The sequence below is a fragment of the Sodalis sp. dw_96 genome, from assembly GCF_018449575.1.
In the GTDB taxonomy this organism is placed as follows: domain Bacteria; phylum Pseudomonadota; class Gammaproteobacteria; order Enterobacterales; family Enterobacteriaceae; genus Acerihabitans.
Genome location: NZ_JAAVUT010000014.1, coordinates 1 through 57671, shown reverse-complemented (window position 1 = coordinate 57671; position 57671 = coordinate 1). Strand labels below are relative to the sequence as shown.

The window sequence follows — 57671 nt, the reverse complement described above, 5'->3', positions numbered from 1 at the left end:
TCAATAACGAATATAGTCGTTGTTTGGCCTTATGGGAAAGGGGAGCCAGGAAGGTGTTCGACCCGGGCGGTTTGAGTTGCCCGGATATCCCCGGCGTTGTAGCATTGGCTCCGGTCTTCTTTCTGAGCAACCACATGCCCAAGCCGCAAAAACCCCGCAATGTCAGTGCCCGTTCAACCCAGGGTGTTACCGTATTCGAGGTGGCCCGACTGGCGGGAGTCGCCCCGATTACCGTATCACGCGTGCTGAACCAGCCCGGAAAAGTTAAAAAAGACACGCTGCTGAAGGTACTGCAGGTCATTGAAGAAACCGGCTATGTGCGCAATCAAATAGCCGGCTCATTGGCATCCAACCGCACCCGATTGGTGGCGGTTATCGTGCCGGTACTCACCAATCCGATTTTTTCCGATACTTACCAGGCCATAGCGACCTGGCTGGCCAAAGCAGACTACCAGGTATTGCTCGGCATTTCCGGTTACCATGCCGCACAGGAAGAGGAATTGATTGAAGTTGTCCTCAGCCGCCGCCCCGACGGCATCATCCTCACCGGAACCGCCCACACCGAACTTAGCCGAAAACGCTTGCAGTCCACCGGCATCCCGGTGGTTGAAACCTGGGATATGACTGACAACCCCATTGATATGCTCATCGGTTTTTCCCACGAAGAGATTGGCCGGCGGGAAGCGCAGCACCTGCTGGCGAAGGGCTACCGGCATTTTGCCATTATGGAGGTGGACGATCCGCGCGGTCTGCGGCGCAGTGCAAGTTTCATTGGGGAATTGGCCCTGCACGGTATCACCCCCTGCCATCGACAGACCTTCCAGGGATTGCCGACGCTCGCTCAGGGACGGGCCGGGCTGGTTGAGCTGTTGGGATTTCGGCAGCGGCCGCTGATGATCGTATGCTCATCGGATACGCTGGCCCATGGCGTGCTTACCGAGGCCGCCAGCCGGGGGCTAAGCGTTCCCGGAGAGTTTGCCGTCATGGGTTTTGGCGATATGAATTTCGCCGCGTTTACCTACCCGGCTCTCTCCACGGTGAGAATCGACGGTACTGATATCGGCCATCGGGCGGCCGCGGCTTTACTGGAGCGATTAAAGGTAAAGACCCATTCCCCGCCGGTGGTGACGGACGTCGGTTTCACCCTGGTGGATCGGGACAGCACCGCCATGTTGCCGCCTCTTTGACCGGCTTTGCCGTAATCATTATATCAGGCGCAAGGAAAAGCACGCCGAGCCTCTCAATCACCGGCCCCGGCAGCGGTCAGAATTTCCTCGCCGAACGAGCCGTTAAGAGAGCAGGTACTATCTACGTATAAAATAATTATTATAACCATATAATCCATTAATGATTCCATCATTAATGGATGCAATTGATATTACCGGTTCATCAATTCATCGAGAAGACGAGAAGGAGTGTCATTACCTCCTTGCAGCTCACTGTAATTATAAAATTTTTCTTATATGATCCATTTGCTATTAAATGAACTCAATCATGCTATTTTAGCGATTATTACCCAATACGCCAGTATTGATTACGGATCAAATTAACTAGGATGCATTATTAATAAGGAAAATTATGTTTCATTACAAAGATTGCGGATTATCAACTGTTTGGCTCATTAACGGCTATGTACAAGAAAATTTGAATAATGAATTACTCCTCCGCATCGAAGATAAATCCGGTTTGCATCGATTAATCGCTAAGGCATTAATTAATCGCCGCGGTTCCCTCACCGGGCTGGAGATGTATTTTATACGCAACGAAATGAATCTATTACGACAGGAACTGGGAGAAAAAATGGGGGTGAATGCGTTGCTTATCAGTCAGTGGGAGCAGAGTTACCTCCCATTGCCCCGACGGGCCGATATCGAATTGAGAACGATTTTTGTCGGTTTATTATTAGAAGAGAGCGAAAGGGTGATGCATGTCCATCTGCTCTCTGAGTCAGGAAGGGATCGTTTCATTGAACAGCTTATCTTTACCTTCAGCGACATGCAATGGCAACGCTATGTGCCGCTGCCAGGTTCGCCAACCGGCCTTGAGCCGATATAACGCGGCTTACAGTCATTACATTTACATTATCACACTGCATGAATTGAAATGACCAACATATAAAATCATCCAATTTGATTTATGATTCCGTCGTTGGACGGCATCAAACGACACGGCAATAAAAACGTCATATTGGCTCTTTATACTTCAGATTCAATAAAGTCCCAAAGAGGATAACAATATGTACGCCCGCCTGTCATTGGCGCAGCGGCGAGGCTCCGGTATCAGGTCATTGCCGGTTGCCGCGTTCTGCGCCTTATTTTTACCCCCGCCCCGCCGCTGCCGTCCGCCGTTTTCGGGCCTATTCCCGTCAAGAACAACGCTCATGCCCTCTACCGAAACGGAGGGTCGTTATGACGGCCAAATCCGTTAGCCCCGCCGTACCGATTGTCATTACCGGCCTGAGCCATGATTTCGGCGGTCATCGGGTGCTGGATAATATCCATTTACGGGTGCCCGCAGGCACGACCCTGGCCTTACTGGGCCCTTCAGGCTGCGGCAAAAGCACGCTGCTAAAACTCCTGGCGGGATTGCTGCAACCTGCTCATGGGGAAATATATTTTGGTTCCCGACGGGTTACGGGCCGGCAGGTATGCCTGCCCCCCGAAGCTCGGGACATCGGTATGGTATTCCAGGACTATGCGTTATGGCCCCATATGAGCGTGGCGCAAAATATCGATTTCCCGCTGCGGATGCGCCATATTCCCCGCACCGAGCGTGTCCGGCGGGTCGGCACGGCGCTGGCACGGGTCGGGCTGGCGGAGTACGGGCACCGCAAACCGGCCGAACTGTCCGGCGGCCAGCAGCAGCGTGTGGCGCTGGCGCGGGCCATCGTGGCCGAACCGCGCATCCTGCTGTTTGATGAACCCTTGTCCAATCTTGACCGGGATCTCCGTGAATCCTTATGCCGGGAAATGGCCGACCTGCTCGGCCAGCTCGGTACAACCGCTGTTTACGTGACCCACGATCGCAGTGAAGCAAACCGGCTTGCCCGGCAGATTGCGCACATGGCGCAAGGGCGCATCGTGGATATCACCACCGTTGAGACACCTTGGGGGAAATAAGATGAAACCGATGCCGATGAACCCGTTTCGTTGTCTGATGACAGGAGTCATAACCGCTATGTTGTTAACCACCCCATTAATCAGTGCCGAAACGCAGGCGCTAACCCTTTATACCGCCGGACCCGGTTCGCTGGCGAAAAAACTGGCGGCGGGTTATCAGAAGCAATCCGGCGTGAAGGTGGATATTTTCCAGTCCACTACCGGTAAGGTCATGGCGCGGCTGGAAGCCGAACAGGCCAATCCCCGGGCCGACGTACTGATTTCCGCCTCATGGGACAGTGGCGAGGCCTTGCAGCAGCGGGGTTGGCTGCTGGCTTATCAAAGCCCGAATGCCGCACAGGTCCCTACTCAGTTCAAAACCCCTTATTATGTGGCACAGGGTATCTCGGCCCTGGGCATCGTGTGGAACAGTGCCAGCGGCACACCGGAGCCTCGCGATTGGCAGGATCTGGCGCAACCGGCGTTCAAAGATAAGGTGACCACCCCCGATCCGGCGCTTTCCGGCGCTTCCCTCGATTTACTGATGGGGTTGCAAAATGCTCGGAGTGAAAAAGCCTGGACGCTGTTCAGCCAATTGAAGTCCAACGGCATGATTATCGCCGGACCGAACGCCCAGGCATTGACGCCGGTATTGCAGGGCGCCAAGGCGGCGGTTTTCGGCGCGGTGGATTATGTCGCTTACAGCAGCTTGCAGGACGGTGAATCCATCAAGGTCATCTTCCCGGCCGGCGGTACGGTCATCGCGCCGCGGCCGATGATGATTATGAAAACCACTCAACAGCCGGAGCAGGCCAAAGCCTTTATCGATTATGTCCTCTCGCCGGAAGGTCAACGGCTGGTGGCGGAAGCCTGGCTGATGCCGGCCCGCGGCGATATCGGCGCCAAGCGGCCGCTGTTTAGCGCGTTAACGCTGTTACCCCTATCGACCGTACAGGGCGCCACGCGCGAAGCGGCGCTGAGCCGCTTCGCCACGCTGTTCGGGCAGCGCTGATCCGGCTTGCCGCCGTGAGGACCGCAATGAGACGTTTTGCCCTGCCGCTGCTCACCTTGACGGCGTTAACGATACTGGTGGCGTTACCGCTGCTGTTCATGACTTTACAGGGGATCTTTCCCCAGCTGGCCGCCGGCTCAATGGCCGGGGCATTCAGCGGCGTGACGAGGCTGGCTGGAGACCCGCAGGTCTCCAGGCTCTTGGCGGGCACTCTGGTCACCGGGTTCGGGGTCGCCGCCGCCGGCGCGGCCATCGGGATTCCGCTGGGCACGCTGCGGGGCTTATACCATCTGCCCCTGGCCCGCTGCTGGGATGCCGTGTTGCTGGCGCCGTTCCTGATACCGCCCTATATTGCCGGCCTGTCATGGGAAGTCGCCTTGCAGCGGCACGGTTATCTGGAGCAATTGACCGGTATACGGCTTAACGATCTATTATTCAGCCGTACCGGGATGATTATTGTCATGACCCTGAATATTTTCCCGGTAATCTATTTCGCCGTATCCCGCAGCATGTCCGCCGCCGGCCACCGGTTGGCGGAGGTGGCCCGGGTCCATGGCGCCGGCCCCTGGCGGGCATTTGTCCTGGTTACCCTGCCCCTGTCCCTGCCCGCCATTGCCGCCGGATTGCTGCTGGCCTTCACCTTGTCTATCGAGGAATACGGCGTACCGGCGGCGCTTGGCATGCGGGCCGGAATACCGGTCTTAACCGTCGGCATAGAACAGCGGCTGTCGGATTGGCCTATCGATTTACCCTCCGCTTCCCTGCTGTCCCTCATGCTGGCGGCCATCGCCCTGACAGCCTATTTCATTGCGCGGGCGGTAAGCGGCGACCGGGATGTCCAGGTGACCGGCGGCAAACCGGCCGCCGTGATCCCCCGCTCCCTTGGATACTGGCGCCTGCCGGTTTTGCTGCTGTTTGCACTGACGGCGTTGCTGGCCGTGGCGGCGCCCATTGCCGCCATGCTGGCAACGGCATTCTCCGGCACGTTATCGGGCGGATTACACTGGCATAATCTCAGCGCCCGTCACTTCATCGCCCTTTTTGACCGCCATGGAGAAGCCCTCGATGCCTTGGGCACCAGCGTGGGTCTGGCTGCGGCGACGGCGCTGCTCACAGGACTGGTGGGATTTTTGTCCGCCTGGCTGACGGTGATAAAAAGAATGCGCGGCGGGATGGTTATCGATGTGCTGTCGTTGCTGCCCGCAGCGCTGCCGGGCGTGGTGGTGGCGGTGGGCCTGATATTGACCTGGAATCGGCGTTTCTGGCCGGTCACCCCTTACGATAGCTGGGTTATCCTGTTATTCGCCTACAGCTGCCTGTTATTGCCTTATCCAGTGCGTTATGCCGGCGCGGCCCTGCGCCAGCTCGGCGCCAACCTGGAGCCAGCGGCCCGCGTACACGGCGCCACCGAGTGGCGTGCGCTGCGCTATATCGTACTGCCCTTGATTTATCCGGCCTTACTGGCAGCCATGATGATGGTGTTCGCCGTCGCATCGCGGGAACTGGTGGCATCGTTACTGCTATCCCCTGCGGGGGTACAAACGGTATCGCTGTTTATCTGGCGCCAGTTCGAGCAGGGTTCGGTAGGAGACGGCATGGCGATGGCCAGCGTGGCCGTATTGCTCAGCCTGGTGATAATCCTGGCGGCAATGGCCCTGCTACAGCGCCGGCAGCGCTGAGGCGCGGCGAAACCGCTGCGAAACCAGCATGTTAAAGGGAGACCGTGCTGATGGGGTCGAAGCGGGCGTGGTTTTTCCGCCCGCCGGAATGCCTCATGGCTCGGTAGGCCCGCTATCACCGATCAGGCATCGAACGTGTTAAAGGGAGACCGTGCCGATGGGGTCGAAGCGGGCGTGGTTTTTTCGCCCGCCGGAGTGCCCCATGGTGCGGTAGGCCCGCGATCATCGATCATGCAACAAACCTGTTAAAGGGAGAGCGCGCCAATAGGGTCGAAGCGGGCGTGGTTTTTCCGCCCGCCCGAGCGCCCTATGGTGCGGCCCGCGATCGCCGAATCTGAACCGAGCGTGTTAAAGGGAGACCCGCGCCTATTTGTCCTCCAGGCCGAAGCGTTCCGCCAGCTCGCGGCGAAGGTTATCCGATTGCCGCCCGAAAATGGCCTGAACCTCCTGTCCTATCACCACCACCCCCACAGCGCCCAAATGCTGGATCTCACCGGTATCCACCTTGCTCAGGTCCTTGACTTTAACCCGTAGCCGCGTGATACACGCATCCACATCCACAATATTGTCCTGCTCACCCAGCGCGGTAATCAATGATGATATATCGGGATCGTGCGGCACTGTGGAGTGGGGATGGCTCACCTTCTCGCGGAAAAAACGCATGAATTCTTTGAAATTAACCATTCGTCAATCCTTATTTAAATTGTCAGGGCTCATAACGACAGCCGGTGAGGTCAAAAGAGCAATCCGCGCCCCTACCCGCGGCGCGATCCTGAGTGCCACTGCTTATGTTATAGATTACTGCAATCATCCTACCGCGATGCCGATAGACCTGAAAGGATGATTAAACTCCCCGAAGGCTTTTAAGCTCATCCACGGTTAAAAAATGTGATCCAGACGGCAATGATCCTTTGCCGCCCGCCCCTTCACCCTATCAGTATCTCGGAGTGAACGACGATTATGCAATCATCCCATCCAACGCCCCCCTAAACTTGAACCCGTGTTGTGTTATTCCGGCACGCACGGCAAAAACACGCTTATTTCCAAAAAAAGAATATAAGTCCATGACGGCGTTACGTTGTGGCGGTCACGACCTTCCAATAACTCAATGCCATGCCTTTGATAGCGATCAGCCGATAATGTGATGAGGGCCACAAGTGAATTTTATTTTGGTTCAGACGGTGGCATTTATTTCAAAATAGCCTAGCTGCATAAAATAAATATTCGCATAAACGAATTCATCAAAAACATGAAAGCCAACTGTTTGAATTTATTATTTTCCATCCTGTTATCTATTAATTCAATACTTCCATTTCCCCCTACATTTGTTTAATTTCAATGAACAGACTAAGCTTATTCAATAAATGGATTTTCTGAACAAAAGGGCCTTTCCTTTAAATTTTTTCATAACCTGTTGTGGAGTATTAAATGAATATCAAAACGTTGGAAGACCTTTTTATCCATGCCCTATCCGATGTGTATAGCGCCGAAAAACAGATAACCCGTGCTTTACCGAAGATGGCCCGCGCCGCCACGGATCCTGAACTGATCTCGGCATTCCAAGCGCATCTGGAGCAAACGCATGGCCAGATTGAACGTATTGATAAATTGGTCGAGGTCACTGAAAACGTTAAAATAAAACGAATGAAATGCTTGGCGATGGAAGGACTGGTTGAGGAAGGACAAGAAATTATCGACGAAGTTGAAAAAGGCCCGGTCCGCGATGCCGGACTGATCGCCGCGGCCCAGAAGGTGGAACATTATGAAATTGCCACCTACGGCACTCTTTGTGCTTTGGCCGGCCTGTTGCAATACAGTGAAGCTAAAAACCTGCTGGCGGAAACACTGAAAGAAGAAAAAGATACCGATATCAAGTTGTCCAAATTGGCCACAATCAAGGTAAATATAGCAAGCTAAAGACCCAACGCAATCAATCTTATAATCTGTTGCGATGCCGCGGCCCGGACAATTTTTTTAATTGCCCGGCCGCGGTTTTATTTTGGGAATATTCTTAATAAACCTTGAACAAAGGTAGAATTTTCAGATTCGAATATTAACCTTGAAAAGTTAAAGTCACTTCAGTGATAATTCTCTCTTTTATCTATTTGTCGCAATCTACTTTGAGGGGAATGGGGAATATTGTGGCTTTAGCCGCAACACAACATATTCGCATTGAGCGAAAGCCACTCTGGAATGAATATCTTAATAATGAGTGACTACCTTTTCGCCTCGGTATGGGGCGCTTTTGATCGCATCAGAAACTGCTGGGTGATTTCCGGCAAATGCTCCAGCAACCAGGAGGCCATGGCTTTTTCCTGCGCCAGGATTTGTTCAAAAATCCGCTGTCCTTCCAAATCGCCCACCGCCTGTGCGGCACCGATTAACGCGGTGTAGGAAGCGATTTCGAAATTTTCAAAAGTGTAGCCGGCGATGCCGCCTTTGACCACTTCGTCGCTGGCGAACATACCGCCCATTGCTTGAGTCATAGCGCCCACTTTTCCAGCGAGATCTTTAAATGTTGAACTGGATGAATCATAACGTTTGATTACGCTTTCCACCAAACGCTGCTGCTCAAGGGTTTCGTCGATATGCTGTTTAATACGCGCTTCCAGCGCCGGGTAGTGCTCAAGACGTTTCGCCATGCCTTTGAGCATGGTCTCGGCCTGCTCTTCCATTGCGTGGGCGTCGCGTAACCAGTCCAGATAATTATCATGTAAATCGGCCATCATACACCTCTCAATGAAGACGTTAGCAATGAGCAAAAAGTGCTCATCTTGACAGGTTAAAGTTTAGCCTTTCTTATCAATTCCGCCAGCGTCGATAGGCTGAAACCATGAGCGGAATTGGCCTTCATGTTGTTTTGAGGCAAATCGGTCTGCACAGTTTGCAAAGCGTCGAAAGGAGAATATGCACCCCATTAGCCCCTCTTCGCCCTCGTGTTGGACGATAAATGAGCGCCCCGCCCCGTTATGCCGCGTCAACGCTCTCCATTGGTGCAAGCTCAGTCGCTTTACACCCCGCGAAGAGGGAGTATGGGCGATTGGACTAGGCCAGGGGTAACTGGCACGGCGTTTGCTTCGCTCAATGCATTCAAAGCAACCACAGGGGCGTAGCTCAACCGCCGGGCGGACGTCAATCAGGCCATACCGGCAATCACTTTCGCGGCATAGAGACATTGTCACCCTTTACAACGGGTCGTTTATGTTTATCCACAACTAATTCAGGAGTGAATTGTATGCAACGACGTAGTTTGCTTAAAGCCTTTGCCCTCTCGGCCACCGTTATCGGCATGGGCATCAGTTGGGGCGCCCTGGCCGCGGATACCATAAAAGTCGGCATAATGCATTCTCTGTCCGGGACCATGGCGATTTCCGAAACGCCGCTAAAAGATATGGCCCTGATGACCATTGACGAGATCAATGCCCACGGCGGGGTTTTAGGCAAAAAGCTGGAGCCGGTGGTAGTGGACCCGGCATCGAACTGGCCTCTGTTTGCCGAGAAAGCCCGCCAGTTGCTCACCCAGGACAAAGTGGCGGTGGTCTTCGGCTGCTGGACCTCGGTATCTCGAAAATCGGTATTGCCTGTGTTTGAAGAGCTGAACGGCCTGTTGTTCTATCCGGTGCAGTATGAAGGGGAAGAGATGTCGCCGAATGTCTTCTATACCGGCGCGGCCCCCAACCAGCAGGCTATCCCGGCAGTGGAGTATCTGATGAGCGAAGACGGCGGCGGCGCCAAACGCTTCTTCCTGCTCGGCACCGATTATGTCTATCCCCGCACCACCAACAAAATCCTGCGCTCATTCCTGCATTCCAAAGGCGTGGCGGATAAAGATATCGAGGAAGTCTATACCCCGTTCGGCTACAGCGATTACCAAACCATTGTCGCCAATATTAAGAAATTCTCCGCCGGGGGTAAAACCGCGGTGATCTCCACCATCAACGGCGATTCCAATGTGCCGTTCTATAAAGAGCTGGCCAATCAAGGCATCAAGGCTACCGACGTACCGGTTGTCGCTTTCTCGGTGGGTGAAGAAGAGCTGCGGGGTATCGATACCAAACCGCTGGTGGGTAATCTAGCGGCCTGGAACTATTTTGAATCGGTGGATAATCCCACCAATAAGAAATTTGTCGCCGATTATAAAGCCTACGCCAAAGCCCATAATCTGCCCAATGCCGATACGGTGGTCACCAATGACCCGATGGAAGCCACTTATGTGGGTATTCATATGTGGGCGCAGGCGGTGGAAAAAGCCAAATCAACGGATGTGGATAAGGTCCGGGCGGCCATGGCGGGACAAACTTTCGCCGCTCCTTCAGGCTTCACTCTGACCATGGACAAGACCAACCACCATCTGCACAAGCCGGTGATGATTGGCGAAATCGAGGACAACGGGCAGTTTAACGTGGTCTGGCAGACGAATAAGCCGATTCGCGCCCAGCCCTGGAGTCCCTATATCCCCGGGGATGAGAAAAAACCGGATCATCCGGTGAAAAGCACCATGTGACCTGATTAACGCCAGCCATAAGGTTAGGGTGCCGGTTCTTAACCGGCGCCTGATTATTTCGGCGCCGGAACGGGTGAATATAATGAGCGGTTTAATTGGTTTACTGCGGTGGGTAGCCCTGGGTTTGTGCTTATGCCAGCCACTAGGGGCTCTGGCTGGTCCCGCCGCTGATTTTGTCGCCGCAAGCCGCACCATGCAGGCCAAGATGCTGGAAAATTGGTCGGCGGCGCCGGATGCCTCGCGTTTGCCTCTGCTGGAGTCATTGCGCCGGGAAGAGGTGGTCATCGACGAGGCGGGCCGGCCCTTTGTTCAAAGGGACAGCGGGTTGGTGCCCATGGAAGGCGATGGCAAACCGCAAGGCGCGGTTAAAAAAGTCTGGCTGAATAACCGGCTGCGCAACCTCATCGCCAATGCGCTGTCCGCCCATCAACTGGTGAGCGGCGATCCACGGGTACGGTTACAGGCAGCCAAAGCATTGCAACGGGAAGCCCAGGTCGATCAATTGCCGTTGCTTTCCGCCCGCTTGAAAGCGGAGCAGGATCCGGCGGTGCACGGCGCATTACTGGCCGCCCTGGCCAATCTACAGTTAAACGATCCCAATCCCCAGGTTCGATTACAGGCGGTGACGCTATTGGGCCAATCCAGCGATCCGGATACCCAGGCGCGTTTGGTATCGCTCACTGACGTCAAGACCGAGCCCGATGCCCAGGTTCGCGCCGCCGCCATCAACAGCTTAAAACTGGTAAGGCACAGGCTGCTGCTGGGGGATTGGTTGGGCCAGGCTTTTACCGGACTCTCGCTGGGTTCGATTTTATTGCTGGCGGCATTGGGTCTGGCCATTACCTACGGCCTGCTGGGGGTGATCAATATGGCCCACGGCGAAATGCTGATGCTCGGCGCCTATTCCACTTACCTGGTGCAGATGCTGATGCAGCAGTTTACCCCGCAATTGCTGGCGTTTTATCCGCTGGTGGCCCTGCCGGTGGCTTTCGCCGTTACCGGCGGCATCGGCATGCTGCTGGAACGCACGGTGATACGCCACCTTTATGGCCGTCCGCTTGAAACCCTGCTGGCCACCTGGGGCATCAGCCTGGTGCTTATCCAGGGGGTGCGTATGCTGTTCGGCGCGCAGAACGTGGAGGTGGCCAATCCTGATTGGCTGTCCGGCGGCATCCAGTTACTGCCGAATCTGGTCTTACCCTGGAACCGCATCGTGGTCATCCTGTTCGTGCTCGCCGTACTGGCGCTGTGCTGGCTGCTGCTGAATAAAACCCGGCTGGGCATGAATATCCGCGCGGTAACTCAAAATCGGGCCATGGCCGCCTGCTGCGGCGTGCCCACCGGCCGGGTGGATATGCTGGCCTTCGGCCTCGGTTCCGGTATAGCCGGCCTCGGGGGCGTCGCATTGTCCCAGTTGGGTAATGTCGGTCCCGAGCTGGGCCAGGGTTATATCATCGACTCTTTCCTGGTGGTGGTGCTGGGGGGGGTCGGCCAATTGGCGGGTACCGTGGCGGCCGCGTTCGGGTTGGGCATCGTCAACAAGATCCTTGAGCCGGAGATCGGCGCCGTACTGGGTAAAATTCTCATCCTGGCGTTGATCGTGCTGTTTATTCAAAAGCGGCCGCAGGGACTGTTCGCCGTGAAAGGCAGGGTGATTGACTGATGAGCCAACCCTTAACCCTCACCGGCGTGCAGAAAGCGCCGCGCACCGCCATCTCCCTTGGCGTGCTGGTGTTTATCGCCCTGCTTGTCTTTCCGCTGTTGTCGCTGCTGCCGGACGGGCATCCGCTGGCCATATCCACCTACACCTTGACCCTGGTGGGTAAAATCCTCTGCTATGCCGTGGTGGCCATCGCCCTGGATCTGGTGTGGGGCTACGCCGGCTTATTGTCGCTGGGACACGGGCTGTTTTTCGCCCTCGGCGGCTATGGCATGGGCATGTATCTGATGCGGCAAGCGTCGGGCGACGGCTTGCCGCCGTTTATGTCTTTTTTATCCTGGAATCAGTTGCCCTGGTACTGGACCGGTACCGAGCACTTCGCCTGGGCGCTGTGTCTGATTATCCTGGCCCCTGGACTGCTGGCGCTAGTATTCGGTTATTTCTCGTTTCGATCGAAAATCAAAGGGGTCTATTTCTCCATCATGACCCAGGCGTTGACCTATGCCGGCATGCTGCTGTTTTTCCGCAACGAAACCGGTTTTGGCGGCAATAACGGCTTTACCGGCTTTACCACCCTGCTGGGTTTTTCGGTCACCTCCACGTCCACCCGGGTCGGGCTGTTCATGATAACGGTGCTGCTGCTGGCCGCCAGTTTATTACTGGGTTTCGCCCTGGCGAAAAGCAAGTTCGGCCGGGTGCTGACGGCGATAAGGGATGCGGAAAACCGGCTGGTGTTCTGTGGTTACGATCCCAAGGGCTTCAAGCTGTTCGTCTGGACCTTATCGGCCATACTCTGCGGCTTGGCGGGCGCGCTGTACGTACCGCAGGTGGGCATCATCAATCCAAGTGAAATGTCCCCCACCAACTCCATCGAAGCGGCCATCTGGGTAGCGCTGGGGGGGCGCGGCACCCTGATTGGCCCCTTGCTTGGGGCCGGTATCGTCAATGGCGCCAAAAGCTGGTTTACCGTGGCGATGCCGGAATACTGGCAGCTGTTTCTCGGCCTGATGTTTATCGTGGTCACCCTGCTGTTGCCCCAGGGCGTCATTGGCCTGCTGCGTAAAAGGAGAGGCTTATGAACGCCTCTGGTGTAACCGACGGCCTACTGACCCAAACCTATCCGTCCGATACAAAACGGCGCCAGAGCGATCCGATTTTAACGCTTGAAGATATCAATGTCAGCTTCGACGGTTTTCGCGCCCTGACCTCCCTCTCCTTTCAGATAGGCGTCGGCGAGCTGCGCTGCGTTATCGGTCCCAATGGCGCCGGTAAAACCACGCTGATGGATGTCATCACCGGTAAAACCCGGCCGCAAAGCGGCCGGGTCATCTTCGATCAGCAAACGGATCTTACCCGGCTCAGCCCGACCCAAATAGCCCGCGCCGGCATCGGCCGTAAATTTCAAAAGCCAACGGTATTTGAAGCCTTGACGGTGTTTGAAAACCTGGAACTGGCGCTGAAAACCGATAAATCGGTCTGGGCCTGTTTGCGCAACAAGCTCAACAGCGAACAGCGGGATCGGATTGACGCCATGCTGGTGACGCTGCGCCTGAACCCCGAGCGGCATCGCGCGGCCGGCATGCTCTCTCACGGACAAAAGCAGTTTCTTGAGATCGGCATGCTGCTGGTGCAAGAACCGCATCTGCTGTTGCTGGATGAACCCGCCGCCGGCATGACCGATGCCGAAACCGCCTATACCGCCGAACTATTCCGCTCTCTGGCGGGCAAGCACTCCCTGATGGTGGTGGAACATGATATGGGCTTTGTGGAAACCATCGCCGATCATGTCACGGTATTGCATCAAGGCCAGGTATTAGCGGAAGGTTCGCTACAGGAAGTACAGGCCAACGAGCAGGTGATTGAAGTCTATCTGGGGCGGTGATTGCGGTTAATCCGGGACGGTGTTTGACCTCGCTTCGGGGCGATAGCCGGCCCGCCCAGGGCGGAGATGGCATGCCCTCTGACAATAATTTTCTACCTGTTAAACAGAGAGCAACGCCGGGCTGACGGGCAGGGGAATAGTGACCATGTCCGGCATTCTGTGCGCCGGCATCAGACTTTAGGCATAGACGCGGGAGAAACCGAATGCTGCAGGTGGAAGAGTTAAATCAGTTTTACGGCGGAAGCCATATTCTGCGCGGCCTGTCGTTTGAGGCGCAGGTAGGCCAGGTAACCTGCTTGCTGGGACGCAACGGCGTGGGGAAAACCACCCTGCTGAAATGCCTGATGGGGCTGCTGCCGGTAAAAACCGGCCGCATCCGCTGGCAGGGCGAATTGATCAATACGCGAAAAACCCACCAGCGCGTTCAAGCCGGCATCGCCTATGTACCGCAGGGGCGCGAAATCTTTCCGCGCATGACGGTGGAGGAGAATATTCTGCTGGGTTTGTCGCGCTTTCCCGGTCGCCAGGCCAAACAGCCGCCGGCGGAGGTCTACACCCTGTTCCCCATACTGGCCGAAATGAAACATCGGCGCGGCGGCGATCTTTCCGGCGGCCAGCAACAGCAGTTGGCCATCGCCCGCGCCTTGGCATGCCGACCACAGCTCTTGATTCTCGATGAACCCACCGAAGGCATACAGCCCTCAATTATCAAAGAGATAGGCATCGTGATCAAAACCCTGGCGGCACGGGGGGATATGGCCATTTTACTGGTGGAGCAGTTTTATGATTTCGCCGCCGCGCTGGCGGACAGTTATCTGGTGATGTCCCGCGGCCAAATAGTGCAGCGAGGCCGAGGAGCGGACATGGAGACTGAGGGCGTGCGCGGATTGGTCACCATTTAACATCCCGCGGCTATGAATAGGGGAAAAAATGTTTCACACTGGCTTATGACCTTTAACCCGGAACTTCCCCATGCAACGTTTGACCCTTTCCCTGGACGATCAGCTGGCGCTCGCTTTCGACGAGTTAATGCGGCGCAACGGTTACGCCAGCCGCTCCGAAGCCTTTCGCGATATGCTGCGGGGCGAACTGGGACGGCAAGCGGCCACCACCGATGTGAATACCCCTTTTATCGCCATTCTCAGCTATGTTTATGACCATCACGAACGCCAACTGTCCGCCCGGCTGACCGAGCTGCAGCATGATCATCATGAATTGACCATTTCCACCATGCATGCCCATCTCAGCCACGACGAATGCGTGGAAACCGCCATTTTGCGCGGGCCGCTGCGGCAGCTGACGGAATTTGCCCAGTCTGTGATCGCCCAAACCGGCGTGCGCCACGGCAGCGTCAATCTGATCCCGCTGGAGGCGGCAAAGCTGTCGGTTGGCCCAAACCCGTCCAATGCGCCCCGCGGCGGCCATGATCACGGGCATAAGCCCTGATGGCGCCCATGCCGCAATCCTAGGCGGAGCCGGACGACATACAACGTACCGCGGCTGGCGACACTGCCACCGAAGGCGCGGCAAAATCCTGTTAGTCTAGGGGACGCCATCATTTTTTCTACGCTTTAGCGGAAACGCTATCGTCACCGGCTTTGTGCAGCCGGCAATACCGTCAATGTGCATTTTCCGGCAGGATATGCTCATGCCAAGACCTGTCGGCGATATATTAAGCTGTTATGTTAAAAAATAAACTGATATGCTGTACAAAACAACAGTAAAGCGAGTTTTTTTCAGTGCATAAGCGTTTAATCACCGTAAGGCGGGAATTCGATCCCGCCGACGTCTATCAATATCCCGAGCATCTTCGTTCATTTATCGATAGCCTCCCCGCCGCGCCCGGCGTATATATTTTCCATGGCGACAGCGACGTCTTGCCGCTGTATATCGGTAAAAGCGTCAATATCCGCAGCCGGGTGATGTCGCACTTTCGTACCGCCGAAGAAGCGCGCATGCTGCGCCAGGCAAGGCGCGTCAGCTATTACCCCACCGCCGGGGAAATCGGCGCGCTGTTGCTTGAGGCGCAGATGATCAAGCAGTTTCAGCCGCTGCATAATAAACGGCTGCGGCGTAGCCGCCAGCTGTGCTCCATCCAATTGGTCAACGGCCTGCCCGCCATCGTCTCGGCCAAGGAGATAGATTTCGCCCGCGCGGCGGATTTATACGGACTGTTCTCCAGCCGCCGTTCGGCGCAGCAAAGGCTGTTGGATATCGGCGACAGCGAATTTTTATGCTATAGCCTGCTGGGTCTGGAAAGAATCAGTCACGGCCGCCCCTGTTTCCGCTTTCATCTCGGGCGCTGTGCCGGGGCATGTTGCGGTAAAGAGAGTCCGCAGGAGCATTATCTCCGCCTGATGGACGCCCTGCAGCAAATGCGCATATTCAGTTGGCCCTACGCCGGCGCCATCGGCTTGGTGGAACAGGGGGCGGGACTCCGGCAAATCCATGTGGTAAATAATTGGTATTACCTGGGTTCGGTGGACAACCTGTCCGAAGCCACGGGATTGGATAAAGTAGCGAAAAATTTTGACCGCGACGGTTACAGGATCCTCAGCGGGCCGATTTTAAGCGGACGCCATGAAATTATTGAACTGGAATAAACCGGGCCGGCTGGCAGGCGAGCAGCGGAACGAAGGCAAAATGAACATCACCATCAGGAGGAAGCCGCCTGGTAATAATATGGCACGCGGTTTGGCCGGCAGGTAATATATATTTAAAAGCAAATATTCAATGGAGTCTCAACTATATTAAAATGATTATTTTTTTATTTCAATAATAATGCCATGCTGTAAATCAAATAGTGGATTGCTGGATGAGAACATGCTTACATCAATTTATCATGCTTATAGCCTGCCAAATCTTACGAATCTATCCTCGCGCTTTCCCGAACATGCCTATGCCGAAATGATAGGGCGGTTACGGGGTGCCAGGCCGGCAAATTCTTCTGTTTCGATGGGCAAAAGCGAGAACGCGTCTCACACTGAAAAACTCATTGAAATCAATTATAAGCTTCAGGCCTATACGCTTTTGAAATTCACCAGTTCCGATATTAGCGCCGGTTACGCTACCTTTGAAAAAGAAATTCAAAATTTCCATCAACGCCGTGGCGGCGATAAAGAGAAATTCATCAATACCATTCTCCAACGAAGCAATAAAAAACTAAAAGATATCCTTTCCTCATGCAGCTTATCTAAAATCAATGATATATATTATTTTAAAAATGAAAAAAAATGGGTGTTAGCTTCATTTGACTTAAATTTGTTTAGCAGCATGCCATGCGACCATAAAATTTTTTGCCATTTGCTTTTACACCATGTGCATGCTGGTGAAATCACTTCATTGGAGGATATGGAACGTTTTTATACAAAATTTCATGAGAATCATAATAAAAGCTAAACCGCCCCTGCCCGTCTTTAACACCATCGACAGGCGGCCCGGCGGGTTAATACAGAGAAAGCCTGGCGGCCTGGGTGTGTATCTCGCCCTGCTTTTTCAAAAACGCTTTCAGTCTCGGTAAAAATTTCATGGCGTATTCCTTTGAGTCTCAATTTAATTGTGACGCAAGTCACAGTTTCAATCTTAAGGAAAAGGAATACGCATGTCAAATTTCTGTGACGCATATCACATTCCTTAGCGCCAATAACATTCTTTCAGTATTTGTGGCGCTAACTCAGCATCAGCGGCGAACATCTTCTCCCTATGGCGAATATGGCCGGGATACCGACGCTTCCTTCCCAAAAAAAACCGGCAAGATTGTTGCCGGTCCTACAGCTTTATACCCACTGGTATAATCACTCATTTTTTTGTATGACAAATTATTCCCCCGAGGTAAAGTAATATCCATACCCCGCGCGTAGTGGGTCAGGTTTGCCGGTATTCCGATACCGACGGGTAGGTAACAGTGAGTGTTAAGGATTTGGCAGGCAATGGCGAATGAGAAACAACCGACTCCCGCGCTGACGGAAATCAGGGAGACCGGCACAACGGATAACCCTCCGGAGCAGGCCTCTTCCGGCGGTATATCGGGCATGGCGCTGCTGGTGGCCGGCGCGTTTTTTATGGAGTATATCGACGGCACGGTTATCGCTACCGCCTTGCCGCAAATGGGCGTGACCTTCGGCGTTTCCGCAGTGGATCTGAATATCGGCATGAGCGCCTATCTATTGACGCTGGCGGTATTGATTCCCGCCAGCGGCTGGATTGCCGATCGCTTCGGCTCCCGGCAGGTCTTTACCATCGCTCTGGCAATTTTTACCCTGTCGTCGGTGCTGTGCGGCCTGACGCAAAATGTGCCGCAATTCGTATTGATGCGTATCCTGCAAGGGGCCGGCGGCGCATTGATGGTGCCGGTGGGACGCCTGGCGGTATTAAGGAGCACGCCTAAATCGCAGTTAATCAAGGCTATCGCCACCCTAACCTGGCCGGCCCTGGTGGCGCCGATTCTCGGACCGCCTCTGGGGGGATTTATTACCGATTATTCCAGCTGGCGCTGGATCTTCTTTATCAATTTACCCCTGGGGGTGGTGGCCATTATTGCCGCCTGGAAGCTGATTCCCAACCCGCCCCGTACGATACGGCCGCCTTTTGACCTGATTGGCTTTGTCACCAGCGGCATCGCGATGCTCAGTCTGGTCTACGGCCTGGAACTCACCGGACGGCAAGATGCCCCGTGGCCTTATATGCTGCTGTATCTGCTGGTGGGTCTGCTAGCCATGTTTTTGACCCTGCGCCATTTGCAGCGGGCCGAAAACCCGATGATCCGTCTCAATTCCATCAAGATATTGACCTTCAGGGTCACGCTCGGCGGGGGTTCGTTATTTCGCATGGCCATCGGCGCGGTGCCGTTTTTAACGCCCATCATGTTCCAGGTGGGTTTCGGCATGGATGCATTCCATGCCGGTTCCCTTGTGCTGGCGATATTCGCCGGTAATCTGGCCATGAAACCCGCCACCACGCCGCTTATTCGGCATTTCGGCTTTCGCAAGGTCCTGCTGGTGAATGGCGCCCTGGGCGCCCTGTCGCTGCTGGCCTGCGCGTTCCTGACGCCGACGACACCGAGCTGGATCATACTTAGCGTACTGTTTTACGGCGGCCTGTGCCGATCAATGCAGTTTACCGGCATCAGCACCCTGGCCTTCGCCGATATTCCGCAGAGCGACATGAGTTATGCCAATACCCTGTTCAGTACGGCGGTACAGCTCTCCATCGGCATGGGCATCACCATCGGCGCCATTGGCGTGAGGATCGGTGAAAAAGTGGCGCCGATTTTCGGCATGGGCAATCTGCCGGGTATCAGCTATCGGCTAGCGTTTGTGCTGATTACCTTGATGTCGCTTATCGGCCTGGTGGATCTGCTACGGCTGCCCGCCAACGCGGGTGAATCGGTATCGCGCAAACCGCTGCCGGTGAAACAAAAACCGGCTTCCAACGGTCAGGGGTGAATGCACATCACGCAACCGGAGGCGCGATCCGCGCAAATAAGGCTATCCTGGCGGTAGCCGCCCCGCGGGCCGGCGCCTGACGGCGTTGTTCCAGTACCCTCCCGGCGTACGGGCCTTTGACGCGAACGATTTACTCTTCCAGCATCCTGCCCCGCCTTGTTAACGCCGGGTTCGCTTTCAGCATGCAGCGTCAAACACCACGCCCCGCCCGGCGCACCAGGAAAAAAAGGCCTCCAGCGGCAGCGAAGAGTGATAAGGCGCCGTTTCGGTGGCCGAGGGATTGTTGAACCACACCCGATCCCTTTCCAGCCCGTAGCACAACACCAAATGGCCGCCGTTGGCGCCGGGATCGCTATTGCACCCGACGGCATGGCGGATTTTTGGCGAAACCGACGCCATTACCGGTATCCGTCTTTCCAGGCAGGCCGCCAGGCTATCCCGGCTGATGGCGGTATCCACCCGGGCCGAAACGCCGTACAGGCGGGTAATCATTTCCACAAAAGGGGCGTAAATCAACCCCTGGACCGAGCCGTCCGGCCGCGGAATATAGGCCCTTGCCGCCAGGGCATGACACCAGATGGCATAACGAGTGCAGAGCGCCGGGTCCAGGAACAGCCCTTGCCGACGCCGGTATAACAATACCGATTCAAAACAGGCGATACCGCAAATTCGCCAAGACCAGAAACGGTACTCCTGAGGATCGCTGAAGCCGGATCGGTCTCGCCACTCCGGATCGCCGCAGGGATCGTCGCCGGCCAGTATTCGCTGATTCAGGCCCGGCGCGGCCCATTGTGATACATAGGGATAATGCTCAACCGGCATACCGCTGTCCTTATGTTTACCTCGCTTTGCCGAACCGTCTCGGGTCCTCGGCCGATACCCGGGAAATACTATCACCCGCCGCCCAAGGCGACAAATTCGGTAAGGGGCACTCTCACGGCCATGGTCGAGGTTAAATAACGATGCGGCGGGAAACAGGCGACTCCGGCATGGGGATATCGGAAAAAACCCCCTCACCCGTTCCCGATGGGGAGCAAGGTGAAGAGGACAGTAGGAACGAGGATGGAGCGGCTAAATCGCCAATCAGGCGGTCTGGAAAAAGCTGACGGTTTTACGCAACTCTTCCCCTTGTTCGGTAAGCGACCGAGCGGCTGCGGCGGCCTCTTCCACCAACGCGGCATTTTGCTGAGTGACTTGATCCATCTGGGCAACCGCCTGCCCGACTTCCTGGATGCCCAGATGCTGCTCGCTGCTGGCGTTGGCGATCTCACGGATAATGGCGGCCACTTTATCCACCGAATCCACCACTTCCGTCATCGCTTTACTGGCGTGATCGGCGCGATCGGAGCCGGCGGTGATTTTTTCCACCGTGCCTTCAATCAAGGATTTGATCTCTTTGGCCGCATCGGCGCTTTTTTGCGCCAGGGTGCGTACTTCGCTGGCCACCACCGCGAATCCTTTACCCTGGGTGCCGGCCCGAGCCGCTTCCACCGCCGCGTTAAGCGCCAACAGATTGGTCTGGAAGGCGATGCCTTCAATGACCGAAATGATATTGACGATTTTTTTCGAGCTTTGGGAGATATCGCGCATCTGGGTCAGCATTTCGGCAACTATCTTCCCTCCCTGGGACGCGGTACGCGACGTGACGGTGGCCAATTCACTGGCCTCTTTGGCATTATCGGCGTTCTGATGCACGGTTTGCGTCAGCTGCTGCATATTGGCCGAGGTCTGTATTAATGAGGACGCCTGCTCTTCGGTGCGTTGGGAAAGATCGGTATTCCCTTGGGCAATCTGCCCCGAGGCCACCGAAATGGATTCGCTGCCGCGGATAATGCCGTTGATGGTGCCCCGCAGCTGTTGGCTCATGGTATCCAGGGCCGCCAGCAAACTGCTGCTGTCTTTCTTCCCTACCTTAATACCCGTGGTCAGGTTGCCTTCGGCGATTTCACGCATAATGGCGGTGGCATAGGCCGGTTCGCCGCCCAACTGCCGCCATAGATTACGGGCAATGACCGTCGCCAGAAGACCGGAAATCACCAGGGCGAACAGCCCGAGGCCCAGCAATGAGGTTTTGGCGATAAAATAACCATGGCTTGACTGGTCGGCGGCCTGGTTGCTGCCGCTGATTTCCCGGTCCACCATGGTGGCCAGATCAATCATCAGTTGAGTACGATATTTGCGGGAGTTATCACCGCTGATTTGGATGGCCGAGGTCACGTCTCCGGCGCTCATGGCTTTCACCACCTGATCGTTCGCCTGGCTGAACTGATCAAAATTGGCAATAATCTGACTAAATAACGGGGTTGTGCTCAGCAGGCTGTGCAATGCAATATAATGATCCTGGGCACGACGAAAGTTAGCCACCGCCTGCATCAGTTCCACCCGGTGCCCTTCGCGATCGCTCTCGGTAGCCGAGGAGATGTACTGTATTTGCTGCAGCCGCAGCTCCGCCAGGTTTTCGCGCATTTCCAGGGTGTAGCGCACGCCGGGCAGCCAATTGTTGCGATAGTCGTCAATATGGGCATTGGTGTTGCCAAGGTGGTACAACGACACTCCGCCCAAACAAAGCATCATAAAAATAACAACAGCAAATCCACTGATCATCTGAACCAAAAAAGGTAAATGTACTAATTTTTTCATAACCGAAACCATCCTTGAAGAGGGGTAAAGGTTTATCGGCACGAATGAGCGGAGGATGAGGGCCATGACTGTTTTATTACCAATCCGTGAGCCGGCCCATGCTTTTGAACCTTGTTACAAATCAGTCCCGATGGATCCCTCGGCTGCCCGCCCTCGCAGCCGGCCCTGTCACCGGGTTCAAATTTCCGTCAAGCTCCATTTTATTCCAATCAAAAGGAACCCCTTAGCCGGTGGACTCACTGCCGCCGCGCTTGTCCGGGGCACCCGCGGATCCGGCGTGGTCAAGCCGGAAACGTTGATTGGGTCTGCATCAATAGGCCGGCGGTATAAAAGGTCAAATTCTTTATAGAATAATAATCATCCTGGCGAATATTAAGAATAGCGGTAAATTGTCAATTTCACATTCCATATTAACGTGGTAATATTGGCGGTCTTTGTTAGAGAAAATGATTAATGCCTATGACGTATTTATATCTCCTGATCGCTATTATATCCGAAGTTATTGCTACTACTTCACTTAAAGCCTCTGCAGGTTTTACCAAATTATATCCCTCTATACTGGTAGTTGTCGGATATATTACTTCTTTTATATTATTATCATTCGTACTTAAATCCATCCCGGTGGGGATTGCCTATGCGCTCTGGGCCGGGCTGGGCATTGTTTTTGTAGCGGTTGCCGGCTACCTGTTCTTCGATCAAAAGCTGGACCTCTACGCTATACTCGGTATGGCGCTTATCATCACGGGTGTGTTGATTATTAATCTTGCATCCACCTCGGCGGAGCACTGAATAACATCACTCTGGTCCTCTATAAACATTAATATCAAATTATGAATAAATAAATTATGATCGTAGAAAATAAATTATCCAATACGTACAATATAAAACTACGTCCGTTAGAACGTGAAGATCTTCATTTTGTTCATCAGTTAGATAACAATGAAAGCATCATGCGCTACTGGTTCGAAGAACCCTATGAAGCTTTTGTCGAGCTAAACGATCTTTACGATAAACATATTCACGATCAAAGCGAACGGCGATTTATCATCGAAAGGGAAGGCGTTAATATCGGCCTGGTGGAACTGGTGGAAATCAACCATATCCACCGCCGCGCCGAATTCCAGATTCTGATCGATCCGGCGCATCAAGGGCATGGTTATGCCGGCATCGCCGCCCGGCTGGCGATGGACTATGGTTTCCTGGTACTCAACCTGCATAAACTCTATCTCATCGTCGATCAGGAAAATGAAAAAGCCATCCACATCTACGGCAAGCTGGGATTCAAAGTGGAAGGGGTGTTGATCAAGGAGTTTTTCGTCAACGGCGAATACCGCAATACCATTCGCATGTGCATCTTCCAGAATGAATACCTGTCCCGCCGCCAATCAGTCGGTGAGTAACGTCGGCACATGGCCCAGCAGTCCCGCGATCACCGATCGTGCAACGAACCGGTTAAAGGAAACGTGCTGATGTAAGCACATGTTAAAGGGAGAGCGCGCCAATGGGGTCGAAGCAGGCGTAGTTTTTCCGCCTGCCCGAGCGCCCCATGGCACGCTAGGCCCGCGAGCACCATACGCGCAACGAACCTGTTGAAAGGAGAGATTCCCCTCGGCCGTCGTTTAACCCCGCACCATGGTGGTTTTGGTATTCACCAACTCAAACAGCGCCACCGTCCGGGAAGGACAGGTGTACTTATGGCCGAAACCAAAACTGTGCTCATTGATATCATCCGGCTGGAACGTATCGAAGATATGCCGCCAACCGTAGCCATGGGCGACTTCCGGCAACGTGAATACCACATCCTCATGGGAGGCGCTGAACAGCAGCAACACGGTGCTGAGGGAGCCTACGCGCAGCAACCCGGTGGGCTGTGAACGACCATCCAGCAGCATACCGATGCTTTTCTGCTGCGCATCCCCCCATGACTCCTCGGTCATCTCCTCGCCATTGAACTGAAACCAGGTTACATCCTTGATATCCAGTTTTTCATTGCGCTGGCCGGTGAGAAAACGCCCGCGGTGCAAAATCGGGAATCGGTCGCGCAACGCTATCAGCCGATAGGTAAACAAAATCAGCGATTCGCCTTTATCGGTGATATCCCAGTCGACCCAGGAGATATCGTCGTCCTGACAATAGCCGTTATTATTGCCCTGCTGGGTACGGGCGAATTCATCCCCCGCCAGCAGCATCGGCGTGCCCTGGGAAAACATCAGGGTAGCCAGCATATTGCGCATCTGCCGCAGCCGCAACGCATTGATGCCCGGGTCTTCGGTAGGGCCCTCCACGCCATAGTTGGCGGAAATATTGTCACTATGGCCGTCACGGTTATCTTCGCCGTTGGCTTCATTATGCTTATTCTCGTAAGAGACCAGATCGTTCAGGGTAAAACCGTCATGGGCGGTAATAAAATTCACCGACGCATGGGGCTTACGCCCGCGATGGTTAAAAATATCCGCGGACCCGGCCAGCCGGGTGGTAAAATCCGCCAGTTGACCCTCATCGCCGCGCCAGAATTTGCGCACCGAATCGCGATAACGATCGTTCCATTCCGACCAGCCGGGTGGGAAGCCGCCAACCTGATAACCGCCGGGGCCGCAATCCCAAGGTTCGGCGATCAATTTGCATTGACTGAGCACCGGATCCTGGCGGCAGGTATCGAGAAAACCGCAGCCTTCGTCAAAACCGTAAATTTCCCGCCCGAGAATGGTGGCCAAATCGAAACGGAAACCATCCACCTGCATCTCCGTCGCCCAATAGCGTAAGGAATCGGTAACCATTTGCAGCACTCGCGGATGGCTTAAATTTAATGTATTCCCGGTACCGGTATCATTGATGTAATAACGCTTCTCCTCCGGAAACAGCCGGTAATAGCTGGCATTGTCGATGCCTTTCAGGGACAGTGTCGGCCCCAGTTCATTCCCTTCGGCGGTATGGTTATACACCACGTCCAGAATCACTTCGATACCGGCGGCATGCAGGGTGGCGATCATCTGCTTGAATTCATACACCGTCGAGGTCGCCATATATTGCGGATGCGGGGCAAAAAAGCACAGAGTGTTGTAGCCCCAAAAGTTATGCAGACCTTTTTCCTGTAAATGGCGATCGTCGGTAAAGGCATGGATCGGCATCAATTCAATGGCGGTGACGCCGAGGGATTTAATGTAATCGACGATCTGCGGTACGCTGAGGGCCGAAAAGGTGCCGCGCAAATGTTCGGGCACCGCGGGATGACGCATGGTGTAACCGCGCACATGGGTTTCGTAGATCAGGGTTTTTTCCCAGGGAATAAAATTCTTGCCGTTTATCGGCCAGGAGAACGCCGGATCGATAACCCGGCATTTGGGCATAAAGGGCGCGCTGTCCCGCTCATCGACGCTCAGGTCTTTATCTTCGGCGTTGAAATCATAACCGAACAGCGCATCGTCCCATTTCAATTCACCCCAGATCTGCTTGGCATAGGGGTCAAGCAGCAATTTTGCCGGATTGAAGCGGTGCCCCTCCTCCGGGGCATGGGGACCGTGTACCCGATAGCCATACAGCAGGCCCGGCCGGGCATCCGGCAAATAGACGTGCCAGACTTCATCGGTGTACTCCGGCAATTCGATGCGGTCATACTCGACGCCTTCCTCATCGAACAGACAGAGTTCCACCTTGGTGGCATGGGCGGAAAAAAGGGCAAAATTCACCCCCAGTCCGTCCCAGGTCGCGCCAAGAGGCACCGGCTTACCTTCCCTGACACGGGTTTTACGATCGGCATCCAACCGCTGCACGATGTCGGTATCAGAATTGGGGTGTACGATACGCACCCCTTTGTTATCAATGGTGATCTCCACCTGGTTATCAACTTTGCTTGCCATGGTGGTTGTGGTGGTAGGAAAAACCACCTCGTTCTTTTTTGAGGATCCCTTTGCCATCCAATTCTTCTCCTGCGCGCATTTAGATGAATTCTGCTGCTTTAACCTGTGCCAACCGAAGCATCGCTCACGGCGCGGGCATTAATGAACCGGCCGGTGAGAATCCATGGCTTACGGGCACATGCTTAAGGGCTCTTTTTTACGGGCACTGACTTATGGGCACTGACTTAGTTGGGAAACAGGTATTTTGCTGCTTAGCGTAATAGTCCGGGGTAGAGTGACAGACCTTCTTCGTAGTGTAGTACCGGTTGGCGGTTCTGCCAGAAGCCCGCGTCGGGAATCTTCATCGCCATAGGGGCCGCTGCCCGCCGGATTTGCGATGTGATATGCTGCCGGCTGGGGACTAAACCAGGCCAGACAGCATCCTGGCTACCGCGACATTCCCGCGCAACGCCGGCATAACGGACAATTTTGAAAAAAGAGGTTCAGGTTAACCGTCATGAATATCAATAAAGATACCTTGCTTTGCATGTCTCTGGCCGCTCGGCCGGGTAATTTCGGCACCCGTTTCCACAATTATCTTTATCAACAGCTCAATTTAAATTACATCTATAAAGCCTTTACCACGCAGGATCTGCCGGCCGCCATCGGCGGGATCCGCGCGTTGGGAATCCGCGGATGCGCGGTGTCTATGCCGTTCAAAGAGGCATGCATTCCCTATCTGGACGAGCTCGATCCCTCGGCTAAAGCCATCGATTCCGTTAATACCATTGTCAATACCGAGGGATATCTCAAAGCCTATAACACCGATTACATCGCCATCGCGCGGCTGATAGAACGGCATCACATCGATCCGCACACCGCCTTTGCCCTGCGCGGCAGCGGCGGTATGGCAAAAGCGGTTGCAGCCGCGTTCCATGACGCCGGTTTCCATAACGGAACCATTATCGCCCGTAACCGGGAAACCGGCCGACGGCTGGCGGATCTTTATGGTTATGCCTGGCGCGGCGACGATAGCGACCTGCACGCCGCGTTGCTGATTAACGTTACCCCGGTGGGGATGGCTGGCGGTGCCGGAGCCGATGTCCTGTCTTTTAGCGACCAGCAGATTGCCCAGGCTGAAAGCGTGTTTGACGTGGTGGCGTTACCGGCGCAAACCCCGCTGATACAATCTGCGCTGAGGCAAAACAAGCCGGTAATTACCGGTGCGGAAGTCATCGCAATCCAGGCGTTGGAGCAGTTCGTTTTGTATACCGGCGTTCGCCCGGACGATGAGCTGGTGCAACGCGCGGCCGCCCTTGCCCGAGGTTAATCTGTCGCTCCCGGCGTGAAGACCAGGCCATCACGCTGGCGGCACGGGGGGCTACACTTGTAGATTACCCACCCTCGCGGTCGGAGGAGGGAGTTATAACGCTATGGCCCCTGCCGGGACTTGGCATCCGCGGCCGTGAAAGATTTATTCCTCGCCCCGCAATAATTCCGCCATGGCCTGCTCGATCATCGCGGTTTCCGCGGCAAAACGGCCGGGGGCGCCGGCACAGTGGCCGTATGGCGACCGTATAGGCCGCCACAAAGCGCGTTTTAACAGCTGGAACTCCTTAAAAGCCTCTTCCTCGGTAAAATATTGATCGCTGTCGCAGGGCATGACTATGCTCCTGGCCCGGATCCCTTTCATCGCCTCCTCGAACCGGCCGGCAAAAGCCGGATCCCTTCCGATATCCGCCTGCTGCCAGGTATGCAGCATACACAGCAGATCGTTGGCATCCCATTGGCAGTGATCCCGCTCCCAATCCTGCAACAGATCTTCAAGGGTGGCAAAATTGAGGTGTTGGTATAACCCGTCGCGAAAAAACGCCGCGGAATAGGCCCAACCGGCATAACAGCGGCCAAAGGCGGCCAAGCCGGCCCGCGGCGGCGCGGTATAATTGCCCTGATTAAAGGCCGGGTCCGCCAGCAATGCGGCTTTCACCCCTTCGAGAAAGACAAAGTTCAGCGGCCAGCAGCGGGCGCTGCCGCAAACAGGCAGGAAGGCTTTTACCTGCTGCGGGTAGACCGCCGCCCAGTGCCAGGCTTGCATCGCCCCCATGGACCAACCGGCCACCAGGGCCAGTTCCCTGACGCGCAAATGTTCGGTCAGCAATTGATGCTGCCCACGGACATTATCCCCCAGGCTGACGAGGGGAAAACCCGAACCGCCCTGGCGCACTGAATTGCTTGGCGAACTGGACACCCCATTGCCGAACATATTGACGGCAACAATAAAATACCGGGCCGGATCCAACGCCCGACCCGCACCGATGATTGAACGCCAGGAACGGTGGGTGCCGGTATACCAAGAGGGCAACAGAACGGCATTATCCCCTTGGCGATTCAATGTCCCATGGGTTTCGTAGGCCAAAACGGCGTCATAAAGCAAATCGCCGGATTGAAGCCGAAAATCGCCCAGTGCATAACGTTCATAATCCGCCATGGTTTTTCCTTGTCAACGAGAGCCGGGGTTAGATGTTAATTAATCGAATAGTTAACTTGTTGATGATTTCTTGGTTATGGTAGAATTTAGCCATTAAGTCCCACCTCGCCATGTCAAAATGACGGGTATATCAGGCACGGGCCGCGACACTTCTTATGAAAAACACGCTATGAAAATCACTGATGCCAAAGAAAAATCCACAATCAAAAATGGTAAACACGGGCAAAACGATGTAGCCAATATTTTGCAAGACTCGGCGCTGGAATTATTTGCCAAGCAAAATTATTCGTCGGTACGAATCAAAGACATTGCCGAGGCCACCGGACTGAATTCGGCACTGATTTATTACTATTTCGGCTCCAAAGAAAATTTATTCCTGAAGGTCATTGAATCTACGGTAGAAAAAGCTTTCGAAAAATTCGACTCCATCAAAATGAACGCATCAAATCCTAAAGAAGTACTTTTTCTCTGGATACAAATACATATTTTACAATTTTATTTATTGCAAAAATTAGCCAAAATCAGTCTGGATTATGCCGGAACCAATGGCCGCACCCCCGAGATTGATAAAGCCGTGCGAAAATTCTATGAAAAAGAATCCGTAGTGCTGAAAAATACCCTAAAAGACGGAATGACCGCCGGCGTATTCCGGGAAGTCGATCCGGTGGATATGGCCATGTTTATTTCCACTTTTCTTGATGGCGTATTATTCCGCACCGTAATGTTTCCCAAATTTAAATACAAACACGCCATCAACTGCATGCGCGAATTCGTTTTTGAACACCTGGAAATCAAAGCGGCCTGATAATCCAGGCCCGCGATCATCAATCGTTCAACGAACGTGTTAAAGGGAAAGTGTGCCAATGTGGTCGAATCGGGCGTGGTTTTTCCGCCCGACCGGGCGCCACATGGCGCGCTAGGCCCGCAATCATCAATCGTGCAACGAACGTGTTAAAGGGAGAGCGTGCCAATGTGGTCGAATCGGGCGTGGTTTTTCCGCCCGACCGAGCGCCACATGGCGCGCTAGGCCCGCGATCATCAATCGTGCAACGAACGTGTTAAAGGGAGAGCGTGCCAATGTGGTCGAATCGGGCGTGGTTTTTCCGCCCGACCGAGCGCCACATGGCGCGCTAGGCCCGCGATCATCAATCGTGCAACGAACGTGATAAAGGGAAACCGCGCCGGTTGGACCGCTATCACTTGGCAAACATCTGGCCGATATCCTTAAACGCCTTGAATTCCAGCGCATTTTGGCAGGGATCCAGCAAAAACATCGTACCCTGCTCCCCCGCCTGCCCTTTGAAACGAATATACGGCTCAATCACAAACGCGGTTTTTCGCTCGGTCAAACGTTTTGCCAGCGCTTCCCAGTCATCCCAGGCCAACACCACGCCAAAATGCGGCACCGGCACATCATGGCCGTCCACCGGGTTGGTATGGGCATGGTCCTGACTGGCGGTTTTCGGATGTTCATGGATGACCAACTGATGGCCGAAAAAGTCAAAATCCACCCACTGCCCGCTGCTGCGCCCCTCCTCGCAGCCGAAGATTTCACCATAAAAATGGCGGGCGGCGGCCAGGTCGTAAACCGGTATCGCAAGATGAAATGGCGCTACGGACATATCTCGATTCCTCTGCTGAAATTAAAGGTCAATGACCAGGGTTGACGAGAGCGCGCGCGAACAACAGAGAAGAATTTTATTGTTGGCCGCTTTCTCATCCGCACTCAAATATTCGTCCCGATGATCCGGTATTCCGTCTTTCACCCCGGCCAGACAGGTGCCACACAATCCCTGGCCGCAGGAGATCTCCACATTAACGCCGGCGTCATTCAGCGCGTCGGCGATGGTCTGGTTGGCGCTGACCGTAATGATCTCGCCGGTGGCAAAAATCTTTACCTCAAACGCTTTTTCACCGGTCACCTTGGGCGGCGCGAAAGATTCGCAATGGCAATCTTCCTCCGGTATTCCCAGGGCCACGCAGCGATCGCGGATGGTCTGCATAAATTCCGTCGAACCGCAGTAATAGAGCTCAAACCGGCGGTAACGCCGTTGCCAGTCACTCAGTATTCCGTCCAGGGGTGCACCTGAGCCGTGGGACGCCATCGCCGCCGCATCCTCAGGTATAGGTTCCGCGGGCGCATGTGGCCCGGACTCCCCGGGCACAGGCGCGGCCGTATCCTCGGTTATCGATTCCGCAGGCATAGGCGGCCTGGGCTGCCCGCTTACAGACGCCGCGTCCGTGTCCCGCCGGGGAAGCCGGTTTTGCGTATCCACCAGGATATCATCCACTATCTCCCCATAGTCCGGCTCCTCCGCCAGGGCCGCCAGGGTGTCGCCACGGCCGAAATAATGCAGCAGATACGGCCGGCCCTGGCGCTTAAGGGCCAACGCCATCAATAACAAAGGGGTAACGCCGATCCCCCCCGCCAGCAGCAGCGTCGGTCCAGTCCGAGGCTCCAGCGGGAAGTGATTGCGTGGTTCACCGATGGACAATTGCACCCCGGGCAGCAGGCGTTCGCGGATAACCTGCCCGCCGCCCTGGGTGTGGCGGGTCACCAGGACCGCCAGCTTGTAGCGGGTACGCCGCGCCGGATCGCCGCACAGGGAATAGTAGCGCAGCAACCCCCCCGGCAGTTGCACCGGGATATGCGCGCCGGCGGCAAACGGCGGCAGCGGACCGCCGTCGGGGCGGACCAGGGTAATAACGATGACGCCGGTGCCCCGATCTTTTCGCTCCGCCACCACCACGTTAAAGAATTCCGGTTGTCCGCTCATCAGAATATTGTACTGTACTGGTCGATTTCCCACTGGCTGACATGGAGATGGTAGTTGTTCCACTCCTGGGTCTTGTACTTGACGAATTCATCCCGCAGCGCGGTGCCGAGAGTGGCCTCCACAAAGGGGTCGGCGGCAAAGGCCTCCACCGCTTCCAGCAGATTTTGCGGCAGGAAATCAATACCCCTGGCCCGTCGTTCCTGCTCGCTGATGGAATAGAGATTGTCTTCGTTGGGCTCCCTGGGATCGATTTTCTCGCGAATGCCTTCCAGGCCGGCGGCCAGCGCCAGGGTGGCGGCCAGGTAGGGATTCACCGCGCCGTCCGCGTTGCGGGATTCGCAGCGGCCGCCGCCGGCCGGGACCCGCACCGAGTTGGTGCGGTTATTGGACCCATAAGAATTGAATACCGGCGCCCAGGAGAAATAGCTCATCGCCCCTTGGCGAACCAGACGTTTATAACTGTTGACGGTGGGGGCAAAGGCCGCGCACAGCGCCCGTCCGTGCTTGAGCAGGCCGCCGATAAAAAAGTAGCCGGTATCGGATAAGCCCAGGCCGCGCGGATCCTCCTTGCAGGCAAAGATATTCTCCCCGTTGGCGATATCGTATAAAGACATATTAAAATGCGCGCCGGTGCCGGTTTTATTGGCAAAGGGTTTGGGCATCATGGTGGCCACCAGTCCCCGCTCTTTGGCGTAATGTTTCGCCATAAAGCGGAAAAAAATAAAACGGTCGCAGCTGGTTAACGCATCGGCATAATTAAAATCGAATTCAAACTGGGAATTACCGTCTTCATGATCCAATGAATAGAGATCCCAGCCGAGATCGTTAATGGTGCGGGACATCTTATCGAGCCAGTCAAACTGATTGACAAATCCCTGCAGGTCATAACATGGCTTGTTCAATTTATTGTCCCGGTCCGGCACCGACAATCCGCCGTCTTCATCCCGTTTTAATAAATAGATCTCACACTCAATGCCGAGATTAAATCCAAAGCCCATTTCTTTGGCCTGTGCCAGGACATTTTTCAGCGCCACCCGGGTATTTAACCCATAGGGTTCGCCTTTAAAGGCGTTATCCGCCGGCATCCAGGCGATTTTCGGTTCCCAGGGCAGTTGGATGATATGATCCAGATCCGGCACCGAGGTCAGCTCGTCTTCATTGGGCAATTGGCCCAGTCCGTCGAGGGCGTAGCCGGTATAACGCTCCGAACCGGCCGCCATTTGGCTGAAATGGCCGAGGGGAACCACTTTGCCCTTGGGCACGCCGTGGATATCCACGTAGGCCCCCATGCAATACTCCACCCCTTTTTTCTTCAACTGTTCCGCGATGTCTGCTATCTGCTGGTGACTTTTTTTCATAATAGACTCTGTATAAGAAAGATAAAAACACCGCCTCAGGTATGTTCAACCACCTGATGGGGAATATAGGGTGCCTCGAGGGCGGCTATTTCCTGCTCCGTCAGTACCAGTTCCGTGGCGGCGACGGCATCCGCCAAATGACTGAACGAGGTGGCGCCGATAATCGGCGCCGCCACCGACGGCTTGGTGAACAGCCAGGCCAGGGCGACCTGCGCCTGGGAAACGCCCCGCCGGGAGGCGACATCGGTCACCGCCTGGATCACTTCCCGGTCCGCCTGCTCGGTGGCGGTATAAAGAAAACGGGCGTAAGCGTCGTTAGCGCCGCGATCGGTGGCGGTGCTCTGCTGCCACGGCCGGCTGAGCCGTCCCCGCGCCAGCGGACTCCAGGGCGTGACGCCGATTCCTTCCGCCCGGCACAGGCCCATCATTTCCCGCTCCTCTTCCCGATAGAGCAGGTTGAGATGGTTTTGCATGGCGATAAACGGCGTCCAGCCGTTTTCACGCGCCACGTGCAGCGCCGTGCAAAACTGCCAGGCATACATGGACGACGCGCCGAGATAACGCACCTTACCCATCTTCACCAGGTCATGCAGTGCCTCCAGGGTCTCCTCCAGCGGCGTCTCATAGTCCCAGCGATGGATTTGGTATAAATCGATGTAATCGGTATTCAGCCGCGACAGGCTGGCATCGATTTCCGCCATAATGGCTTTGCGCGACAGTCCCTTGCCGTTCGGCCCCGGGTGCATGGGATTAAAGACCTTGCTGGTAATCACCACCTCATCGCGCCGGGCGAAATCCCGCAGGGCGCGGCCCAGGATTTCTTCACTGTGCCCTTTGGAATAGGCGTTGGCGGTATCAAAAAAATTGATGCCTAAATCCAGCGCTTTTTGAATAAACGTCCGGCTTTGCCGTTCATCCAGGGTCCAGCTGTAGCCGCTTTTTTCCGGCGCGCCGTAGGTCATGCAGCCCAGACACAGCGCGGAGACTTCCAGCCCGGATCGTCCGAGTTTTCTCATTTTCATGCTGATTACCTTTTTTATCCCGCAGGCGTTGGCCCGCACGTTAAATGCGGGTGCGAATGTAGTTCGCCAAATGCCAGACCGTGGTTTCCAAATGTCCCAGGCGTCCCGGCCCGGCCAGTTGCGATGCGCTGCCCCGCTGCTGGGCGGAATTTATCATCAGATCCTCATCAATGATGGAGAGGCTGGACGCTTTCATTTCGGCGGCGGTCTGTGCAAAAGAGGGTTGCGCGCTGGACGCCTTGGAGACCAGCACCAGGCGATGCCAGACGGTCATGTGTTTATTGATGGGCAGCAGGGTACTGATACTGAGCCGATCCGGATTGAGACCTATCAGGCAGGTGGGATAAATCAGCATCAGATGGATTTGCCGCGTATCCTCTTCACTGAAACCGGTTAAGGGAATCAGCCCTTCCGTCAGCACCTCTGACAGTTCGCCGTTTTTGCGCAGCGGCTGATGGCACAGGGTCCAGCCGGGGCCGTCTTCGCCGATATAACTCAGGCGGCCGGGAAAGCTGTCTTCCAGGGTGGTACGGTGCACCGCGGAGTGGTGATAACATTCCATAAAGGTTTCCACCGCCATTTTCCAGTTGAACGGGCAGTCGTAGTCCAGGGTATAGGCGGTATCCAGGTCAGCCACCTGGTATTTATCCAGCAGGGCATTCAGGGGCTTTAACCGCTGGGAAATGGATTCCACCTGATCTGAAAAAGTGATAAAAATCATACCGTGGACAATTTCGCTGCGGATTACCGGCAGACGGCACTGCTTGCGGTCAAAATCCGCCGCCTGATTCATATAGGGCGTGCCGATGAGATTGCCGGTGATATCGTAGGTCCAGTTATGGAACGGACAGACAAACGCTTTGCAATTTCCCTGCCCGCTGACCACCGGCGCCCAGCGGTGCAAACAGACGGCGGACATGACGCTGATGCCCTCGGCGTTGCGTACCACCACCAGCGGTTCTTTAACGATATCCAGGGTGAAATAATCCCCCAGCGCCGGAATTTGTGATACATGACCGGCGAATATCCAATCACCGCGAAATATTTTTTCCATTTCATGAGAAAAAAACGCATCACTATTATAAGCTTCCGGCGGTAACGTTTCGGCCAGGGCGGGATTTTCCCATTGCTGCCGTTTAATCTTTTCGATAATCATGGCGCAATCGTCACCGGCAACAGGTATCCGCTGTGAATATTCAGGCATGGGTTTCCCCCTTTAATAACAGAACATAATGGGTCATAAATTTAACGTAATATGGCTTAATGAATATCCACCGTGACTTTACCCAAGGCTCGCTCCAATAATGGAATGACCTCCAGGCCGAATTTTTCCAATGATTGCCTGGCGGCGGCAATGGGCATATCGCCAAACTGGAAAAAACAGTTGTAATGGGACGGATTCAATTCTTTCACTTCTTTGATAATGCGTTCGGCCACATGCTGAGCATCGCCGATAATTAAATTATCCCGGATCACCGCCGCATCCGGTTCATCGGGGAATTTAGGCGCGTGGATATAGGCGCCTTCGGTACTCATTTCCTTGCCGTGCAGCGCCGCAATCATCCGGGCCACGAACAGCGCCCGCTCGGCGGCCTCCAGGGCGGCTCTTTTACTGTCGGTGACATGAATATATTGCTGTACCGCCACCGGGGTATCCGCCGGCAGACCGGCTTCATGCCATTCCCGCCGGGCGTTGTCCACCATGGTTTTCAGCCGCGGGGAGCCGCGCCATCCGGCGGTCATGAACGAGGTAGCCTGCCAGCGTTTGAATCGTTGCAACAGCGCCGGATGGGTGGTGGTAATAAACAGCGGCGGCAGGGGCTGCTGTAACGGCCTGAGCAGAAAGTCCGTTTTGATGCGCTGCCCCTGCCAGGACAGCGTCTCGGTCTGCCCGTCCACCAATGCCGACTCGATTAAAGCCCACTTATCCAGCAGGATGGCGTTTCGCTGCTCCACGTCCATGCCATAGCGATCGAATTCGTAGGCCTGGTAGCCGCTGCCGATGCCCAACACCAGGCGACCGTCGGTCAGCCGGTCCACCAGGGCGATTTCCTGCGCCAGACGCATGGGTTCATAAAGCGGCAGGACAATCACCGCGGTGCCGAGCTTAATTCGCCGGCTGTATCCCGCCATATGCGCGGCCATTAATAACGGCGATACGCTGATGGAATAATTACTGAAATGATGTTCGGCAAACCAGGCGGTTTCAAAGCCTATTTCTTCCGCCAGGCCGACCATGCTGCGCATATCATTAATGACGCCCTGGATTCCCTCAGGGTTATCCTGGTACGACATCAAATTAAACAGTCCTAATTTCATTACCGTCCCCTGCCGCGTAATATATAATGCCGGTCCCGATGGATATCAGGTGGCCGTTTGGTGATGGCCCTTCCGGAATATTTTTTCTATTCGCCCCTGAAGCCAGCTCAATATCGTGGTGGCGAATAAATACCAAATACAGGCAACAATCAGTAACGGAATATTTTCAAAGGTCCGTGAATAAATGGATTGTGCCGAATACAATAAATCCGATAACGCAATCACGCTCACCAAAGAGGTGGTTTTCAACATCCCTATCACCTGGTTACCCGTGGGGGGAATAATAAAGGGTATGGCCTGGGGTAAAATAACCCGCCGCAGCCACAATCCTTTATTCATACCCAATGCGCGGGCCGCCTCTTGCTGCCCGTTATCCACCGAGGACATGCCCGCCCGGATGATTTCCGCCATATAGGCCGCTTCGTTTAATCCCAATCCCAATATGGCGGCGGTATAGGGGGTGATCAGATCGTTCATGCTGCCCTGGTACAGAGTAAAAACGCCGGGTATCCCGACATAGACTTCCGGGTAAAGCGCGGCCAGGTTATACCAGAAAATCAGTTGCACCAGCACCGGCGTACCGCGAAAGAACCAGATATAACCGGAACTGAAACGCGACAATAGCGGGTTGGCGGATAACCGCATCGTGGCGATAAAAATGCTAAGTACAATCGCCAACGCCATGATCACCACCGTCAGCCAAACCGTCACCCATAATCCTGACAGGATGATGGGGGAAAACAGGTAATGTCCCACGATGGACCAGCCGAAATTTTTATTCATCACCATGGAACGGATCAGTAAAATCAGCAGTAACATGCACACCGCCACCGAGATCCAGCGCCCTGGATAACGGGTGGGTATCACCACCAGGGCATCATGGGGAAAAACCTTTTCGTGCGCGGCGTCATCTAACTGGCGCTGCCGCATGTCACGGTATTGCTGATTGTCTGTCATCTCATCTCTCTTAACCGCAGAAGGATACGCCAATGGCAGCCACACACTTTAATTAATCAGTTAATTAATAATATGCACTTGCATTCTCATGCTGTCAACAAAAATCCAGTCTTAAAATTAATTTATTAATTAACAATAAATACTTTAAAAACAATGTATTATAGATACAAATTTATTAAGAAAGGTATTTTGACAAAAACGCCCTGGTTCGGGGATGCTGCGGCGATTGAAACAGTTCCCGGGGCGAGCTCTTCTCAATGATCGCGCCGTTATCCATGAAGGCGACGCTGTCCCCCACTTCCCGGGCAAACGTCATTTCATGGGTCACCACCACCATGGTCATCCCCTCTTTTGCCAAATCACGCATCACATCCAGCACCTCTCCCACCAGTTCCGGATCAAGTGCGCTGGTGGGCTCGTCAAACAGCATCAAGGTGGGTTTCATCGCCAGCGCCCGCGCGATGGCCACCCGCTGCTGCTGGCCGCCGGAAAGCTGCGAAGGGTAGGCATTCAGCCGATGGGATAAACCCACCCGGGCCAACAGCGCCTTGCCCTGCTCCAGCGCTTCATTACGCGTTATCTTACGCACCCGCAGCGGCGCCTCGATGACATTCTCCAGGGCCGTCATATGGCCGAAAAGATTAAAGCGCTGGAATACCATGCCGATCCCGGCGCGTCTACGGGCGATCTCCGCTTCCTTGAGCTCATAAAGCTTATCGCCGACCTGACGGTAACCCATTAGTTCGCCTTCAACGTACAGCGCCCCGCCGTCGATTTTCTCCAGATGGTTGATGCAGCGCAGAAAGGTGGATTTGCCGGAACCCGAAGGGCCGATCAGACATGCCACTTCTCCCCGCTGGATGCGGATATCCACCCCTTTGAGAATCTCCACGCCGTGAAATTGTTTTAACACCTGGTAAGCGGCAACCGCCGGCGTCGTATTATCGGGCATAAGGATTCCTCTTAATGGATATTATGGATAGCGATCGGCTGTTCATCGGGTCATATACCAGGTGCAAAGGCCGCCCCCGTCCACCGCCAGCATATGGCCGGTGGTGAAACCGGCGTCGGCGCTAAGCAGATAGAATACCGCCGACGCCACCTCCTGCGGCCGTCCTGCCCGGCGCAGCGGCAAGCGGGCCACTTCCTCCGCCAGCTGCGGCTCCCGCGGCTGCCAGTTTTCATCGGCGTCCCGAATGGGACCCGGGCTGACCCCATTGACCCGAATGCCGTAATCCGCCCATTCAATCGCCATTTGCCGGGTCAGGTTAACTACCGCTGCTTTACTGGGACCAAACGCGCCGGCGCCGGGATAACAACGGTGCGCCGAGGCGCCGACAATATTGACGATGCCGCCGCCCCCACGGGCGCGCATCTGTTTCGCCACTTCGGTGGCCACCACAAAACAGCCGGTGAGATTGGTGTCGATCACCTGCCGCCACCGATCGTCGCCAAGGGTCAACAGGTCGTCATGGGCAATGGCGCCGGCATTGTTCACCAGCATATGGATACCGCCAAAAACAGCGGTAATGGTCTCAATCTGTTCCGCCACCTGCCCCCGCTCGGTGATATCACCGTAATATGCCGCCGCCCGTCCGCCCATGGCGCGAATTTCCTTCAGCAGGCTTTCCCCCGCGGCCCGATCGTTTCTAAGTAGCAATGCAATATTGGCGCCAGCTTGCGCCAGCCGCAGGGCAATGGCCCGGCCGATGCCTTTCGAACCGCCGGTGATAAGGGCGGTTTTACCCGCCATCAGCGTCTTTTCCATCACTCTGTTTTCTCCGGTGAAGGGGAGACGGAATCACCGCCCCGCGCCAGGGTGCATCCGCAGATGTAACCCCAGGTCAGATTCGGCCCAAGGGTGGTGCCGGCGCCTACGCCGCGTGAACCGATAGGATTGGCCATGGCCACGCCGGCGCAATACAGACCGCGGATAATCGTGCCGTCCCGGTGTATCACCCGGCCGAATTCATCGGTGCGCGGGCCGCCCTTGGTGGCCAAAAAGCTTCGGTTGAACGGTACCGCGATAAACGGTCCGCGTGCTATTTTCATCAATCCGCCATGAAAGCGGCGATCTCCCGCCCCATGGCCGGCGGACAAATGGCGCTGGAAATCCTGGTCAACACCCTGTTCGCAACAGGCATTGAAGCGCGCCACCGTATCCTCAAGCGCCCCCGGCGGCAACCCGAGTTTGGCCGCCAGCCCGCCCAGTGTAGCGTCACGGCGAAGCCAGCCCTTGGTGCGCAAGGAAAAAGCCAGCAGCAGAGGCGCCCGCCATAGCAATCGGCTATCGGCAATCAACCAGGCGGGAAGGTGCAGCGGCAGGCCGCTTTGTTCACAACGCGTATCCAGCGCCTCGCCGAGATTGAACTGAAATTCATTGGTAAACCGCCGACCGTGACGGTTCACCAGAATGATGTTCGGCTCATATTGGAAAAACACCGACAGACCGTAAGGCCGGCCTTCATATCGGGTGGGCAGGGATCCGCTGATGGTGGCCTGATCCATATGGGCCAGCCGCGCGCCGACGGACTCGGCCATGCGATGCCCGTCACCTTCGTTGGTGCGCGGGCTGGAGATGGCGTCGAAAGGACCGGGAAAATGGGCGGCGCGGCGGCGGGCGTCCCATTCGAATCCGCCGCTGGCCAGCACCACGCCCCGGACCGCCGCTACCCGAATCAAGCGGCCGTGCTGAGCCACCCAGGCGCCGGTCACCCCCTGTACATCGTCGGTAATCAGCTCCAGCACCCGCGCAGAGGTCTCTACCCGGCAGCCGTGGGCCAAACAACCCGCCAGCAGTCCGGTAATCAGCGCCGCGCCCTTGGTCCGGGTGGCGGTCAGCCAGCGCCACGCCAACCGCGGCGCCAGTTTGGCCGCCACCCGCAGCGGATGATGATAAATATCTTCGCGGATCACTTCCTGATAGGTATAAACCTGCGGCAGCGGCGAAGGCCTGATAGGCCAGGAACCCGGGCCCAATACGGCGGCCCGCAAAGGAGCGGGGGTCACCATTCTGCCGAAAGGTTTGGCCCCGTCGAAGGCCATGAGGGGATCGGATTCCGGCGTCAATTCGAACCTTAGCGGGGTATGGTCCTCCAAAAAGGCCAGCATCTCCGGCGCACGGCGGGCGAACTGCCGCCAAAGCGGGTCTTCCGTCTCCCGCCATCCCGCCGGGGCGGTGGCGCGCAAATAGGCCAGCGCCTCTTCCGGACTGTCCGCCACCCCCTGTGCCAGGGCATGATGGTTGGCGGGCACCCACACCGCGCCGCCGGACATCGCCGACGTCCCCCCCAGGCTCGCGGCCTTTTCCATGACCAGTACCGACAGCCCGGCCACCGACGCGGCAAGAGCCGCGCTAAGGGCCGCGCTACCCGACCCCACCACCAGCACGTCGCACTCCAGGACGGCGTCGGCCATAACAGGTTCCGCCACTGAGGCTTGATTCAACTCCCACCACCCGCATCCACTGCCGGCTGTTTGGGGGTCCGGCACTGCTGCCTGATTTAACGATTGCATCGCATTCACCGCCGCCGGATCACATCGGGCGGGTAGTGAAGAGATTAATACCCGGCTGTTCCAGCTTCACCGGTTCCAAATCCCATTTCTTCATGATGCGGGCATACTCGCCGTTGCCGTACAAGACCTTCAGCGCCCCCAGCAAGGTTTGCGCCAGTTGCTGGTTATCCGGTTTCACCACAATGCCCAGATAGTATTTCGGCATTAAAGGCATGGTGACGGTACGTATCGGCCGGGGCGCCACTTTTTTGATTGCGGCGGCGGCGGCGGCGTCATTCAGGACAAAATCGATGCGGCCGGCATAAAGCGCCAGCAGCACGGCGTCCGCCGAAGGCAGCGCGGTAATTTTAATGTCCGGCTTACCGTTTTTAACACAGTTGGGAGAGAATATTTCGGTAACGGCATGCTGAAAATCGGTACCGGACTGCACGCCGACTTTCAGGCCGCAGAGGGATAACGGATCGCTCACGATGCTTTTGTTGCCGGCCAGGGTATAAACCTCATTGGTGGCATAAGCGTAATTCACGAAGGTGACCTGTTTTTCCCGTTCCAGGCTGTCGGAGATACACTCCATCGCCATATCGTAACGTCCGCTTTTCACCCCGGGAATCAATCCGTCGAAATCAATGGATGCCGGCTTAATCGCCACCCCCAGCACCTTGCCCATCGCATCCCACAAATCAGGCTCAAATCCGAGCATGGTCTTATTATCGTCGGCGAAGACTTCGCAAGGGGGGTAGTGAGCATCGGTGACCAGACTGATATAGCCCTGGTTTTTGATTTTTTCCGGCAGTTGATCGTGCAAAGTTTTATCCATGGCGAGGGGCGTGCCGTCAGCTGCGTAAACCATACTTCCCAGAGCCAAACCTGCGTATAACAACAGCGTATGGGGCAGCATAATTAGTCTTCTCATTCCTCGGAACTCCTGAAACGTCTTTACCCGGTTAACCCGATAATCAGGGCAGATCAGCCAAAATTGCGTCCTAACGCCGGTGGCCGTGACCTGGCGTCGCCCCTTAATTTAGCAACTAACGTGCCATTAATTAACTAATCAATTAATTAATTGATTAATTATGTAATCAATAGATTTGTAGCCGGTATGAGGGTTTTAGAACGTACGTTAAATGAGCTTTTAGGGTGCATTTGTTGCATTTTTTCATCAAAAAAGTGCACCTCACGCATACTAAGAGAGAGGCTTGGGCAGCACGGGAGGGAGTTACCAAAGGGCGCTATTCATTGCGCATCAGCTAAAAGGTTTCAGGGCCAAATAATAAGCTGACAAGGGCGATTTATGGAAGCCAGGGGGCGGATGGATCTTTAAGATCCTGGAAATGATACGAGCCAAGGTAAAAAAATGTTTAATGCTGTTCAAGAATCATCGGGAAACTTCATTCACTCACCCTATGATTTTTCAATAAAAAACCCGCTTTCAGAGCGGCAACCCGCTGGGCGCGCCCCTTTACTCAGAGAGCTCAAGGAGCAGGCAAAAAAGAATGTTGCCGAAAGCATTGAATACCTGTTCACCCTAGCCTGCCAAGCCAGCCCTGAAGCTGCTGTGGCTGAAAATTTCCTTTTTGATTTATATAGCGGTAAAGAGCCCGGCGATACGCTGGTTAAAGAGCAGCTCGGTAAAGACAGTCTGCGGCTTTTCACCCTGGTTCAGCAAAGAAATCAACATACGCGGCGGGAAAGTACCGATATATGGGAACTGCCGACAAAACTGTTGATTATGGCCGCGTTCGAAGCCGATAGCGGATCCGCGCAGCAGGCTGCCCTCTTTGATAAGATGCTGGATTCATCCGCGTTTTTAACATATATCAGTGAAGTGAACGAGAACACCCCCGAATCGGCTTTGGCCACAAACCGGTATATTTCCTCGGTGGAAATCAACGCCTTCTCGAGCGCGCTACAGGTTGATGATAACCTCAGGTTTTACCCCGCCGCAGACATCGCAAATGATGAAGTGACCAATGGAAACCCCCAACGCATTTTATTATCATTGGATTCTCCCGCCGTTGATTCCCCGTACATTTCATTTGGCGGAACCGGCGGCATTTCCGGCGGAATACCCGCGTCGGAGCCGGCGGCCCGCTTTATTCCATTACTTTTCCGCGATCATTGGATTCTGTTCGGCTGGTTTATCAACGCCGATAATCAAAAAGACGCGATCGTCCTGGACAGTTTGCGTTATTTAAATCCAAACGAGAAAAATTTTTTGGTCAATCTTGCCCATCATTGCGGGGTGAGACAGGAGCGCGCGGTGACTTTTATCGAAGAGGATTTACAAGAAAATGCACCCAATGCCTGTGGTCTTTTTGTCGCTAAAGCCATGGAAAGCCTTTGCAAAGACTCTCAGAAAAGTTTGTGTAGAGATTCTCACCGGCGGGTCGGGATAGTCTACCCCACGGAAACGCTCAGAAACTTTGCCGAACAATTCGCCTTGAACGACATTCAAGAGCAGCGTCTGTTTAATCACCATGGACGCGCCGAGCTGTATGCCGTAACGGCGCAATCCGTTAAAGAGCAGGAACCATACTTACGTTAAACATAACAACGGCCGCGCCCGGGACCGAAATCCTCTGATCTTCCTGCGACGAAAACGACGGTCAGGTAGGGCAATGGGCGAACTCACGCCCGTGGGTTCAATTAAACATCTTTTTCAAATAATGATTTAATGACGCCCGGGAGCTGAAGCCGTGGGGGATACCGTAATGACTGTCCGGCGTACCCTCGGGGTCGGCGGGGAAAGCACGGTAACTGTCGCTGGAGCGCACCGGATCCGCCGGGGCGGCGAACAGGCTGCTTTTGTCCCGCAACGAGGGATGCACCACCAGAGCGGTTCTGCCCATTTTCGCTTCCCTATTCACATAGACATAGTGGTGTCCTTTGCGATAACCATAGCATTGCCGGGTAATATAATCTCTTTCGAAACCGGCGTTTTCCAGTACGCGAGCGACTTCATCGGGTCTTAAATACATGGTTCGTCCTCTCTTCAGTCTGGGTGAAGTGAAGCTGCTAATGTAATCAGTTACAGGGCCCGCCTGTAGACGTCCGGCGCTTTTTCGGAATATTCCAAATAGGGGATGATTCCTGCCGCTCCCCTTCCCCCGCTTCGCCTGCAAAGGCCTGACAGGCCGCTCGTTTCGCCTGTCCGCCGCTCGTGGGACGCAACACTGAAACGTCGTTTATACATCGGCCATCATGCGTGGAACCAGCGGTCCGCCAGCAAGAAGCGACTGAATGTACTAAAGTTAAAGCACTCTATAACCGAAAAGGAGAAACACATGTTTACGAACGCTGAAAAAGACGACATACAACGAGATATCAAAGACGATGTTTCTCTGCTGGCCGACACTTTGGATGAATTGCTCAGCACTTCTGAAAAAACGACGCAAGAACAATTGGACGCGTTGCGCAGTAAAGCCAAAGGCATACTGAAAGACACGCGCGCCCGCGTCAACGGTACCAGCCGCATCGGCCAGTATGCTCGGGATACCGCGATTCAGACCAAAAACTACGTAGTTGAAAAACCCTGGCAGAGCCTGGGCATCACCACCGCGGTGGGCATTGTTCTTGGCGTACTGTTGTCCCGCCGTTAAATTTAATGCCCGGCGGGTGAGAACCCCACCCTGCCATGGCATAGTAGTGCCGCGCAAGTGTATCGGCAGTCTGACCGCTCTTCCCGAAGAGCGGTTTTTTTATGCCGCAATCCCCCTGAAGCCTTTCCTCATTAACACCATATATTGCGTGGTTGATAAAAACAATATCTACATATAGTATTAACTACAGGTTTCCACTACCACCCGTACCGCATCATACACCATCGGGATCTTTTACCCAAACACAAGGTAAATGCGAATCATGAGCATTGTTATTTACACAAAACCGGATTGTGTCCAATGTCACGCCACCTGCCGCGCCCTGGACAGCAAAGGTATTCAATATCGGAAAGTGGATATTTTAAAGGATCAACAGGCCTTGGATTATGTCCGTTCATTGGGTTTTCAGCAGGTGCCGGTGGTGGAAACCGCCGGCGATAGCTGGAGCGGCTTCCGGCCGGACAAGATCGGTGCATTGGCCGCCGCGGCCATGGCGTCGTAAACGTTATGACCTCCCTGGTTTATTTTTCCAGCAGCTCTGAGAATACGCACCGGTTCGTCGGCAAGGTCTCCCTGCCCAATCAGCGTATTCCCTTGGCAACCTCACAGCGGCTGCGGGTGGACTGCCCCTATATCCTCATTACGCCCAGCTATGGCGGCGGCAGCGTACACGGGGCGGTACCGCCACAGGTGATCCGTTTTCTCAATGATGCAACCAATCGTTCCTGGCTGCGCGGCGTGATCGGCGCCGGCAACCGGAATTTTGGCGCGGCGTTCTGTCTGGCGGGCGATATTATCGCCAAGAAATGTCAGGTTCCCTTTCTTTATCGTTTTGAATTATTGGGAACAGCGGAAGACGTGCGGCAGGTACGTGAAGGAGTGACCGAATTTTGGCAACGACAGAACTGAACATTATCCGTCCGGGCCCAGACCTGGCGGATTATCATGCATTGAACGCCCTGTTGAACCTGTATGACGCGGAAGGCCATATCCAATTTGATAAAGACCGCCAGGCCATCGAGTGTTATTACCGGCAGCACGTGGTGCCCAACAGCCGGCAATTTCCGTCTCTTGCGGCCCGACTACAGGCTCTGGTGGAGGAGGGCTATTACGAAGCCGGGGTGCTGGCGCCCTACTCCGCTGAATTTCTCGACCGCCTGTTCCGGCAGGCGGATGCGCACCATTTCCGTTTCCAGACCTTTATGGGCGCCCTGAAATTTTACACCGGTTATGCCCTGAAGACCTTTGATGGCCGGCACTATCTTGAGCGTTACGAAGACCGGGTCTGCATGGTGGCCCTGACCCTGGCGGCCGGCGATAGCGCCCTGGCCGTCCGCCTGATGGACGAGATGATGACCGGCCGCTTCCAGCCGGCCACGCCGACCTTTCTCAACTGCGGCAAACAGCAGCGGGGAGAGTATGTATCCTGCTTCCTGCTGCGCATCGAAGACAATATGGAATCCATCGGCCGCTCGGTCAACGCGGCGCTGCAGCTCTCGAAACGCGGCGGCGGCGTGGCGTTTATGCTCACCAACCTGCGGGAAGCGGGCGCGCCCATCAAGCGCATTGAAAACCAGTCCTCAGGCGTCATCCCGGTGATGAAAATGCTGGAAGACGCGTTTTCCTACGCCAACCAGCTGGGTGCGCGCCAAGGCGCAGGCGCGGTCTATCTCCATGCCCATCACCCCGATATCATGCGTTTTCTCGATACCAAGCGGGAAAACGCCGATGAAAAAATCCGCATCAAGACCCTGTCCCTGGGCGTGGTCATTCCCGATATCACCTTTGAGCTGGCGCGGGACAACCGGCCGATGTATCTGTTTTCCCCCTACGATGTGGAGCGGGTCTACGGAGAGCCTTTTTCCCAGTTGAATATCAGCGAGAAATACCATGAGATGGCGGCGGACAGCCGCATCCGTAAAACCGCCTTCAACGCCCGGCAGTTTTTCCAGACCCTGGCGGAAATCCAGTTCGAATCCGGCTATCCCTATATGGTATTCGAGGATACGGTTAACCGAGCCAATCCCATCGCCGGCCGAATCAATATGAGCAACCTGTGTTCGGAGATCCTGCAGGTCAACAGCGCCACCCTCTATAATGAGGACTTAAGCTATCGCGAGGTGGGCAAGGATATTTCCTGCAATCTGGGTTCACTGAATATTGCCCGCACCATGGATTCACCGGATTTCGGCAATACGGTGGAAACCGCCATCCGCGCATTGACCGCGGTATCGGATATGAGCCGGATCAATTCGGTTCCCTCCATTGTCAAAGGCAATGACGAATCCCATGCCATTGGTCTCGGGCAGATGAACCTGCACGGTTACCTGGCGCGCGAGCATATTTATTACGGTTCCGAAGAAGGGATTGATTTTACCAACATCTATTTCTATACCGTCACCTATCATGCCTTGCGAGCCTCCAACCGGCTGGCCATGGAGCGGGGCACGTCATTCAGCGGCTTTGCCGGTTCCCGTTATGCTTCCGGCGAGTATTTCCGACCCTACCTGGAGCAGATTTGGCAACCGCAAACCGAAAGGGTGCGGCGGCTATTCGCCGACGCCGGTATCCGCCTGCCCGGCCGCGATGACTGGCTGGCCCTGCGTGAATCGGTCATGGCGCACGGGCTGTACAACCAGAATCTGCAGGCGGTGCCGCCCACGGGCTCCATTTCCTACATCAACCACTCCACCTCCAGCATTCATCCGATAGTGTCCCCCATCGAGATTCGCAAAGAGGGCAAAACCGGGCGGGTTTATTATCCGGCCCCTTATCTGGACAACGACAATCTGCAATATTACCAAGACGCCTATGAGATAGGGCCGGAAAAGATTATCGATACCTACGCCGCCGCCACCCGGCATGTGGACCAGGGCCTGTCGCTGACGCTGTTTTTCCGGGATACCGCCACCACCCGGGATATCAATAAAGCGCAGATTTATGCCTGGAAAAAAGGCATCAAGACCCTGTATTACATCCGAATCCGTCAACTGGCGCTGGAGGGGACGGAAGTCGCCGGCTGCGTCTCCTGCGCACTGTGAACCAAGGACCCCCTGCCATGACAACAGCTCACCCAATGCGCCCCCTTAAGGCGGTCAACTGGAATCGCCTGGAGGACGATAAAGATTTGGAAGTCTGGAATCGTTTAACCGCCAATTTCTGGCTGCCGGAAAAGCTCCCGCTGTCCAATGATGTGACCTCGTGGGGAACATTATCCGCCCTGGAGCAACAGCTGACCATCAGGGTATTTACCGGTCTGACCCTGCTGGACACGGTGCAAAATACCGTCGGCGCGCCGGCCCTGATGGCGGATGCGGCCACTCCCCATGAAGAAGCGGTTTTTTCGAATATCAGCTTTATGGAAGCAGTGCATGCGCGGTCTTACAGTTCGATATTTTCCACGCTGTGTCCGATGGCGGACGTGGATGCCGCCTACCGCTGGAGCGAGCAAAACCGCGCGCTGCAAAACAAAGCGGCCATTATCGAGAAATATTATCGCCAGGACGATCCGCTGGCGAAAAAAATTGCCAGCGTCTTTCTGGAATCCTTCCTGTTTTATTCAGGTTTTTATCTGCCCATGTATTATTCCAGCCGGGCAAAGCTCACCAATACCGCCGACCTTATCCGTCTTATTATCCGTGATGAAGCGGTACACGGTTATTATATAGGTTATAAATTCCAGCGGGGGCTGGAACAATGCGATGGGGCGCGGCGGGAATTCATCAAGGCTTTCGCCTATGACCTGTTGCAGGATCTGTACGAGAATGAGCTGGTCTACAGCGCGGAATTATATGACGGCGTCGGCTGGACCGAGGATGTAAAGGCCTTTCTCCATTACAACGCCAATAAGGCGCTGATGAATCTGGGTTATGAGGCGCTGTTCCCGGCGTCCATGACCGCGGTCAATCCGGCTATTTTATCCGCCCTGTCGCCCAATGCCGACGAAAACCATGACTTTTTCTCCGGCTCCGGCTCCTCTTATGTCATGGGACGGGCGGTAAATACCGAAGACGAGGACTGGGCATTCTGAAACCGGTCCGGCCGAGTGCCTCATGGCACGCCAGGCCCGCTTACACGGATCTGAACCCGGCGTGTTAAAGGGAGACCGTGCCGGTGGGGTCGAAGCAGGCGTGGTTTTTCCGCCTGCCCGAGTGCCCCACGGCGTGGTAGGCCCGCTTACACGGATCTGAACCCGGCGTGTTAAAGGGAGAGCGCGCCAATGAGGTCGAAGCGGGCGTGGTTTTTCCGCCCGCCCGAGCGCCTCATGGCACGCCAGGCCCGCTTACACGGATCTGAACCCGGCGTGCTAAAGGGAGAGCGCGCCAAGGCCGGGTCGAAGCGGGCGTGGTTTTTCCGCCTGCCAAAGTAGCCGCCCTGCCGTCATCTGCCTTTGGTCTGACAACAAGCACGTTCGCCCCTCGTAATTTCGCCGCGGATCGGGAATAATCTTTTCCATTTTCTATCCGGATTTTCCCGCGCGCTTCGTCGCGGGATGCGGATTAAGAACCGAGAAAAACGCGTATATGGAAAATCCGCATAACCGCCCGCCGTTGCCGAAGGCGACTTTCGGCGAAGGCATTTTCGACAGCCTGCCCATTGTTATCGGCTATGTGCCGGTGGCGTTCGCTTTCGGCATGAACGCCGTCAAACTGGGTTTCACCCCGCTGGAAGGCATATTTCTCTCCTGCGTTATCTACGCCGGCGCCAGCCAGTTCGTCATCACCACCCTGCTGAGCGCCGGCATGTCCATCTGGGTCGCGGCCTTAACGGTCATGGCGATGGATGTGCGGCATCTGTTGTACGGGCCGGCGCTGCGCCACCATATCCAGGGCGGCCTGGCGCGCCGCAAGACCGCCTTATGGGCCTTCGGACTGACCGACGAGGTCTTTTCGGCGGCCATTGCCAAATTAATCAAAGACAACCGGCGCTGGTCGGAAAACTGGATGATAAGCGTCGCGGCATGCTCGTGGGTTTCCTGGGTGCTGGGAACCGCCGCCGGCGCGCTGTGCGGCAACGGCCCGCTAAATGCCTATCCGGCGCTGGAAGCGGCATTGACCTTTATGCTGCCCGCGTTATTCCTCAGTTTCCTGCTGGCGGCCTTCCAGCGGCGTCAGGCCCTGGTACTGACGGCCGCCTTGACCGGCGCGCTGGCGGGCCTGCTGCTGCTGTCGATTCCCATGGCGATACTGGCGGGCATCGGCGGCGGCTGCCTCGCCGCCCTGGTGGGCCCGGGGAAAACAGCCGCCATGGAGCACCCATGAGCCATACCATCATCGTTATCGGTTTGGTTGTCGGCCTGGCCAACTACCTGTTCCGCTATCTTCCCCTGCGTCTGGGGGAGGGCGCAGGCAAGCGCGAACATCACCCCGGCCGCTGGATAGGCCGAATATTGGACGGCATCGGCATCGCCTCGATTTGCGCCCTGCTGGTGGTTTCAAGCGTACCGGATGTCCTGCGCGACTCACATAAGTTAGTGCCCACTTTATGCGGATTTGCGCTGCTGATAGCGCTGTTTTATAAAACCCGCAGTATCGTCCTTGCCACCCTGGCCGGGGCGCTGTGCTATGGACTGGTGTTTAAACTGTTGCCATTATGACGGCGGATATACATAGGTTACTTATTTTTTTATGTAGAAAATATATACACCGGTGATTACATTAGTTACTATACCTCCAGTAACTAATGAGGTGATTACTATTATGGAAAGTTCCTTCACGCCCATTGAACACATGTTAACCCAACGCGCCCAACGTCGGGCCGGTTTTCCTTTTCAGGAAATTTTGCTGACCCGCCTGTGTATGCATATGCAGGGAAAGCTGCTGGAAAACCGCAATCGCATGCTTAAAGCCCAGGGAATCAACGAAACGCTGTTTATGGCGCTGCTTACCCTGGAGTCCCAGGACAATTTCAGCATTCAACCTTCTGAACTCAGTTCAGCACTGGGATCCTCGCGCACCAATGCCACCCGTATCGCCGACGAGCTGGAAAAGCGCGGCTGGATTGAACGCAAGGAGAGCGAAAGCGATCGCCGCTGCCTGCATTTGCATCTCACAGATGCCGGGGAAGCTTTCCTGAACAGCTTATTACCGCCGCAGCATAAAAGTTTGATGGCGTTGTGGTCGACATTGACCGGCGAAGAGAAGCAGCAGCTTGAAGCGGTCACCCGCAAGCTGTTGGATAAACTGGATGAATTGCTGGTTGAAAATAACCCCACCTGATGGGCGGGGTTATCTAAAAGACGGGCCGGTTTGCCGGTGTTTCAAAGATGCTGCCGCCACCACTCCGCCAGCAAAATCCCGGCGGCCACCGAGACGTTCAGACCGCCGACCCGGCCGGTGCCGCCGATGGACACCGACAGATCACCTGCTATCGCAGTCACATCGGACTGACCGTTGCCTTCCTGGCCCAGCACCAAGACCATTTTTTCCGGCAGGGTTACCGAGGTCAGCGGGCTGCCTTGTCGGCCGGAGTTGATGACGACGGTATAACCCGCCAGGCGAAAACGGTCCAAATCATCCGGCAAATTATCGGTCTGGATAGCGCTGATATGTTCCGCGCCGCCTTCAGCGGTACGAATCGCGGCACCGGACTCCAGCGCCGCGCTGTCATCCACTATCACCCCTTTGACGCCGAAATGCGCGCAACTGCGCAATATGGCGCCGAGGTTATGGGGATTGGACACGTCTTCCAATGCCATAACGCAGTCCTTCTCCACCGCCACCGACTGTTGCAGGTAGGATTCGGCATCCAGGCCGGTACGTTTTTTAATCAGGAAACACACGCCGCCGTGATGCTCAGTGCCGGATGCCTTGGCCAGCTCTTCATCATCAACCACGTGATAGGCTTTACGATTGGCGGCCATCCAGCGCAGCGCATCGCGAAAACGCGGTGTGACGGATTGCACGAACCAGGCGCGGACAATAGACTCAGGACGGCTTTTGTACAAAGCCTGGCAGGCATTCTCACCGTAAACGCGGGTTTCTTCCGCGCGCTGGCGCCGCAATTGCTCGGGATCGATCAGGCTTTTTCCGCTGATACCGCCGTGATCGGCCACCAACGGTTCATCCTCGGTTTGATAATGAGTTTTCCAAGGCGAATCAGGCATGGCGGCGGGTTTATCCCGGCGGCTTCCCCCATCGTCCGGTCTATCATGGCGGGGACGCCCCTCGCCGCGACGCGGCGCTTCCCCTCGCTTATTGGTACTGTCGCGGCCTTGCGGCGCAGAGCGCGCGGGACGACGAGGCGCTTCCTCTTCATCTTTACGCACGTACATGACACGGACTTTATTGTTTTTACCCTTCAGCGAATCGCTCATTTGTTTCTCCACCCGAGTGCTGGGCGCGAAGATTACCTGATCTCGTTCTTTTTAGCTACCGAGTCGGCGTTAAAGCCGGCAACTATCAAAGCCATCGGGTAAATCATTTTGTCACCCGCCCGGTCTTTCACCATACTTGAGATCATTGCTCAGATAAAGAGCGGCTATGGACCGCTCCACGAGGTTAAAATATGAATACCGTATGCCCATCATGCCTGGCCACCAATCGCCTGCCGGAAGAAAAAGCCAACGACGGCGCCAAATGCGGCCGCTGCGGCGAAGCGCTATTGGATGGTAAAGTCACCCACGCCACCACCCAGACCCTGGACAAATTGCTGCAGGACGATCTGCCGGTCGTGGTGGATTTCTGGGCGCCCTGGTGCGGTCCCTGCGTCGGTTTTGCTCCGGTTTATGAGACCGTGGCAAATGAACGCCGTGGCAAAGTGCGATTCCTCAAAGTCAACACCGAGGCCGAACCGCAGCTGGCCGCCCGCTTCAAGATCCGCAGCATTCCCACCATCATGGTCTTCAAACAGGGCCAAATGGTGGATTCCTTGCATGGCGCCATGCCCAAAGGGCCGTTTGAAGAGTGGCTCGACGAAGGCCTCTCGATCCAAAACGCCTCTTGAGCCACCTCAATCCCTCCAATCCGCCGCCGGGGAGACATTCCCGGCATGCGCCTGATGACACTGACTGAAAAAAATTACCGCCTTTCGCCGCCGGTCCGGTAAACTCTCTCTTTTTATTGAGCACGCTATGACACAAAATGCCGTACTGGCCTTGCGTCAATACCGCCTTGCACTCGCCACCAGGCCTTTTCGCGCACGCGGATGCCGGGTGATACGCTGTGAAGACTGCCTGCTGCCGCTTCCCCTTTGCCTGTGCGATCATATCACGCCCCGCGTGGCCCTGAGCCGGTTTTGTCTGATCATGTTTGATTCAGAGCCATTGAAACCCAGTAACACCGGACGATTAATTGCGGATATCCTGCCGGACACCCAGGCGTTTCTCTGGTCCCGCACCGAACCGGCGCCGGCGCTGCTGGCGGCGGTGAATGACAATGAACGCCAGCCCTATGTGGTTTTCCCGGCCCGGCACGTCCCCGCCGGCCGGCAGGTACTGAATAAAATCGACCCGATGGCGAAACCGCCGCTGTTCATTATGCTGGACGGCACCTGGCCGGAAGCGGGAAAAATGTTTCGCAAGAGTCCCTATTTGTCAAACTTCCCGGTTTTATCCCTGGATTTGCACACCCTCTCCGCCTATCGGCTGCGGGAATCCCACGGCGACGGGCACCACTGCACCGCCGAGGTGGCCGCCACCCTTTTGTATCAGGCCGGGGATAACGCGGCGGCGGAAGCTCTGGCGGATCATTTCGCCTTATTCCGCAACCGTTACCTGGCGGGTAAATCGCACCACAATACACTGCAAATTCCTCGCGCCATCACAACACCCCTGCCCTAAAAACGCATACACTTAGCCAGTGCGCCGGAAGGGGAATCGAATGAGTCAACGAGGATTGGACGCGCTGCTCAGGCCTAAATCCATTGCCGTACTGGGGGCGTCGGATACGCCGGGCCGGGCGGGCTACCTGATGATGCGTAATTTGCTGGCCGGTGGATTCGGCGGCCCGGTGCTGCCGGTTACGCCGCGATATTCCGCGGTTTGCGGGGTATTAAGTTATCCCGATGTCGCCAGCCTGCCGTTAATACCGGATCTGGCGGTAATCTGTACCCACGCCCGCCGTAATCCCGGCCTGCTGGATGAGCTGGGGCGTCACGGCTGCAAAACCGTGATTATCCTGTCCTCGCCCACGGGCCAGTTCGCCGAATTGAAGGCCTGCGCCCAGCGATACGGCGTGCGTTTGCTCGGCCCCAACAGCCTCGGCCTGGTCTCTCCCTGGCAAGGGCTTAACGTCAGCTTTTCCCCGGTACCCATACATATCCACAAAGGCAAACTGGCCTTTATTTCACAATCCGCCGCGGTGGCCAACACCATCATGGACTGGGCGCAGCAGCGGGAAATCGGCTTTTCCTACTTTATCGCCCTTGGCGATAGCATCGATATCGATGTGGACGATGTGCTGGACTTTCTGGCACGGGACGGCAAAACCAGCGCGATACTGCTGCATCTGGAACACCTGAGCGACGCGCGACGCTTTTTATCCGCCGCCCGCGGCGCGGCGCGCAATAAACCCATACTGGTGATCAAAAGCGGCCGCACGCCGCAGGCGCAGCGGCTGTTGAATTACCCTCAGGGCCGGGATGCCGCCTATGATGCCGCCATACAGCGCGCCGGGATGCTAAGGGTGCGGGATACCCATGAGTTGTTTTCGGCGGTGGAAACCTTGAGCCATATGCGCCCGCTGCGGGGCGAGCGCCTGATGATAGTGAGCAACGGCATCGCGCCGGCGGCGTTGGCGCTGGATGAGCTTCTTAGCCGTCACGGCAAGCTGGCCACCTTGAGTCCCGCCACCCGTCAGGCGTTGCAAAGCGTATTGCCGCCGGAGGTGGCGGCCGCCAATCCCCTGGATCTACGGGACGATGCCGACCCGGCCCGCTACCGGGCGGCATTGTCGTCCCTATTGGACAGCCGGGATTATGATGCGGTGCTGATTCTCCATGCCCCCAGCGCCGTCTCCCCCAGCAGTGAAACCGCGCAGCGGGTTATCGAGCTGTTCAAGCAGCATCCCCGCGGCAAACAGGTTACCGTACTCACCAACTGGAGCGGTGAATTTTCCTCCCGTGACGCCAGGCGCTATTTTACCGAGGCGGGGCTCCCCACTTACCGTACGCCTGAAGGGTCGGTTACCGCGTTTATGCATATGGCGGAATATCGGCGCAACCAGAAGCAGCTTATGGAAACCCCGGCACTGCCGGTCAGCCTGGCGGCGGATACCGCACGGGCCCATGAGTTGATTCGCCAGGCGCTGGATGAAGGCGTTTTTCATCTGGCCACCCATGAAATCCGGCCGATTGTCGAGACCTACGGCATCGCCACCCTACCCACCTGGATTGCCGGCAACAGCGCCGAGGCGGTAGCTATCGCAGATAAAATAGGGTATCCCGTGGCGCTTAAATTACGTTCGCCGGATATCGCCCATAAGTCAGACGTTCAGGGCGTCATGCTTTCCCTGCGCAACGCCCGTGAAGTGGAACAGGCGGCCAATGCCATGACGGAACGGGTCGCACAGGCTTATCCGCAGGCGCGTATTGACGGTATGCTGGTGCAAAGCATGGCCAACCGCGCCGGCACCCAGGAGCTGCGGATCCTGGTGGAGCAGGATCCGGTTTTCGGTCCGCTGATCCTGATGGGGGAAAGTGAAAGCGAATGGCGCCAGGCGGATCAGATGGCGGTGGGGTTACCGCCCCTGAATATGGCCCTGGCGCATAATATGGTATTGCAAGGGCTGAAAAAGGGCGCTATTCGCGACCGCCGGCCGCTCTACCCGCTGGATGTCGCCGCTTTGAGCCAGCTGCTGGTGAAAATATCCACGCTCCTGCTGGATTGCCCCGAGATCGTTCATCTCGATATACACCCCTTACTGGCCTGCGGCGGCGATATGACTCTGCTGGATGTCAGCCTGACCCTGGCGGAATGCCGCGGCGATCCGGAAGCGCGCCTGGCCATCCGCCCCTATCCGCAAAAACTTGAATCCACCATTCTCCTGAAAAACGGCGAGCGCTGCCTGCTCAGGCCTATCCTGCCGGAAGACGAGCCTCTGCTGAAACAGTTCATCGGCCAGGTCACGCCGGAAGACCTTTATTACCGCTACTTCAGCGAGATCGCTGAATTTACCCATGAAGATTTGGCTTACATGACGCAAATCGACTACGATCGTGAAATGGCTTTTGTCGCGGTAAGACGCCACGGACTCGAATCCACCATCATCGGCGTGACCCGGGTTATCGCCGATGCGGATAATATCAACGCCGAATTCGCGGTGCTGGTGAGATCCGATTTAAAAAAACTGGGGTTGGGGCGTTTGCTGCTGGAAAAAATGATCGCCTACGCCCGTGAGCATGGGCTCGAGCATTTAACCGCCGTCACCATGCCCGGCAACCAGGGAATGCTCACCCTGGCGAAAAAACTCGGGTTTACCGTCGAGCTGCAGATGGAGGACGGTATTGCCGCTTTATCGCTGCGGTTGAAAGCCGAATCTTCTGCCGCGGTGGGTAAAATTACCTCAAGGGCTAATCAACCTGCGGCGAAACATGGCCACAACGGCTAAAAGTAATGTTATTATGGCCGATTCCGCATAATTATGTTTTGCATATGGTCATTCCACCATACGATGACAAGAGAAGAAGCGCACTGTGATGTTGTCAAACTTTAGACGTACCAAACACCAACAACACCTTGCACAACTGCCCAAAATTCCCCAGACGGTTGAAGATGTAAAAACGATTTTCAGTCCAGAAGAATTCCGTGACGCCTTGCTGAATGCCATCGAAGGGGCTCGGCGGCGTATTTATCTGGTGGCGCTCTACCTTGAACAAGATGAAGGGGGCGATGCCGTGCTCTCCGCCCTATACCGGGCCAAGCAACTCTATCCGGATCTCGAGGTCTGCGTCTTGGTGGATTGGCATCGGGCACAGCGCGGGCGCATCGGCGTCGCGGCGGTGAACACCAATGCCGATTGGTATTGCCGCATGGCGAAAGAACATCCCGATATTTCGGTACCGATATTCGGCGTACCGGTAAACACCCGTGAAGCCTTGGGTGTGCTGCATTTAAAAGGTTTTATCATTGATGATACCGTCATTTACAGCGGCGCCAGTCTCAATGACGTATATCTGCATCAGTTGGACAAATACCGCTACGATCGCTATCAGGTGATTCACAATCCGGCCCTGGCCGACTGCATGCTGGATTATCTAAAACAGCGATTAACCGCCCCCGCCGTCAATCGCCTGGATAATCCCGATCGGCCTAAAAGCATCGAAATTCGCAACGAGACCCGACTGTTCCGCCAATCCCTGCGGGAGGCATCCTATTCCTACCCGGATACGGCGCCCTACGAACAGCTGACCGTCACCCCGCTGGTGGGCCTCGGTAAGCGAAGTCCGCTGAACAAGACCATCCACCATTTGATGTCCAGTACCAACAGCAAGATCATAATGTGCACGCCATATTTTAATATGCCTGCCTTATTGGTCAGAAACATTATCTCTCTGCTGCGCCAAAACAAGCAGGTGGAAATCATCGTCGGCGATAAAACCGCCAATGATTTTTATATCCCGGAAGATCAGCCTTTTAAGATTATCGGCGCGCTGCCTTATCTGTATGAAATCAATTTGCGTCGCTTCCTGAGCCGCTTGCAGCGTTATGTTGATAATGGCCAACTGGTGGTGCGGTTATGGAAAGACGGTGACAACAGCTACCATCTGAAAGGAATGTGGGTCGACAATGAATGGCAATTGCTCACCGGCAATAATCTCAATCCCCGTGCGTGGCGATTGGATTTGGAGAATGCCCTGCTGATTCACGATCCAAAGCAATCATTGCAGGAGCAGCGGGAGCATGAACTGCGACTGATCCGCACCCATACCCATGTCATCACGCATTTTACCCAATTGGACAGAATCGGTGATTACCCGGTAAAAGTGCGTAAATTGATTCGCCGGTTGCGGCGTATCCGTATCGATCGCTTAATCAGCCGGATCCTCTAAAACGCCAATGAGACGGGCGTGGAGGATATTGGTTTTGCTACCGTTGATGGGATGCAGTGCCTGCGCCCATATGGCGCAGGATAATTGGACCGGGCGTGATAAAGCGGCGCATTTTGTTTCCTCCGCCGCCCTTGCCATGGCGGGCAGCGCCGTTGCGGAGCACCAAAACGCCTCGCCGGCCCGCAGCCGCAATATCGGCTTTGCCTTTTCCATTTCCCTTGGCGCCGCAAAAGAAGGCTTCGACAGCCGCGCCACCGGCAGCGGATGGAGCTGGAAAGACTTTGCCTGGGATGTGGCTGGCGCAACCGCAGGCTATAGTCTTTATTCTCTTAGCGATTAAATAACCGGTGCGGATATTGATATTATTGTTAATTGCTATAGCGCATCTCCCCAGGGTATCAAGCAGCATATTGTAGATTTCTTTACCTGCGGCCGTGAACGTAAAAGGCGTATTGAATACTATGATCTGTTTGCGCGCCCGTTGACTTCCCCCTTTTCCTAGGCATCAACAGCCGAAAACGCTTTTACAATCCCGGAAATACTCATCATTGAATTCGAGGGGTATACCGTCACATTCACCCAGCCGGGAGTGCACCGTCATGAAACAGGTTCGGTCACCATTGAGCTGCGCAAAGGCTTGCACCTGTTTGAGGCAATGGTCAGGGAGTTTTGGCTTAGCCACATCTGCAACGCATTGCTGATACGGCAGCGGTTAAATCTTTCTTATTCAGCCATTACCCTTACGAAAGGTAAGATGATAGATATGTTAAAAGTCGACCTGCGCGGGGTTGACCTGATGGGGGCTGACCTGAGAGGCGCTGACTTAAGTGGGACTGACTTGCGCGGGAATGCCCGGCGCACATGAAAAAGCCCTCTGTTTTCACAGAGGGCTC

General features: G+C 55.4%; 52 protein-coding genes. 33 read left to right on the top strand and 19 right to left on the bottom strand.

Annotated features, from left to right (window positions below):
• The first annotated feature begins 53 nt into the window (after positions 1-53).
• The 5 genes from HB631_RS18775 to HB631_RS18755 all read left to right on the top strand — a co-directional run bounded on the left by HB631_RS18775 (position 54) and on the right by HB631_RS18755 (position 5789).
• A complete protein-coding gene (locus HB631_RS18775) occupies positions 54-1187 on the top strand; it encodes a LacI family DNA-binding transcriptional regulator (protein WP_345945723.1) in 1134 nt (377 codons plus the stop codon).
• A gap of 391 nt (positions 1188-1578) precedes the next feature.
• Complete coding sequence (locus tag HB631_RS18770) at positions 1579-2055, top strand: hypothetical protein (RefSeq protein ID WP_213992709.1); 477 nt, start codon at positions 1579-1581, stop codon at positions 2053-2055.
• Positions 2056-2408: 353 nt separating this feature from the next.
• Positions 2409-3119, top strand: a complete 711-nt coding sequence (locus tag HB631_RS18765; RefSeq protein WP_213992708.1) for an ABC transporter ATP-binding protein — start codon at positions 2409-2411, stop codon at positions 3117-3119.
• Between the two features lie 58 nt (positions 3120-3177).
• Positions 3178-4110, top strand: a complete 933-nt coding sequence (locus HB631_RS18760; protein ID WP_213992707.1) for an ABC transporter substrate-binding protein — start codon at positions 3178-3180, stop codon at positions 4108-4110.
• A 26-nt stretch (positions 4111-4136) separates the two neighbouring features.
• A complete protein-coding gene (locus HB631_RS18755) occupies positions 4137-5789 on the top strand; it encodes an iron ABC transporter permease (protein ID WP_213992706.1) in 1653 nt (550 codons plus the stop codon).
• Between the two features lie 366 nt (positions 5790-6155).
• On the opposite strand, the gene HB631_RS18750 is transcribed toward HB631_RS18755, so the two are convergent.
• Positions 6156-6473: a glucose PTS transporter subunit EIIB gene (locus HB631_RS18750; RefSeq protein WP_213992705.1), complete on the bottom strand. Its 318-nt coding sequence runs from the start codon at positions 6471-6473 to the stop codon at positions 6156-6158.
• A 744-nt stretch (positions 6474-7217) separates the two neighbouring features.
• Between HB631_RS18750 and HB631_RS18745 the strand changes: the two genes are divergently transcribed.
• Entirely contained in the window at positions 7218-7706 is a 489-nt protein-coding gene (locus HB631_RS18745; protein WP_213992704.1) for a ferritin-like domain-containing protein, read from the top strand.
• A gap of 299 nt (positions 7707-8005) precedes the next feature.
• On the opposite strand, the gene HB631_RS18740 is transcribed toward HB631_RS18745, so the two are convergent.
• Positions 8006-8518, bottom strand: a complete 513-nt coding sequence (locus tag HB631_RS18740; protein ID WP_213992703.1) for a DUF892 family protein — start codon at positions 8516-8518, stop codon at positions 8006-8008.
• Positions 8519-9024: 506 nt separating this feature from the next.
• Here HB631_RS18740 and urtA point away from each other — a divergent pair.
• From urtA to HB631_RS18695, 9 genes are all read left to right on the top strand, one after another.
• The gene (gene urtA / locus HB631_RS18735) at positions 9025-10293 is read left to right on the top strand and encodes an urea ABC transporter substrate-binding protein (RefSeq protein ID WP_213992702.1); all 1269 of its coding nucleotides are present in this window, start codon (positions 9025-9027) and stop codon (positions 10291-10293) included.
• 82 nt (positions 10294-10375) lie between these two features.
• Positions 10376-11956, top strand: coding sequence for an urea ABC transporter permease subunit UrtB (gene urtB, locus HB631_RS18730; RefSeq protein WP_213992701.1), 1581 nt, complete (start codon positions 10376-10378; stop codon positions 11954-11956).
• Entirely contained in the window at positions 11956-13032 is a 1077-nt protein-coding gene (urtC, locus tag HB631_RS18725) for an urea ABC transporter permease subunit UrtC (RefSeq protein ID WP_213992700.1), read from the top strand. The genes urtB and urtC overlap by 1 nt, the downstream gene beginning before the upstream one ends.
• Entirely contained in the window at positions 13029-13835 is an 807-nt protein-coding gene (urtD, locus tag HB631_RS18720) for an urea ABC transporter ATP-binding protein UrtD (RefSeq protein ID WP_213992699.1), read from the top strand. Before urtC ends, urtD begins: the two co-directional genes overlap by 4 nt.
• 203 nt (positions 13836-14038) lie before the next feature.
• Positions 14039-14737, top strand: a complete 699-nt coding sequence (gene urtE / locus HB631_RS18715) for an urea ABC transporter ATP-binding subunit UrtE (protein ID WP_213992698.1) — start codon at positions 14039-14041, stop codon at positions 14735-14737.
• 70 nt (positions 14738-14807) lie between these two features.
• Positions 14808-15281, top strand: a complete 474-nt coding sequence (nikR, locus tag HB631_RS18710) for a nickel-responsive transcriptional regulator NikR (protein ID WP_213992697.1) — start codon at positions 14808-14810, stop codon at positions 15279-15281.
• A gap of 293 nt (positions 15282-15574) precedes the next feature.
• The gene (gene cho / locus HB631_RS18705) at positions 15575-16438 is read left to right on the top strand and encodes an excinuclease Cho (protein ID WP_213992696.1); all 864 of its coding nucleotides are present in this window, start codon (positions 15575-15577) and stop codon (positions 16436-16438) included.
• 220 nt (positions 16439-16658) lie between these two features.
• The gene (locus HB631_RS18700) at positions 16659-17234 is read left to right on the top strand and encodes a hypothetical protein (protein ID WP_213992695.1); all 576 of its coding nucleotides are present in this window, start codon (positions 16659-16661) and stop codon (positions 17232-17234) included.
• A 632-nt stretch (positions 17235-17866) separates the two neighbouring features.
• Positions 17867-19279: an MFS transporter gene (locus HB631_RS18695; protein ID WP_255557122.1), complete on the top strand. Its 1413-nt coding sequence runs from the start codon at positions 17867-17869 to the stop codon at positions 19277-19279.
• A 177-nt stretch (positions 19280-19456) separates the two neighbouring features.
• Here HB631_RS18695 and HB631_RS18690 read toward each other — a convergent pair whose 3' ends face one another.
• Together HB631_RS18690 and HB631_RS18685 are read right to left on the bottom strand one after the other, a co-directional pair.
• A complete protein-coding gene (locus HB631_RS18690) occupies positions 19457-20101 on the bottom strand; it encodes a hypothetical protein (RefSeq protein ID WP_213992693.1) in 645 nt (214 codons plus the stop codon).
• A 261-nt stretch (positions 20102-20362) separates the two neighbouring features.
• On the bottom strand, positions 20363-21919 hold the full coding sequence (locus HB631_RS18685; RefSeq protein WP_213992692.1) for a methyl-accepting chemotaxis protein: 1557 nt from the start codon (positions 21917-21919) through the stop codon (positions 20363-20365).
• A gap of 459 nt (positions 21920-22378) precedes the next feature.
• Between HB631_RS18685 and HB631_RS18680 the strand changes: the two genes are divergently transcribed.
• Positions 22379-22708, top strand: a complete 330-nt coding sequence (locus tag HB631_RS18680) for a multidrug efflux SMR transporter (protein ID WP_213992691.1) — start codon at positions 22379-22381, stop codon at positions 22706-22708.
• 56 nt (positions 22709-22764) lie between these two features.
• The gene (gene speG, locus HB631_RS18675; RefSeq protein ID WP_213992690.1) at positions 22765-23319 is read left to right on the top strand and encodes a spermidine N1-acetyltransferase; all 555 of its coding nucleotides are present in this window, start codon (positions 22765-22767) and stop codon (positions 23317-23319) included.
• Positions 23320-23538: 219 nt separating this feature from the next.
• Here speG and glgX read toward each other — a convergent pair whose 3' ends face one another.
• A complete protein-coding gene (gene glgX, locus HB631_RS18670; RefSeq protein ID WP_255557114.1) occupies positions 23539-25833 on the bottom strand; it encodes a glycogen debranching protein GlgX in 2295 nt (764 codons plus the stop codon).
• A gap of 439 nt (positions 25834-26272) precedes the next feature.
• Here glgX and HB631_RS18665 point away from each other — a divergent pair, with 439 nt between their 5' ends.
• Positions 26273-27085 (top strand): shikimate 5-dehydrogenase, encoded by an 813-nt coding sequence (locus HB631_RS18665; RefSeq protein ID WP_213992689.1) that lies wholly within the window; start codon positions 26273-26275, stop codon positions 27083-27085.
• A gap of 144 nt (positions 27086-27229) precedes the next feature.
• On the opposite strand, the gene HB631_RS18660 is transcribed toward HB631_RS18665, so the two are convergent.
• Positions 27230-28243, bottom strand: coding sequence for an alpha/beta fold hydrolase (locus HB631_RS18660; RefSeq protein ID WP_213992688.1), 1014 nt, complete (start codon positions 28241-28243; stop codon positions 27230-27232).
• 169 nt (positions 28244-28412) lie between these two features.
• Between HB631_RS18660 and HB631_RS18655 the strand changes: the two genes are divergently transcribed.
• Positions 28413-29048, top strand: coding sequence for a TetR/AcrR family transcriptional regulator (locus HB631_RS18655; RefSeq protein ID WP_213992687.1), 636 nt, complete (start codon positions 28413-28415; stop codon positions 29046-29048).
• A 391-nt stretch (positions 29049-29439) separates the two neighbouring features.
• On the opposite strand, the gene HB631_RS18650 is transcribed toward HB631_RS18655, so the two are convergent.
• The 11 genes from HB631_RS18650 to HB631_RS18600 all read right to left on the bottom strand — a co-directional run bounded on the left by HB631_RS18650 (position 29440) and on the right by HB631_RS18600 (position 41105).
• Positions 29440-29865, bottom strand: a complete 426-nt coding sequence (locus HB631_RS18650; RefSeq protein WP_213992686.1) for a VOC family protein — start codon at positions 29863-29865, stop codon at positions 29440-29442.
• A gap of 21 nt (positions 29866-29886) precedes the next feature.
• Complete coding sequence (locus HB631_RS18645; RefSeq protein WP_213992685.1) at positions 29887-31020, bottom strand: PDR/VanB family oxidoreductase; 1134 nt, start codon at positions 31018-31020, stop codon at positions 29887-29889.
• Positions 31020-32378 (bottom strand): type III glutamate--ammonia ligase, encoded by a 1359-nt coding sequence (glnT, locus tag HB631_RS18640; protein ID WP_213992684.1) that lies wholly within the window; start codon positions 32376-32378, stop codon positions 31020-31022. The genes HB631_RS18645 and glnT overlap by 1 nt, the downstream gene beginning before the upstream one ends.
• A 35-nt stretch (positions 32379-32413) precedes the next feature.
• Positions 32414-33400 (bottom strand): aldo/keto reductase, encoded by a 987-nt coding sequence (locus HB631_RS18635; protein ID WP_213992683.1) that lies wholly within the window; start codon positions 33398-33400, stop codon positions 32414-32416.
• A 40-nt stretch (positions 33401-33440) separates the two neighbouring features.
• Positions 33441-34604: an aromatic ring-hydroxylating dioxygenase subunit alpha gene (locus HB631_RS18630; RefSeq protein ID WP_213992682.1), complete on the bottom strand. Its 1164-nt coding sequence runs from the start codon at positions 34602-34604 to the stop codon at positions 33441-33443.
• A gap of 56 nt (positions 34605-34660) precedes the next feature.
• Complete coding sequence (locus HB631_RS18625) at positions 34661-35719, bottom strand: LLM class flavin-dependent oxidoreductase (RefSeq protein WP_213992681.1); 1059 nt, start codon at positions 35717-35719, stop codon at positions 34661-34663.
• Positions 35720-35764: 45 nt separating this feature from the next.
• A complete protein-coding gene (locus HB631_RS18620) occupies positions 35765-36676 on the bottom strand; it encodes an amino acid ABC transporter permease (RefSeq protein ID WP_255557111.1) in 912 nt (303 codons plus the stop codon).
• A gap of 175 nt (positions 36677-36851) precedes the next feature.
• The gene (locus tag HB631_RS18615; protein ID WP_213992680.1) at positions 36852-37628 is read right to left on the bottom strand and encodes an amino acid ABC transporter ATP-binding protein; all 777 of its coding nucleotides are present in this window, start codon (positions 37626-37628) and stop codon (positions 36852-36854) included.
• Between the two features lie 42 nt (positions 37629-37670).
• Positions 37671-38444 (bottom strand): SDR family oxidoreductase, encoded by a 774-nt coding sequence (locus HB631_RS18610; RefSeq protein ID WP_213992679.1) that lies wholly within the window; start codon positions 38442-38444, stop codon positions 37671-37673.
• On the bottom strand, positions 38444-40093 hold the full coding sequence (locus HB631_RS18605) for an FAD-dependent oxidoreductase (protein WP_213992678.1): 1650 nt from the start codon (positions 40091-40093) through the stop codon (positions 38444-38446). Before HB631_RS18605 ends, HB631_RS18610 begins: the two co-directional genes overlap by 1 nt.
• Positions 40094-40211: 118 nt before the next feature.
• The gene (locus HB631_RS18600) at positions 40212-41105 is read right to left on the bottom strand and encodes an ABC transporter substrate-binding protein (protein WP_255557109.1); all 894 of its coding nucleotides are present in this window, start codon (positions 41103-41105) and stop codon (positions 40212-40214) included.
• Positions 41106-41546: 441 nt separating this feature from the next.
• On the opposite strand from HB631_RS18600, the gene HB631_RS18595 reads away from it, so the two are divergent.
• Entirely contained in the window at positions 41547-42737 is a 1191-nt protein-coding gene (locus tag HB631_RS18595; protein WP_213992677.1) for a hypothetical protein, read from the top strand.
• A gap of 97 nt (positions 42738-42834) precedes the next feature.
• On the opposite strand, the gene HB631_RS18590 is transcribed toward HB631_RS18595, so the two are convergent.
• A complete protein-coding gene (locus HB631_RS18590; RefSeq protein ID WP_213992676.1) occupies positions 42835-43170 on the bottom strand; it encodes a DUF2002 family protein in 336 nt (111 codons plus the stop codon).
• Between the two features lie 306 nt (positions 43171-43476).
• Between HB631_RS18590 and HB631_RS18585 the strand changes: the two genes are divergently transcribed.
• The 8 genes from HB631_RS18585 (at position 43477) to mprA (ending at position 50009) form a co-directional block, all read left to right on the top strand.
• Entirely contained in the window at positions 43477-43791 is a 315-nt protein-coding gene (locus tag HB631_RS18585) for a DUF883 family protein (protein WP_213992675.1), read from the top strand.
• A gap of 262 nt (positions 43792-44053) precedes the next feature.
• Entirely contained in the window at positions 44054-44293 is a 240-nt protein-coding gene (gene nrdH, locus HB631_RS18580) for a glutaredoxin-like protein NrdH (RefSeq protein ID WP_213992674.1), read from the top strand.
• Positions 44294-44298: 5 nt separating this feature from the next.
• The gene (gene nrdI / locus HB631_RS18575; protein ID WP_213992673.1) at positions 44299-44700 is read left to right on the top strand and encodes a class Ib ribonucleoside-diphosphate reductase assembly flavoprotein NrdI; all 402 of its coding nucleotides are present in this window, start codon (positions 44299-44301) and stop codon (positions 44698-44700) included.
• Entirely contained in the window at positions 44682-46832 is a 2151-nt protein-coding gene (gene nrdE, locus HB631_RS18570; RefSeq protein WP_213992672.1) for a class 1b ribonucleoside-diphosphate reductase subunit alpha, read from the top strand. Before nrdI ends, nrdE begins: the two co-directional genes overlap by 19 nt.
• The gene (nrdF, locus tag HB631_RS18565) at positions 46829-47821 is read left to right on the top strand and encodes a class 1b ribonucleoside-diphosphate reductase subunit beta (RefSeq protein WP_345945722.1); all 993 of its coding nucleotides are present in this window, start codon (positions 46829-46831) and stop codon (positions 47819-47821) included. Before nrdE ends, nrdF begins: the two co-directional genes overlap by 4 nt.
• 493 nt (positions 47822-48314) lie before the next feature.
• Positions 48315-49052 carry an AzlC family ABC transporter permease gene (locus HB631_RS18560; RefSeq protein WP_213992670.1) on the top strand — a complete coding sequence of 246 codons (738 nt, stop codon included), beginning with the start codon at positions 48315-48317 and terminating at the stop codon, positions 49050-49052.
• Positions 49049-49387 carry an L-valine transporter subunit YgaH gene (gene ygaH / locus HB631_RS18555; protein WP_213992669.1) on the top strand — a complete coding sequence of 113 codons (339 nt, stop codon included), beginning with the start codon at positions 49049-49051 and terminating at the stop codon, positions 49385-49387. The genes HB631_RS18560 and ygaH overlap by 4 nt, the downstream gene beginning before the upstream one ends.
• Positions 49388-49490: 103 nt before the next feature.
• Positions 49491-50009: a transcriptional repressor MprA gene (gene mprA, locus HB631_RS18550; protein ID WP_213992668.1), complete on the top strand. Its 519-nt coding sequence runs from the start codon at positions 49491-49493 to the stop codon at positions 50007-50009.
• A 41-nt stretch (positions 50010-50050) separates the two neighbouring features.
• Here mprA and HB631_RS18545 read toward each other — a convergent pair whose 3' ends face one another.
• Entirely contained in the window at positions 50051-51106 is a 1056-nt protein-coding gene (locus HB631_RS18545) for a tRNA/rRNA methyltransferase (protein ID WP_213992667.1), read from the bottom strand.
• A gap of 191 nt (positions 51107-51297) precedes the next feature.
• On the opposite strand from HB631_RS18545, the gene trxC reads away from it, so the two are divergent.
• The 5 genes from trxC (at position 51298) to HB631_RS18520 (ending at position 57118) form a co-directional block, all read left to right on the top strand.
• The gene (gene trxC, locus HB631_RS18540) at positions 51298-51735 is read left to right on the top strand and encodes a thioredoxin TrxC (protein WP_213992666.1); all 438 of its coding nucleotides are present in this window, start codon (positions 51298-51300) and stop codon (positions 51733-51735) included.
• 127 nt (positions 51736-51862) lie between these two features.
• Positions 51863-52570, top strand: a complete 708-nt coding sequence (locus HB631_RS18535; protein ID WP_213992665.1) for a tRNA-uridine aminocarboxypropyltransferase — start codon at positions 51863-51865, stop codon at positions 52568-52570.
• Between the two features lie 40 nt (positions 52571-52610).
• On the top strand, positions 52611-55337 hold the full coding sequence (locus HB631_RS18530) for a bifunctional acetate--CoA ligase family protein/GNAT family N-acetyltransferase (protein ID WP_213992664.1): 2727 nt from the start codon (positions 52611-52613) through the stop codon (positions 55335-55337).
• Positions 55338-55425: 88 nt separating this feature from the next.
• Positions 55426-56778: a CDP-diacylglycerol--serine O-phosphatidyltransferase gene (pssA, locus tag HB631_RS18525; RefSeq protein ID WP_213992663.1), complete on the top strand. Its 1353-nt coding sequence runs from the start codon at positions 55426-55428 to the stop codon at positions 56776-56778.
• A gap of 7 nt (positions 56779-56785) precedes the next feature.
• Positions 56786-57118, top strand: a complete 333-nt coding sequence (locus tag HB631_RS18520; protein WP_213992662.1) for a YfiM family lipoprotein — start codon at positions 56786-56788, stop codon at positions 57116-57118.
• The last annotated feature ends 553 nt before the right edge of the window (positions 57119-57671 follow it).

What these genes read in the sequence shown, in the direction of transcription:
- HB631_RS18770 (WP_213992709.1), top strand. Translation starts at nt 1,579, where the DNA reads ATGTTTCATTACAAAGATTGCGGATTATCAACTGTTTGGCTCATTAAC.
- HB631_RS18765 (WP_213992708.1), top strand. Translation starts at nt 2,409, where the DNA reads ATGACGGCCAAATCCGTTAGCCCCGCCGTACCGATTGTCATTACCGGC.
- HB631_RS18760 (WP_213992707.1), top strand. Translation starts at nt 3,178, where the DNA reads ATGTTGTTAACCACCCCATTAATCAGTGCCGAAACGCAGGCGCTAACC.
- HB631_RS18755 (WP_213992706.1), top strand. Translation starts at nt 4,137, where the DNA reads ATGAGACGTTTTGCCCTGCCGCTGCTCACCTTGACGGCGTTAACGATA.
- HB631_RS18750 (WP_213992705.1), bottom strand. Translation starts at nt 6,473, where the DNA reads ATGGTTAATTTCAAAGAATTCATGCGTTTTTTCCGCGAGAAGGTGAGC.
- HB631_RS18745 (WP_213992704.1), top strand. Translation starts at nt 7,218, where the DNA reads ATGAATATCAAAACGTTGGAAGACCTTTTTATCCATGCCCTATCCGAT.
- HB631_RS18740 (WP_213992703.1), bottom strand. Translation starts at nt 8,518, where the DNA reads ATGATGGCCGATTTACATGATAATTATCTGGACTGGTTACGCGACGCC.
- urtA (WP_213992702.1), top strand. Translation starts at nt 9,025, where the DNA reads ATGCAACGACGTAGTTTGCTTAAAGCCTTTGCCCTCTCGGCCACCGTT.
- urtB (WP_213992701.1), top strand. Translation starts at nt 10,376, where the DNA reads ATGAGCGGTTTAATTGGTTTACTGCGGTGGGTAGCCCTGGGTTTGTGC.
- urtC (WP_213992700.1), top strand. Translation starts at nt 11,956, where the DNA reads ATGAGCCAACCCTTAACCCTCACCGGCGTGCAGAAAGCGCCGCGCACC.
- urtD (WP_213992699.1), top strand. Translation starts at nt 13,029, where the DNA reads ATGAACGCCTCTGGTGTAACCGACGGCCTACTGACCCAAACCTATCCG.
- urtE (WP_213992698.1), top strand. Translation starts at nt 14,039, where the DNA reads ATGCTGCAGGTGGAAGAGTTAAATCAGTTTTACGGCGGAAGCCATATT.
- nikR (WP_213992697.1), top strand. Translation starts at nt 14,808, where the DNA reads ATGCAACGTTTGACCCTTTCCCTGGACGATCAGCTGGCGCTCGCTTTC.
- HB631_RS18700 (WP_213992695.1), top strand. Translation starts at nt 16,659, where the DNA reads ATGCTTACATCAATTTATCATGCTTATAGCCTGCCAAATCTTACGAAT.
- HB631_RS18695 (WP_255557122.1), top strand. Translation starts at nt 17,867, where the DNA reads ATGGCGCTGCTGGTGGCCGGCGCGTTTTTTATGGAGTATATCGACGGC.
- HB631_RS18690 (WP_213992693.1), bottom strand. Translation starts at nt 20,101, where the DNA reads ATGCCGGTTGAGCATTATCCCTATGTATCACAATGGGCCGCGCCGGGC.
- HB631_RS18685 (WP_213992692.1), bottom strand. Translation starts at nt 21,919, where the DNA reads ATGAAAAAATTAGTACATTTACCTTTTTTGGTTCAGATGATCAGTGGA.
- HB631_RS18680 (WP_213992691.1), top strand. Translation starts at nt 22,379, where the DNA reads ATGACGTATTTATATCTCCTGATCGCTATTATATCCGAAGTTATTGCT.
- speG (WP_213992690.1), top strand. Translation starts at nt 22,765, where the DNA reads ATGATCGTAGAAAATAAATTATCCAATACGTACAATATAAAACTACGT.
- glgX (WP_255557114.1), bottom strand. Translation starts at nt 25,833, where the DNA reads ATGGCAAAGGGATCCTCAAAAAAGAACGAGGTGGTTTTTCCTACCACC.
- HB631_RS18665 (WP_213992689.1), top strand. Translation starts at nt 26,273, where the DNA reads ATGAATATCAATAAAGATACCTTGCTTTGCATGTCTCTGGCCGCTCGG.
- HB631_RS18660 (WP_213992688.1), bottom strand. Translation starts at nt 28,243, where the DNA reads ATGGCGGATTATGAACGTTATGCACTGGGCGATTTTCGGCTTCAATCC.
- HB631_RS18655 (WP_213992687.1), top strand. Translation starts at nt 28,413, where the DNA reads ATGAAAATCACTGATGCCAAAGAAAAATCCACAATCAAAAATGGTAAA.
- HB631_RS18650 (WP_213992686.1), bottom strand. Translation starts at nt 29,865, where the DNA reads ATGTCCGTAGCGCCATTTCATCTTGCGATACCGGTTTACGACCTGGCC.
- HB631_RS18645 (WP_213992685.1), bottom strand. Translation starts at nt 31,020, where the DNA reads ATGAGCGGACAACCGGAATTCTTTAACGTGGTGGTGGCGGAGCGAAAA.
- glnT (WP_213992684.1), bottom strand. Translation starts at nt 32,378, where the DNA reads ATGAAAAAAAGTCACCAGCAGATAGCAGACATCGCGGAACAGTTGAAG.
- HB631_RS18635 (WP_213992683.1), bottom strand. Translation starts at nt 33,400, where the DNA reads ATGAAAATGAGAAAACTCGGACGATCCGGGCTGGAAGTCTCCGCGCTG.
- HB631_RS18630 (WP_213992682.1), bottom strand. Translation starts at nt 34,604, where the DNA reads ATGCCTGAATATTCACAGCGGATACCTGTTGCCGGTGACGATTGCGCC.
- HB631_RS18625 (WP_213992681.1), bottom strand. Translation starts at nt 35,719, where the DNA reads ATGAAATTAGGACTGTTTAATTTGATGTCGTACCAGGATAACCCTGAG.
- HB631_RS18620 (WP_255557111.1), bottom strand. Translation starts at nt 36,676, where the DNA reads ATGACAGACAATCAGCAATACCGTGACATGCGGCAGCGCCAGTTAGAT.
- HB631_RS18615 (WP_213992680.1), bottom strand. Translation starts at nt 37,628, where the DNA reads ATGCCCGATAATACGACGCCGGCGGTTGCCGCTTACCAGGTGTTAAAA.
- HB631_RS18610 (WP_213992679.1), bottom strand. Translation starts at nt 38,444, where the DNA reads ATGGAAAAGACGCTGATGGCGGGTAAAACCGCCCTTATCACCGGCGGT.
- HB631_RS18605 (WP_213992678.1), bottom strand. Translation starts at nt 40,093, where the DNA reads ATGGCCGACGCCGTCCTGGAGTGCGACGTGCTGGTGGTGGGGTCGGGT.
- HB631_RS18600 (WP_255557109.1), bottom strand. Translation starts at nt 41,105, where the DNA reads ATGAGAAGACTAATTATGCTGCCCCATACGCTGTTGTTATACGCAGGT.
- HB631_RS18595 (WP_213992677.1), top strand. Translation starts at nt 41,547, where the DNA reads ATGTTTAATGCTGTTCAAGAATCATCGGGAAACTTCATTCACTCACCC.
- HB631_RS18590 (WP_213992676.1), bottom strand. Translation starts at nt 43,170, where the DNA reads ATGTATTTAAGACCCGATGAAGTCGCTCGCGTACTGGAAAACGCCGGT.
- HB631_RS18585 (WP_213992675.1), top strand. Translation starts at nt 43,477, where the DNA reads ATGTTTACGAACGCTGAAAAAGACGACATACAACGAGATATCAAAGAC.
- nrdH (WP_213992674.1), top strand. Translation starts at nt 44,054, where the DNA reads ATGAGCATTGTTATTTACACAAAACCGGATTGTGTCCAATGTCACGCC.
- nrdI (WP_213992673.1), top strand. Translation starts at nt 44,299, where the DNA reads ATGACCTCCCTGGTTTATTTTTCCAGCAGCTCTGAGAATACGCACCGG.
- HB631_RS18560 (WP_213992670.1), top strand. Translation starts at nt 48,315, where the DNA reads ATGGAAAATCCGCATAACCGCCCGCCGTTGCCGAAGGCGACTTTCGGC.
- ygaH (WP_213992669.1), top strand. Translation starts at nt 49,049, where the DNA reads ATGAGCCATACCATCATCGTTATCGGTTTGGTTGTCGGCCTGGCCAAC.
- mprA (WP_213992668.1), top strand. Translation starts at nt 49,491, where the DNA reads ATGGAAAGTTCCTTCACGCCCATTGAACACATGTTAACCCAACGCGCC.
- HB631_RS18545 (WP_213992667.1), bottom strand. Translation starts at nt 51,106, where the DNA reads ATGAGCGATTCGCTGAAGGGTAAAAACAATAAAGTCCGTGTCATGTAC.
- trxC (WP_213992666.1), top strand. Translation starts at nt 51,298, where the DNA reads ATGAATACCGTATGCCCATCATGCCTGGCCACCAATCGCCTGCCGGAA.
- HB631_RS18535 (WP_213992665.1), top strand. Translation starts at nt 51,863, where the DNA reads ATGACACAAAATGCCGTACTGGCCTTGCGTCAATACCGCCTTGCACTC.
- HB631_RS18530 (WP_213992664.1), top strand. Translation starts at nt 52,611, where the DNA reads ATGAGTCAACGAGGATTGGACGCGCTGCTCAGGCCTAAATCCATTGCC.
- pssA (WP_213992663.1), top strand. Translation starts at nt 55,426, where the DNA reads ATGTTGTCAAACTTTAGACGTACCAAACACCAACAACACCTTGCACAA.
- HB631_RS18520 (WP_213992662.1), top strand. Translation starts at nt 56,786, where the DNA reads ATGAGACGGGCGTGGAGGATATTGGTTTTGCTACCGTTGATGGGATGC.